This window comes from Deinococcus betulae, from assembly GCF_020166395.1.
GTDB lineage: Bacteria > Deinococcota > Deinococci > Deinococcales > Deinococcaceae > Deinococcus > Deinococcus betulae.
This window is the reverse complement of sequence record NZ_JAIQXU010000020.1, coordinates 1-54990: the sequence shown is the minus strand read 5'-3', so window position 1 is coordinate 54990 and position 54990 is coordinate 1. Positions and strand designations below refer to the sequence as shown.

Below are 54990 nucleotides of genomic sequence, written 5' to 3'. Positions count from 1 at the left end.
TGTGGCGGCCCCAGCCCTGCCCACCATCGCCACAGGTCGTCTACTGGTTCTTTTAAGAGGGCGTGCAACCCTTCCCAGTCTTGCAAAACGGTGCCCAGATCGTCCCAAGCCAGGTTGGAAAGTCCCTGAATCTGTGTCAAACCCAACGCCTGGGTTCGGCGTCGGGTGTCATGTCGGCGCCACCACCGTCTTAGGGTCGCCGCGCCCATGCCAGGACCTCTTCTACAGCGAGAAAGTCTGCCCCATAGGTCGCGTAGCGTACACGCTCGATGCGGCCATCTCGACCAATCAGGAACTCGGCCGGCATTCTGAAGAGTTCTCCGTCCGACTTGAGCGCCGCCGCACCCATCATCCGGAAGCCGCGCAGCATGGTGCCTAGATTCCGGGGATCCAAAGTGCCCGACAGGCTGAATGAAAGCCCATAGCGCGTGTAGGTCGTGTCGTCTGGATCAGCCAAAACAGCATAGGGAGGACGCTGTTTGCCAATACCGCGTGCCAGGTCGTCTAGGGTACTGCCCCAGATGCTGACGGTCTGAACGCCCAGCGGCACCAGCTGATCTTGGACGGCGATGACTTCTGCATGCCGCGGGTTGCAAATGGCGCAGGTTGACTGCCTGTTCAGGCTGAGCCAGATGCGTTGCCCATGCAATGCGGAAAGGCGAACCTCTCCCCCGCCCAGAGCAGGGAGGAGGAAGTCGGGGGCATAGTCTCCGACTTGGAGCTGAGGCCGCGAAGTGAGCAGGGACGGGGCTTGCTCACTGGTGGGCCAGATGTAGGCGCCTGCCTCAAGGGTGGTCAGAACCTGGCAGAGCTGATCGAAGCGCAGCGGCAGACGCTGTGCCATGGTCTGAAGGGTTTGCCCTTGCAAGGCAGCCCGATACACCATCAATTCAAAACTCTCGTCTGGGCCAGTGGGCACGTGGGCTGGCGAGGCGGCGTAGGCCTGAGACAAGGGCACTGTGCTTCTGTCCGACAGACGCATTACTGCTGACACGCTGTCCCGCAGTGGAACGCATGGGGTCGCCGGTGGCACCTGCTGCCCCACTGAATCTGGCTGGAGGGCCGGTCTCACTCGGTGATGCGTCAGCGGTATGAGGGCGTGAATCAGTCGGTCGCGGGCCAGGCCCTGCAATTCCTGCGCGCTGACAACGCCCCGCTTCAGCAGATGGGCCAGGGCTTCGTCCAGAGACTGGGCTTGTTGCTGTGCTCTCTGCAATTCAGCTGGATGGACGCCGTGATGCCGCAAAGTGGTTTGCCAGCTTGGTGTAACCGGTCCTTGGACGCCGCAGACGTGATCCCCTGCCAGGGCCACTCGGGTGGTCAGTTGTGGGTGGTCGTAGGTGAGGGTCAGGACTTGAACCTTGGTCTGAAGAGACAAGCGGCGTGAGACGTCAAGCAGAGCGGCAGGCGTGTTCATGTGGCACTCCGGTGTGTGGCGTGAGGTGCGTCTGGAGGACACAGCACCACGCAGAGAACGTCTGGGGTCTCAATCAGTGCTGGGTGTTCGGCAACAAGAGGTTCGCCCTGCTCTTCAAGCCACTGACCGATCTGAAGCAGACTGTGCCGGTTTGCGGGGGGAAGACCGTGGATGATGGTCAGCAGGGCCGACAGTGGTCGGTCTACGGGCCAAAACACGACAGGTGCGGCCTCGTACGGAAGAGCACGCTCCTCAAGAGCCCACAGCCGGACAGGACAGAGCGTCAGGTCTTCATAGGCCCAATGCGGCACGGTCATCGGGTACACCACTTGTCGGCCTGCCGCTCCACTGCCCCGGAAGAGTGTCCAGTCCCGGACCGTTGCCGTCTCAAAGAGATATCCGTCTGAGCGCCAGGGGGCTGACCAAGTGGGCTCGGGCTCGGCTGCCGCCACAGCGAGCAGGGCGTGTCTGAGGCGCTGATTGTCTGGTGCCGTGCCCGTCCTTGGATCCTGAAGAGCAGCCAACGTGTTCAGCCAGGTGTCGCTGAGCAGCTGAAGTCCGGGGACCGGGGGAGCAGACAACACGACGCCGTCTGTCCAGAGCACCAGGCCGCCGTGAGCTTGGCTGCACGCCAGCGGAGAAACACCTCGGGGCAACTGGCGGTGCCAAGCAGACTTGTCTTGTACCAGGACTGGCGCGGCGCTCCGAGAGGACCAAGTGCCGTCCAACAATCGGGTTTCCCACCAACTCGGCTCTTCTGCCCCCGGCCCGGCAGAGCAATGAACGAAGTCACGGCTGACGTGTGGTGCGGGGGTGGCGTCCGGTGGACGAGGCAGACCGTTCATAGCCGCAGTGTGGTGGGGGTCTGCTTCCCGCCATCACTGTGCCTAGAGAAACGGCAAAAGGCAGGCGCGTGCCGTTGCCGGCACGCGCCTAGGAAGATTGGGATTTTATTCCAGCGCCTTTAGTTGAGCCTCGACCTCTTCAAGCTCGGCAGTATAGGGTGCTGTGAGAGTGGCGAGTTGATCAGTCTTGCCATGGCGTTCTGCCCAAGCTTGCTTCAGAAAAATCAAATCTTTAAGGCTCGCCGCTCTTGATTGAAGGTGGTCAAGCTCCGTGATGCGCCGTTGCTTGTCGAGATCAAAGGCTGGGGGTTCATACTTGTACCCCTCTTCAGTCAGTTCGGTGATCATCTGGTTGAGAATGGCCTGCCGCTCGTCAAAGCGGTCTTGAAGCCAGCCTTTCCAGATGGGGTCCAAATCCGGCTTTGTTAATTCATATTGCCAGTAGTGAAGGCCATCATGACCTTCATCAATGGTGCTTGCTCGTTCTTCCAACGTCGCTTCCCCTAAATCTGACGCCGCTGACCGTGGTGGGGCGCTGGTGTACTGCTCTCTCAAAGAACGGTAGTAGCTCTGCTCACTGGGGGTAGCGTCGGGTTCAAGCTGATCTAGAGCTGCCAGATGGCGTGCAAAGCGAACTTGCGTCATGCGGTGAGTTTCCCCATCTTTACGTCCTCCAACTGGTCTTTGAATCCCTGCGAAGTGAGGCGACGGGCCAAGTAATCGTCAAGCATTTTAGCCAACACAAGACGTTCTGCGCGTAGGTTCTCCCCTGTCGTGGTCCGTGGAATGACCCCATTGGACTTGGCAAGGTTCAGAGCTGCCATGCGCCACATGGCACCTTGTTCTTCAGAGACACGGAGGAGATGGAAAATAATCACAGCGGGCGCAATCACTGGCAGGATTCGCTGCGTTTTTCCCCAATCGGAGAGCAGGGCCGACCGTAACCGCATCTGTTCTGTATGCTGATTTCTAGAAACCGTGGCGTCTATTCCAAAGCTTTCTAACGTGATCTGAACGAATGGAACTCGGGTTGACACACCGCGTCCATGAACTGTGATGGGTTTATCGTCGGTAAAAATGGCTGGCAGGGCAACGTCCATAAGCTCAGAAATTGTCTGAGGACAAACGGCGATGAATGCAGCTGCCAGCGGATGCCAAAAGCTGATCAATTCGGCCATACCCATTCGGTCATCTCTAGTCGGCAGCTTTTCAAAGGCACTTCGAATCTCGCTACAGAGTTGGGCTGTAGATTCAATTTCAAAACCATTCCCATCCAGACAGATTTCCAGCTTTAAGCAGCTGGTCAGAATGGATAGAAGTGGAAAAGCGGGGTCTTTGTAGAGGCGTTGCGCTGCTAAGTAAGATTTGCCTGTCTTCAGTAAGATGTAGGCCCGAATCCAACTCACTGTTGCTTCATTATGCTCGTCGGTTGTGACGACACCACTCAGTGATGAGAGAATGTCGCCGATTTCTTCTGTTTTGTTGTTGCGCACGCACTCGCTAAGCCGTAGTAGGGCGCCATGCGTAATTTCGAGCTCTGGATATGGACCTTTGACAAAGTCGTCTTCAACCAGCATGCCGCACATGGCCCTAATATTTTGAAGAGTAAGTGTCGCCTGGATGCTCGTTGGATATTCCTCGCAAACAGATTCACCCATGGCTAGTGCTTTCTTGAAGTTTCCCTGCATAAAATAAATGGTGCACATGTTCAGCGAAGAAAGTAGCGCTTGCCTATTGTTTCTTGTGGGCTCGTCAAGTACACTTTGATATTCATTAAGCGCTTGCTTAATATTGCCCATCATAGTAGAAGCTAAACCATAGAGCATTCGTGCCGAAAGTGTAAGTGCCGGAATGCTAAGAGGAATGCTGAGGTAAATTGCTTCTGCTGCGTACTTCACAGCGTTATGATAGACTTTTAGTCCGTAAAACAGATTCGCCAATCCATAGAGGATCCAAACTTCCACCTCTAGAGAGAAGTCTGATCGATTATCGGATTCTCGAACTAGCTTGAGCTGTTCATTGAGTGAGTCGATGGCAGGGTGAAAGCGGTCAACTTTGACGTCAACGACATGACTTCTGGCTCCCCACTCGTTATGAACCAAAATCGCCATCGCACAGGCTCGGATAGAAACATCTTTGCTTTTTAGGCAGCGGCGTAAACTAGGTAGGCCATCGGGAAGTTGTTCTGCGTAATATAGAACGAGGGATGCTCTGAGATGAGCAATGTCCGAATCATAAGCTAGGACGTACTCGGCCGACTGAAGATGTGTAAAGCCGTCAAGCGCCTCTTGCCGCCGCCATGCGTTCCACGCTTCGGGAGAGTAGAGTTGCTCTTCTGTAATCGTGGTACGTGAAGTCATAAGCTGTGTTCACCTCATTAAAGGGCGAGTACCTGTTGGACTGCTTCTTCATAAACAGTCTTTTTGTATGCGCCATTAATAATATTCATCGGTTCGGAATCTTTGTATATGATGACAGTTGGATTTGAGGTTACGCGGTTACTGATGGCTGTAGCAAACTCTTCCCTCGTATTTACTACGCCGAAAGAGATGGTTCGCCCTTGCTCACGTTCCATCTCCTCCAAGATTGGGTAAACGGCTTTGCAGGGTGCACAAGTGGGTGAGGTGAAGTGAACCACCCACACACCTTGCTGAATGCTGGCGTTAAAAGTTTCGTCAGTCAGGATCTGCATGATTCCCTCCATATAGAGTTTGCGCGAACCACCTGATCCTCTATCAAGCGATTCGCGCAGCCTGTTCATGAGTTAAACCGTGGTGTAAGGCCGAAAGAAATTCCTCAAATCGCTCAAGCGTCAGGATCAGGGCAACGCACGCGGCAGTCCCACATTGAGTCGGGCTGGTTGCCAGGAAGGGATGGGGCAGCCGAGGCTGCTGTGATCAGTAGGGTCATCGCCAACATCAGGATTTTCTTCATTTCCGACCTCCGGGTCGACACGGCTTTACAGCAAATTGGCGATGCCACCGCTGTTTTCCATCCGTGCTGAGTATGAAATTTATCACGGCGTTGCTGACTTGTCGCACAAATGTTGCAGTTTTGTTCGCGGTCTGTCACCCCCATGTTGACCGCAGCGCAGTCCCTAGACCTGATGCTAGAGGCATGCGTCAGTTCACCTTGCCTGCCAGCACAGGCACAGCCTTTCCCCCGTGCGACAGCCTCGGGAGCGAATGGTCTGTCGATCCTCCTAACTTCGCATCCTGAGCCCACTGGCGATCAGTGATTCAAGACGCTTGAGGTAGAGACCTGCTCCCTCGGTCGCGCACGCCCAATGCTTCAGGCCTTGTCGAGCAGTCAAGCTGAATCTGCTTGATGCCGTCGCCTCAGCAGTGGCGTGAAGTTCAACTTCCATAGGGTCATTGGCATGATTCGTCTGTGTTCCATGGCTCTCGCGTTACTCCTGCCCTTAAATGCCTGTGATGGGGCGTCTAAGCCACCGCTCCAGTCGACGGATCTGGTGACCTTCGAGTATTGGTACACCCAGATGACTGGCACCTACTGCGCCTCGGTGCATTTGGATGGTTCGGGACCGGCCTTGGGCCGTGTATTGAACTTGACGCTTTCACCGCTCCAGCTATCAGAAGCGCCCTATGAACGTACTGGTGGCACCTTCCTGGTCGGCGGAGAGGTTGTTCAGGTCACGGCGACCTGTCAGAGGCCGGACGGCACCCGTGAGTTCCACCGGTTCGCACAGCTCGTGCCCCGTGATCCTGACGACCAGCATCCGCTGGTGCTGCTGGTCCGCTCGGATGGAATGGACCTAGGCCTGGCCACCCGCTCTCCCTCAGCACCCAAGGTTTTCCGTCCCTAGATGGGCTCAGGTTGGTTGGTCGAACGGTGGATTCGCTCGACCGCTGCGCGGTAGGTGTGATACAGCCCAATCGACCGCTCTGGATTGAGCCAACGGCGGGTCACCACATAGCCCGCTTCTGGCATCAAGTGGCTTGGCCAGTCATCAACCAGGGTGGGTGGCTGCCCAGCGGCCGCCAGAAAGTGCAGTAAGGGATCAGGTCCAATCCTCTGCTCGATCTGCATCACCGTGAATTGCACAGCTGGGGTAAACCCCCGCCAAATGCCGGGCGCCGTGGCGAGAAGTGAAAGGCGTTGAGCGTTGTCTTCGGCACTAAGCCAGCCTTGGACGCTCTCTGCCTGCTCTTGAAGACGCATAAACCGCAGGGCCACATCCGGTATCAGCGGTGACCCTGCGGCCGTGTTGAGGTCGCTCACCTCCTCACCCTAACCCGCCAGCAGGGTTGGGGGTCAGGTCTCTTCCCCACTCAGGTCAAGGTTGTCGAACGCTATTCCCAGGATCTCGCTCACCCTTTCGCGCATGACGCCTGGTTTCTCGGTGAACGCTCCAGCAAACCGAATGTCACCTGCCTTGGCGGCTGCGAAGGTCACTTCGGTCTGCGGACCGTACAACTGCTGAACGGCCGCCGTGACCTCGTCCTCTAGCGCGCGAATGACCCGGTTCATGTCCGGCGCCGGCTCCTTAATCGGCTTGCCCTTCTCGTAGCGGACGCGGGGCGTGGGCTGGGCCAGCCGAATCTCGATTTGACGCACGAATGGGGACGAGGGCGCTTCGGTTACGTCCTGAGCGGATTCCATCATTCCATTTCACCTCCCAGGAATCTTGACACATTCCAAGCCTACAGCGCAATCTAAGGCACACTCTTGGAGCGTCCCAAGAGCCAAGAGCACCGAGGAGCCCATGCCCCCAGACCTCACCCCTACCCGGACCCGCATTCTCAGTGCCGCCCTCACCCTCGGGGCCGGCGCTACCCTGCGCGCCGTGGCCCAGAAAGTTCACCTCAGCCATGAAGCTGTGCGCCTGCAAGTGAAGATCCTGCGGAATCTGGGCTACCTTGAACCACCCGACAGCCGCTTTGCCTCACTGGTCCTGACCGAACGGGCCAAGGTCAGTCTGGGCCTGGGTATTCCGATCTACGGCCAGATTGCCGCCGGGCGACCGATTCTGGCTGAACAGGAACCCGACCACACCACCCCCAGCCTGGACGCGCTTCTGGGTGTGCGCGAGGGGGACTTCCTCCTGGAAGTGCGCGGCGACTCCATGATCGGCATCGGGGTCATGAACGGGGACTGGGTACTCGTGCGTCCGGCCACCACCGTCACCGATGGGGAAGTGGCGGTCGTGCTGGTGCCGGGTGACAATGCGGCGACCCTCAAGCGCCTGTACCACTTGCATGATGAAGTGGTCCTCCTCAGTGAGAATCCAGAGCATCCCCGTCAGAGCTATTCGGCGGCCGACATTCAGGTGCAGGGCCGGATGGTGGGGCGCCTGGGCATGGTGCCTGGCCGAGCGAGCCTGCCAGCCAAGGGCCGAGGCTGACGATGCCGCCTGGACGCGCGCCGAGTCTCATCGCCTGCGTCCTGCTGTCCCCCTGGCCACTGGTGCAGGTGCAGCGGCAACATCCCGGCGTGCCGGTCGCCCTGCTGGGTGACACCAGACGGGTGATCCAAGCGTGTCCCCTGGCTCAGGGCGCTGGCATACATCTCGGGATGCGCGAGGGGGCTGCACTCAGTCGCTGTCCAGACCTGCACACCACCCTCGTCCCCGCCGCCGAAGCACGCGCGGCGTGGGCTGAGGTGCTGGATCAGCTCTACGCGCGGTACAGCGACCGGGTTGAGGGGCAGACCCTGGGCACGGCCTTTCTGGTCCTGTCGGCTCCAGCGGCGCGTGACCTGGCGGCCGCGCTGCATGCGCCCGTGGGCCTGGCAGCCAGCCGTGAACTGGCGCACCTGGCCGCGCTGCGAGCGGTTCCCGGCGAAGTGCATGAAGTCAGCACCAGTGCGGAGCAGGCGTTCCTGATGCTGGCGCCGCTGGCCCATCTGGGCGCGCTCAGTGTGCCGCCCGGAGCGGCTGAACGCCTGCAATTTTTGGGGGTACGCGATCTGGGTGGGCTGATGGACTGGAGCGCCGCCCAGCGACAACAGTTCTTGGGCGTGGATGTCGGCAAACGGCTCAACCGCTTTCTCAGGGGCGAACGCACCCGCAGCGTCGAGCGGTATCACCCCGGCCCGCTCTTGACGGCCAGCCTGGTGTTTGACGCGCCCCTGGCCGAACCGGCTCAGGCCGGCGCGGCCCTCCGCGACTTGCTGCCGGGACTGGTGGTCGAGTTGCGCGGCCGCCTCGCGGCTACCCTGACCGTGCAGGCCGAGACCATTGGCGGCACCCTGCAGGCGACCCGACCCCTGAAATGGCCTCTGGATGAGGCGGCCCTCGTGCGGGTGGCTGGGCTGGCTCTAGCCGATGCCCGCGCCCTGCCACTGGGCATCGACCGCCTGACTGTCCAGCTGGGCGGCTTGGCAACGCCTGGTCGGATGGTCGGTCTGTGGGCTGGGCTCGCTGAACTGGAGGTGACCAAAACCGTGCTCTCGCGCTTCCCTGACGCCTTGGTGCGAGTCCGTTGGCTGGACCCCTGGGCCTACACCGCAGACCAGCAGTACGAATGGATTGACTGGCACACCGGCGAGGTGAGGGTCACCGCCCTCACCCCCCGGCTGGTCTGGCCGGCCCATCCCGCGCAGCGCCGCCAGCAGGCGGTTGCACAGGTCTTGGCCTTTTTCGACGGGGTGTCGCCATGAAAGCAGTTCAGCAGGAGGTGACCGTGGTGAGCAGTGAGACTGGGATGCCAGTGCAGCTGACCTGGCAGGGGCGGCCCTACCGCGTACAGGCTGTTCTCGACCGCTGGCGGGCCGGTGGCCGTTGGTGGCTGGGTGAGCAGCCGCGCGCCTGCTTTCTCGTGCAAGCAGGGACTCTCACTCTGGAACTGCATCAGGAGGCCGCGTCACCTGGCCGCTGGTGGCTGGCCCGGCTGCAGGACTGACCCATGCCCCCACTCTCTGTGCTGCTGACCACGCAAAGCTTCTTCAGTGAGGGGCGGTCCACCGTCTCGCCGCGGCGCCTGGTGCAGGTGGCCCATGCGGCGGGGTTCACGGGGGTTGGTCTCGTGGACTGGTGCAGTGTCGCTGGAGCCGTTGAGCTGAGTACCGCCGCGCGCGCGGCTGGTCTGACGCCCATCATCGGGGTGACCCTGCCGGTGCAATTTCCCAGCCCACCCCGCTCATCTACCCCGGTTCAGGTCTTCCCTCTGGTGCTGCTGGCCCAGTCCAGAACCGGCTACGCCACCCTGTGCGAGCTGATCACGGCTGTGAACCTTCAACACCCTGAGGGCGTGCCGCTGAACCTCCTCCGAGAAGTCGGGGGGCAGGCCCAGGAGCACCTGGTCTGCCTGACTGGGGGCCGCGAGGGCTTTCCTACGGTGCTGGGTGAACAGCGTGATCTGGCGCGGGCGGCGCTGTACCTGCGCCAACTGCGCCAGATCTTTCCATTTCAGCTCTACGTGCAGCTGTACCACGGCGAGGCCCCCCAGGAACGCCGCCGACTGGCTTCTTTGCGCGGGCTGGCGCGAGACCTCGACCTGCCGGTGGTGGCCGCCCCGGAGGTGCGCTTGGCCCACCGGGCCGATTACCCGCTGCTGGACGCCCTGACCTGTGCCCGGCTGGGCATTGATGTGCACACGCCCCACCCTGAGCGGCCCCGCAATGACGCCCTGAGCGTGGAGACCCCAGCCCATTGGGGTGGCCTCCTGCCCTTTCCCGATGGGGCGCTGAACGCGGCGCGCCTCGCGCAGGCCTGCACCTGGCCCCTCTTGCCGGAACGGCTGCACAGCCCCGTGCCCAGACTGCGCCCCTTCCAAACCGCACAGGGGGCTCTGGAGGACCGGGCCAGGGCCGCCGTGGCTGCCCAGTACCCCGGCAGTCAACAGGCCGCCGCGCTGACCCGGTTGACGGCCGAGCTGAGCACGGTGGCTGAACTGGACCTGGCCGGGTTTTTCCTGACGGCCGCCGAAGTCACCGATTACTGCCGGCAGCATGGGATTCTGGCGGCGGGCCGGGGCAGTGCAGCGGGCAGCGTCTTGTGTTACCTGCTGGGCATTACGCTGTCAGACCCTCTTCGGCATGACCTGCTGTTTGAACGTTTTCTGCACACCGGCCGGACCAGCATGCCGGACGTGGACATCGATATTGCCTCCAGTCGCCGCGACCAGGTGCTGGCCTGGGTTGAAGCGCGCTGGGGCTTGACGGGCGCGGGCGAGGCCATGGTGGCCAACCGCATGACCTACCGCCTGAAGAGTGCCCTTCAGGATCTCGGACGCGCCCTGGGCTTGCCGCCGGAGCTGCGAGACCGTCTGAGCCGAGCGCTGGGCCGAGATTTTGGGCACCTGCGGCCTCACCGTGTCCGGGACGCGGCGGCCGTCTTCGGCGAAGTGCTGGGCGAGGCCCCGGTGAAAGAAGCCCTGCTGGGCCTGCTGGAGCGGATCGAGCCAGGCTTCGTGCGGCACCTTGCGCCGCACAGTGGGGGGGTCGTGCTCAGCGGTGAGGATTTGACCACATACAGCCCCCTGACGCGGTCCAGCGGCGGCATCCGGATGCTGACCTTTGACAAGGATGATGTCGAGGCGCTGGGGCTAATCAAGCTGGACCTGCTGGGCCTGCGGATGCTGTCGGCACTGGAGCGGGCGCGGGAAGAGGTCCTGCGGCTGACCGGGCAGTGGGTGCCGTACGGCGAGCTGCCCGATGACCTGGCCGTGTGGCGAGAGATCGGTACGGGCGACACCCTGGGCCTGTTTCAGATTGAAAGTCCAGCCCAGACCCAGCTGGCCGCGCGCTTGCAGCCCAGGACCATGACGCATCTGGCCCACCAGATCGCCCTGATCCGCCCAGGGCCGATTCAGAGCGGGACGGTGCATCCCTATGTGCGCCGGGCCAGGGGAGAGGAACCTGTCCCCGAGTTGCCTGAACCTCTGGCCGCCATCCTGGCTCCGACCCACGGCACCCTCCTGTTTCAGGAGCAGATTCTGCGGCTGGCGGTGCAGTACGCAGGGCTCGACTGGCCGGCGGCCGACCGGTTCCGCTCGGCGCTGAGCCGGGTTGAAGATGAGGCCGAGCGGGCGGCACTGAAGCAGACCTTCGTGAGCGGCGCGGCCCAGACGTGCGGCGCGTTTCCCTGGGAAGCGGAGGCCGTGTTTGACCAGTGCGCGGCCTTCCGGGGCTATGGGTTCGCCGAGTCCCACGCCTGGGCGTTTGCCGCGCACAGTTACGCGAGCGCCTGGATGCGGCGTCACCATCCGGCGGCATACTTCGCGGGCTTTCTCAGTGAGGCCCCGGGCCTGTGGCCGGCCCACACTGCGGCGCAGGAAGCTCGGCGGCGTGGCGTGCGGCTGGCTCCTGTGTGCCTGAACCGGTCGGGGCTGGCCTACCGGGCCGAAACGGCGCAAGTTGTCCGTGTGCCTCTGCGCGCCGTGGAGGGGATCAGTGAGGACGCCGCGCGTCAGATCGTGCAGGAACGGCTGATGACGGGCAAGTTTCAAGGGGTGGCCGATGCTTATGACCGGCTGGCACTGCCCCAGGACCGCTTTGACCGGTTGGTGCGCGCGGGCGCCTTCGACGGCCTGGACCGCACTCGTCGGCAGGCTTTCTATGAGCTGACCACTCTGATGCAGGCCCGGCCGCCAGGGACACGCGCGCTGCTGACCCCTGCGCTGGAGCCGCCGGCGCTGCCGGACCTGTCGCCTGAGGCCCTGGCAGCGCTGGACCTGGAGACCAAAGGGCTGAGCGAAACGGGACGGCATCCACTAGACGCGCACCGGGCGAGGCTGCGCGACCTGGGCTGTGAGGCCTTGGCGGGGCTGAAACAGGGGGCGACCAGCTGGGCTGCGGGGCTGATCGTGGCGAGGCAGCGGCCGCCGACCGCGAAGGGCTTTGCCTTCTACGTGCTCGAAGATGCGACTGGGCGGCTCCAGGCGGTGATCAGCCCTGATCTCTGGGAAGTCCACCGCGTCCTGTTGCGGGACGCGCGGGCGCTGATTGTGCAGGGGCCCGTGACGCGGCAGGGGCGGGCGGTGACGCTGCGAGTGGACCGGCTGGCCGAACTGCCGCTGCGGCCGGATGGCGAAGCGCAGGCGGCAGATTAAGAGAAGCGCGCCCTACAGGGACGCGCTTCTTGCATCTGATGGTCGGGAAGACAGGATTCGAACCTGCGACCCCCTGGTCCCAAACCAGGTGCGCTACCGGCCTGCGCTACTTCCCGATGCTTAGGGTGATCAACCAGACTCGTGAGACACGATCAGGCGTCCTGCCGCTGGACGATGACCACCATACACGGAAAGGCTCAGCCTTTCCTTTGGTCGAAACGGAGGGACTCGAACCCTCAACGACATGATCCTTAATCATGCGCGTCTACCAGTTGCGCCACGTTTCGAGAAAGTTGGCGGTCCCGACGGGATTCGAACCCGCGACCGTCCGGCTGACAACCGGGTGCGCTTCCACTGCGCTACGGAACCGTGTGGTGACCTCAGCCGGATTCGAACCGGCGCTCTTCTGAGTGAAAGTCAGACGTGTTGAACCACTCCACCATGAGGCCAAGGGGTGGCAACCAGACGTTGCCAGAACTGATGGTTAGGGCAGCCAGAGCCGCACAGGGGCAGGCTCAGAGCAGCGGTTCTCGCGGATCTCGGGCTGGACCTGGATGGTCGCCGCGCTCTGGGGGGCACACGCGCAGCCGGTCCAGATCCTCCACGCGGCCCGCAGGATGCGGCGCGAGATGGGGATGGAGGGGGCAGGTCGTGTTCATGCCTGGCAGTCTATGGGAGGCCATGCGCTGGGGCATCGGCCAGGTGGCGGGGCACCGCACTACGCCAGATGGTCAGATTGGCTGCTCAGCGACCCGCCAGGCTCACTCGACGCGCTCAGGGGGCGAGAGCTGAGCCCAGCGGGGCTGCATGTCTTCAAAGGGCCGGTCAAAGAGCCCAGGTTGGGCGGCGTGGTCGAACACTTGCCGAAAGTCCTCTGGGCTCAGGCCCTTGCGTAGCCGCGTCGCGTAGGCGCTGACCAGCGCGCCCGCATAGTGCCGCACATCGTAGTCACGGGCGTCTGGATCGTCCAGCGGCGAGAGACCCCGTCCCTGGCGGTGGTACAGCGTCACCCGTTCGCCGGCTTGCCAGCTCCGCCCGACCATCGCTTCGTAGGCCGCTTCTTTACGCGTCACCCGCGTGCTCACGTACTGCTCGGGCGTTTTGGTCAGGCGCACCCGACTCGCCACATCGGCATTGGTGCAGGTGCGTGCTTCTAACGCGTGCAGGGCCTCCAGGTAAGCCTGCCGCACGCCAGGCACGTCGCCGGAGAGAAGACACCGCAGCGCGGCCCACAAGAACGCCCGGCCATACGCCTCCGTGCGGCTGGACTCGAACGAGGCGCCACGCAGTTCAAGTCGGCCGTTGTGGCGCAGCAGAACGTAGTTCTTGATCTCGTGGCTGAGCATCGCCTGTGCGCGGCCGTCAAATTCCAGCGAGATGCCTTCGGGCAACAGGGTGTCCACTTCGGCAATCAGGTGTCGCGCTTGCGACTCCGTCCAGGGCCCTGGGGTGGCAAAGAACACGCCGTCCGTGTCGGCCTCGATCAGGGTGACGCCCCGTTTCCGCAAGGCCTGCACCACTTCGGCCAGCAGCTGGCGGCCCCGGGCGGTGATCTGGTCGGCCGCGGCCTGATCGCCAAACAGGGCTAGGCGCCCGGCGCCCAAGTACCCGTAACCAGAGTTCACCACGAGCTTCATAGCGCTCTGGATCGCGTCGTGTTCACCAGGGTCACCCCGTTTCGCCGCCCCTTTGTGATGCAGGCGCAGCGCCGTCAAATGGTCCATCAGGTGGAGGAACACGCCGAGTGGATCGGCGGCCGACCCGATGCGGTCCTGGCGAATGATGCTGGGGTACATGCTGGCGACGTCGGCCTTGACGACGTTCGTGAGCACCCCTTCCGCAAAGAGCTGCACCGAGCCGCCCTGATGAGGCGTGGAGGTCCGTTCGGGCGACCCCGGGAGGGCGTGCCCGGCTTGGAGATACGCCCGGACCAGCATGGGTTCGAGCATCCCAGTCGCGGTGCCGGCGTACGGCAAGCGGTGGTAGGGGCGCGGGGCCATCTGGGCCAAGGCGAACGAGGGCGCCAGGACTCGGCGGGCCAGGGCGTCGACTTCTTCTACATCCTGCAAGGCGTAGCGCCGCACGAGGTCAGGATCGGCCTCATAGGTCTGTGCAATCTGCGCACCTTCGAGGTACACACGGTCAGGTGGCGCAATCCCCAGATGCTGGGCCACGGCCTTCAGGCCCATGGAGGGCAGATCAAGTCGGCGCACGGCGTCCAGGGTGTCCACGATTTCCCGCCCCACGCAGGCCCAGTGCGGCGAAGAGCGGCCGTCTTGGACTTGCCAGAGCCCTGCTGGACCACCAGGCCGGCTGAAGTTGAGCGTCAGCCCATGAACTGCGGCCCGCCCCAGCAGGTAAGGCAGGTCGAATCGCATGAGGTTGTGGTTCTCGATGACGTCCGGGTCGCGGGTGGTGATGACGGCCATGAGCGTCTGAATCAACCCTGGCTCGTCCTCTGGCCGCGCGGCCTCAAGCACCTGTTCAAAGCCTCGGTTGTCGCGCACCGCCACCATGAAGATGCGGCCCGTCTCTGGTGTGAGACTGGTCGTCTCCAAATCGAATTGCAGCCTGTGCACATCGTCAAAGGTCAGGCCCTTGAAGGAGGTGCGCCCGGAGGCCATCAGGTACTGCTCGGTCGCGCCCACCGTGTAATAGCCAGAGAGATCGTGCAGGCTGGTCACCCGCCGTCCCAAACGCCGCTGCGCCCCGTTCAGCACCGCTTGTCGCAATGCTCGGCCATCCTGAGCACTGAGGAGGTACCGCAGGCTGCCTTCCGGGCCAGGCACCTCCCGTGCACTGAAGGCGGCTTGATCATCGTCTGTCAGTCTCTTTCCCAGATGCTCGATGTCGGCCAGATCGCGGGCATACAGCCAGGGGCGGAACCGCGCGCGCTCCAGCCGAACCTGGGAACCGTCTCGGCGCCAAATCAGCGCACGCCCAGACAGGTCGGCATGGACCGACACGATACCGGGCGTCGGGTCGGACCCGAACACCAGAGGATCAAGGGCGGACGTGGCCGCCACCTAATGGGTCACGCGGCCCACCGGACCGGCGAGGTCGCGCACGGCGGCCGCCACGCCCGCCAGCATCCCCGCCGTGGTGGCGCCCTGCTCCAGGCCCAGCCAGGCCGCCGAGTGCAGGGCATGGTAAGCGGCTTGCAGCGGGGCCTTGCGCGCACGACTGACTTCCGCATACCAGTCTTGACCGTAGCCCACCACGTCGGTGTGGGGAAAGCCCGCCAGGACGGCCAAATCCTGGGCATGGCGCTCGATCTGGTCGGCGGTGGCCAGCAGCAGTGCCTGGTTCAGGGGCGCTTCCCCGACGACGGGGTTGAACTCGATGCAGGCCAGGACGCGCAGGGTGGTGGCGATGCAGGTCTCGAAGGTCTGCTGGTTGTGCACAGAGGCGGTGGGGTATGGGGCGGCGCCTCGAACAGTCATGCCTTCAGCGTGGCGCTGGGCAGGTTCCGCGTCAAGCGTTGAGGTCAGCGGAGGGCCCTTGTGTCTTGAATCCCGACCAGCGTGAAGGCCTGCGCGTGCTTAGCCATGAACGGCTCTCAGCTCGGCCGCCAGGCTCAGGACTTCGGTGGCCACCAGCTGCGTCAGCGGCTTTGGGCCCTGGTCATTGCGGGCTTCCTTTTGACTTAGATGCCCGACTGATCGGGAGATTTACGCCTCTCAAATGACAAGCAGCCGTTCACAGACAGGAATGACGCGCTTTACGACTCCAGCATGATTTCGGAAGTGGCGTCAAGAACGGTAATGGTGTCGCCCGCCGCACGGGGCCAAGGCCACACAATCGTTGTTTCAAAAGCCATCGTGAAATCTTCAATCGGAAGATCAGCAATGGCCGCCTCCTCCCCATAGTCCAAATCTTCACCGCCCTTCTCCTCTTCGTATTGTGCTGCTTGAGGCGCAGCTTCTGCGATGCGACGCCAAACCTCCCATTCTTCCTTTGATCGCCTGTTGTTGTTGGCAAGCAAGAGCATTTCAAGTGCGCGAGAAGGGCTTACGTCGCATGTCAGTGCAAGACCGTAAATAATCTGCGTGGTTCTCTCGTGCAATTCAAAAGTGTATTCCTTGAGTTCCATTTTGTACCTCAACTGTACTGGAGAGGGTCGAAGGATCTATGTTGAGTGTCAACGTCGTCTGAACGAGAGGGTCAGAGCGTTTTCCTTCCAGAGGGCTATCAATCCACATCTGGCAAAGCGTCAGCGGCCGCCTTCAATCGAGAACGGTTCAGTTTGGCGTACCGGCGCGTGACGTTGCTGTTCTTGTGGCCCAGGGCTTCCTGCACTTCCTCCAGGGAGCGGCCCACATTCACCAGATTCGTGGCGAAGGTGTGGCGCAGCTTGTGAGGGGTGGCCCGCGCCGCCGGCACATTCGCCCGCACCGCCACCCGGTGCATCATCGCCTGCACCGTGCGAACCGGAATCGCTTTGCCATTCGATAGATGCACAAATACCAGCGGACTATGCCCTCTGGCCTGAATCTTCCGCACCCGGAGCCACTGGTAGAGCGCCCGCTGCGCCGTGGCACTGAGGGGAATCAGCCGCTCCTCGTTCCCCTTGGCCACCACCCGCACCGCCGTCGGCAGGGGGTCGCCGCCCTGGTGCTCCACGTCGCTCAGCTTCAGGTTCAGGGCCTCGCTGATTCGCAGGCCGGTGCCGTACAGAAAGGCCAGGATCGCCCAGTCTCTCAGGCCCTTGTCGTCGTTGGCGTTCTCGCGGGCGGCGTTCAGGAGGCGAGACAATTCCTCTTGGCTGAGCGGCTGTGGCAACTTCGATGGGAGCTTGGGACTCTTGAGTTCCGCTGGCCCGCGCTGCATCGCCAGCTTCTCCACGTCTTCCAGGTAACGCCACAGTTTCTTCCAGCTGCTGACCAGTCGCCGGGCCCGCGCTGGGGCGGGGCGGCCCTGCTGCATGTAGACCCGCAGTTCGCGTGCCCCGATCTGCTCCCACCCGGTCAGGTGCTCGTACTCGGTCAGGAGCCAGTTGGCGAGCTTTTCCGTATCCGCGCGGTACTGCCGCACGGTGGCCGGGCTCAGGGCCTCCTCGTGCAGCAGGTAACCCTCAAAGGCGGGTAAAGCATCAAACAGACTCAGCGGCATTTCCCCCTTTTGCTGATGGTACAGAAGCGTTCGGGTTGGGGGCCTCAATGTCCGGGTGCAGTTGGTGGTTGACGGCCCACGCCTGCTCGTATTTCCAGCGGCCCTCCTCGGTGATCTGGACGCCGTGCAGCCGGTGGCCCAGGACTAGCGCGCTCCGCCGTTCCTCCTCGGTCAAGAGCCGCGAGACCTCCTCAAACCACCGGGGGCGCGACCCTCGGAAGCGCAGTAGCAGCAGCCACATGTCCCAGCTGACCCCGCCGTACCAGCTGCCGCCTCGCTCGTCCCAGAGGCCCTGGTCCCCCGCCCGATAGCCAGCGGCCAGGGCCTTCCACGTCGCCCGTGACAGCGCGCCTTTGGGCTTGGGCGCGGGCTTCTCGCCCTTCAACTCGCGGGCGTGCTTCCGGCCTGCAGCGGTCAGGGTGATGTGGGGCAAGGGCTGATCGGGGTGGCGGTAGGTCGGCCGGTGCTGCACGGTCAGCAGGCCGCGCCGGGCCAGGGCAGACCAGGTGGACCCGCTGCCCTCGTCGGCGCCTTGGCACTCGGTTCTGAGCATGGTCGGGATGGGGCCGCCCAACCCGTGCAGCACCCCGAACGGCAGGGCCCGCCAGTCGCTCGCCGGTCGGCGGGACTCGTCAAAGTCGCCGCGCCCGAAGGCCAATTTGTGCCAGCGCTCCTGATGCTGGTCCACCTCCAGCGCGGCCAGCAGGTACTGGCGTTGTCGGTCGTTCAGAGGCTCGGCCATCAGACTGGGTCAGGGTGCCGTGTGGAGCGGCCGAAGGTGCGCCACGATCAGAACCACCAGATCGAAGTTGGTGCGGTCGGCCGTCCAGGGCTTGAGGGTTGAGCCGCCCTCCGGATAGTGGAACGCCTGGGTGAAGCAGCCCTCCGCTCCGTCCTGTACGGTTCTGAGGACTACGATGTCGCCGGCAACCGCCCCGAGCACCTGGAAGTCATCGGTGTCTTGAATAATGCGGACTGTATCGCCATACCACCACGGCACCAGCTCGGTGGAGTGCCCCTCATGTGGCCGGTTGTTTTTCAGCACGGGGAGAGGCGGCGACGGCCACGGTTCGCTGGCGAGGAGGCGCAGCGTCTCCGGATGCACCTGGTAGCTGCCGCAACTGTGCTGCACGAAGTGCCCGTCCATGAGGGACTGAAGATGGACCATCGTCGTGGGCAGGTCGGGGGGATCGGACAGGGTCTCGCTGAGTTCCTCCGCGCTGGGCGCGCGGGACAGCTGGTCTGTCAGGGAGGCAATACTGTGGGCCAAGTGGCGGGTGACTTGGGGCAGCGCGTGCCAGGTGTCTGCGGTACGGGTCATGTGGGCTCCGGGTCGGTCGCCTCGGGGGCGGGTCGGTTCAAGGCGTCGAGCAACTGAGTCAGCGCCGGCGCACGGGGGGAAGAGGCGGGCGTGTGGCCGGCGAGAGCATCCAGCTCGGGAAGATCCAGAACGACACCGAACCCCTGAAGCTTGGCTTGGAGGTGCATTAGGGTCAGCCCGCCGCCGTAGGGGCCGGCCAGAGCCTGCGGATCATCGAGGTTGCTGTACACCAGCTTGCCTTCCTGCTCCACGATGAGGAAATAGTAGCCAAGTGGGGCGTCCCAGCCATAGGACAGGGTGAGGTCGTCTTGCTGGAGCACCGGCATCTCAGTTCACCGCCCGGTCGCGGACTTCGCGCTGCTCGCGCTCGAAGTCCGCCCAGGTCTGAGCTTCTTTGACTTCAACGCGGATGCGCCCGTGGTACTCGTCGGAGGTGTCGCCTTCCGCCGTGACCTCCAGCAGCAGTCGGCGTTTGTTGCCGCCGTGGGTGGCCTGCGCCCACAGCTGCGCCAGGAACTCGGCGTGGACGCCACCCCAGGAGCAGCCGGCCACAACGTCAGCCTGGCGGCGGAGCATCTCGGCGGCGATCAGACGGGCTTCATCGGGGGAATGGCCGCAGCGCTCCAACATCTCGGCCATCGCGTTGAGCATCAGTTCGGTCTGTTCCTTCATGGGCGATCACCTCCTTCTCTATTGGCAGAATATCACAATCAGTTTCGTATTACGTAAAATATTAATTTTATTCATTAGGAGTGATGGGACCAGATGGTGAGACTTTATCCGTTGCTATCAGGGCTTACGGGTTTCAGTCAATCTGGAGCGAAGAGGCCTTCAAAGAAGCAATTGCGTAAAACGCGCTCAAGTTGCGTAAAACTGACGACCGCACAGGAGGCCCAGGAAGGCCCTTCAAATTCAGGTTGGGGGGTCAAGGAGGGGATGCGCTCCCCTTGACCTTGCTGGAGCAGTGGTCCTATGCTGACGGCCGGTCCGTGGTCACCCACCCTCCCCGACGCCCGGTGAAGGCCATGAGGTACAGCTCATACAATCGCCCGCTCTCAGCTGAGGGGTGGTGGAACCGGGGAGCACCGCCCGTCGCCTGAGGACGGTCTATGAACATACTCGCACTGCACAAGCGTCGCGCGACGCGACTCCACGCCTGCCTGCATCTACAGTCTCCAGCGCTCACCCGCAGCCACGCTCTGGAAGCCATTGCTGCTGCACACGGCGTTTATCGCTGGGCGGCTCTGCGGGCTGCCCCTGACCACCCTGTGCTCCCGCTGTCTCAGGCCCGCGCGGCCGCCGTGACCCGGTTGGCGGAGCTGCACCACCGGATTGATCCCCTGCTGATCCCTGACGACGTGCTGTGTTGTGAGCCTGGCCTGGACGCTGAGACGGCCTTGCGGCAGATCCTGCCAGCCCGCTGGCAGGACTGTCCTCTGCCGCTTTCTGGTTTTGACCGACTGATTGTCGATGAGCACCGCCCTCTGTCCCTCACGCGACTGGGTCGCCCGGCGCTGGACTTAAGTCCAGAACGGGTGACAGCCTGGGACATTGATGACATGGTGGAGGGGCTTGGTGGGCTGCATGAGGAGCGCGCCGGCTTGCCGGGCACCTTCCTGATCGCTCGGGGGGCTGACATCGCACCCGACAAACTGACCCTGTATTTCAACCATGACCATGGCCGCGTGGGTCGCACGCTCTATCAGCGTTTAGGGCCTGCTGGCCATGCAGTGATCATTGGCCCCTCCCACGATTATCTGGGGCCGCGCCTGCGCGATGTGGCGCGGACCGCATTGGAACAGGGTGCCGACGTGCACACGTTCGAATGGACAGGTGGTCTGACGGGTGCAGGAGCAGCACCGGGCCCAGGCCTCCAAGGCATTCGGCGCGTGGTAGCAGACGATTTCGGGGCAGCGCTGCGCACCTTGTCACCCCGCGCTGGTCGCCGCACGGTGGCCATCGTGGAAACCCAGGTGATGTATGACGATGCGGTGCAGGAGGCCCATGCCCGCGCCATCGTGGAACTGGCGGCCCGTGAGGTCCAGGTCATCGTCGGCGCCTACGCACAGGATGTGGAAAGTCTGCGCGAGTTGCCTGGAGGCGCCACGTTGCTCAGTGACCGTTGGGCGCCGTCCATTTTCATGACAACGCAGTTGCCCCAGCGTCCGTAGCGGTCATTTTGGTGAGGGTGCGGCAGGAAGCTCACTCTCACCTTGACGCACAGGACACCCCTATATAAGATATGGAGTATGGGTACTGAGCGGGCAACACTGAACGACATGAAGTTGGTGCGCCACCTGTATGACGATCTGGAGGCTGAGCACTACGGGCTGGCACTCGGTCGTAAGTCGGGCCTGAGCACCGCGGCCCTTTACACCTCTTTGGCCCGCTTGGAACGGATGGGATGGGTCGTGGCTCGCTGGGAGGATATTGATCCAGTCAGTGCTGGACGCCCAGCTCGCAAATATTTTCGCCTCACAGAAACTGGAATTACTGGCTACCAAACCAATTTGCAGGCCCTGACATCGCCTGCTCTGAGAGGAAAACTGATATGAAACGGGCTACTTCTACTTTATACTTGTCGACTATACTCAGCGATCCCGACTTCGCAAAGAGCTTGCGACAAAATTGGGATAACGAAGTTGATGAGCTCATATTGGAAAGGGGGGAGCAAACACCATTCCAATATGGTGTGGGCATCCTACTGCACACCATTTGGGAACTCCGTCGTTGGCCCGATCTGAGCGAGAGGCACAGATACTCTCTCATTAGTTTAGGTGCCCGTGCCTACTACACATTGAATATTCTCGTGGTGACCTCGTTGGCCGTCAACGATGTAATCCATGGATACTTGGCTTGGTTTGCCGCCCTGCTGGTCTTGGTCAGCATGTCCCCAACGATGTATTCCGGATGGTCGAGCGATCCTTACGGCTTTAACCTTCCTCGTTTAGTGAAGTCTCGACAGGTCTTCATGCTTAAGATTGGCATTTTTGGCTTGATTCTTTTGCTGCTTACGGCCCCTTGGTGGTTAAAAGTCTTCCCGTTGTTCTTTCTGGGCCATATTATTCGTATCACTCACGGAGAGCGGATAATGGACTGGTGGGCTGGCTTTACTTGGCGTCGTTGACGCTTATGCCTTGCGCCAGCGCTATCACTTTCTTGTAATGCTTGTTCACTCGGTAGCCTAAATGTGCTGCGCTGCGTGCATGGTCACGCAGTGCGCACTTTTTAATTAGGCCCGGCGGAATGAATTTCAGGTTCGCCTTGGTGCAGGTCTGAAGCACCCGCAGCCGCAGGGCATCGAGCGTGTCATAGGGGAACATTCGTTTGCTCTGGGTGCCGGCCAACGTCTCTGGATAGAGAGGGTCATACCCAGCCTGGTGGAGCAGCCGCTCCAGGGCAGCGGCAGCCTGGGCGGTGAGCGGCGTGACCACGTCGTCGCGCAGGAGGGTCCGCTTCTCTGGATTGAAGGCACTCCACTTCAGACGCAGCAGGGTGGTCATGGGCAGCGCATGGTGCCAGACCAACAGCAGGGCAGCGAAGAGGTTGGGATCGCTTTTGGCAGCCTTGAGCAGCTTTTCGATGGCCGCTTTGGGCGGCAGCGGGTCGCTCCGGAGTTCAACCGAGGGGAGTTGGAAGTCCACCAGGGGGTCACCGTGTAGCAATTCCAGCTTTCGCAGGGCGCGGTAGAGGGCGCGGAGGGCGGTGACCCGGCTGATGCGCGTGTTGCCTTTAGCCTCGGTGCCGTCGATGTTGGTGAGGATGACCCGTTGAAGCCAGGGCTGGAAGTCCGCCGGTGGCCGCAGCAGCGACACGTGGTCGCGGCGGGCGGCTTCAAAGATGGGACGCAGGTTGCTGATCAGCTGGGGGGCTCGGCCGGGGAGGCGGTCACGTTCGTGGAGGGCGGAAATCAAAGTGTCGAGCTCCAACTCGTGCAGGGCCTGGGTGACTTTGCGGGCGAGTTCGTCGGTGGAGAGTTCCTCAGGCATGAAGCATTATCTGATAACGGATATGAGCAATTCAACTCTCGTTCCCTCGTCTAGCACATCTTCACGCCGTTGATGCACGCACAAAGTACCTCCATAAACCGCCTCGTCCCCATTCCTTCCGTTAGACCAGTGGCAGATTCACTGCCACTGATCGCTACATGCGCACCACCCTCTGAGGACTCTTAGTGCACTGACATCCCGCCATTACGGCCGGGTGTTGAGGTCCGTGCCAAATTGCTGATTCAGGAAGATGGCCAGGGCCTGCGCGAACCGCTGATGCGCGAAGCTGCTGGGATGAATCCCGTCCAGGCTGAAGCTCCGCCCGAACGGAGCCGCCGCCGTCGGAATCAACGGCCGCCCCGGCAAGCTGTCCAGCACCGTATTGACATCAAAGACTGGAATGGAGTTGGCCGCCGCCAGTTCCCGGATTGCCTGGTTGTATCCCTGCACGATCTGCTGCGCCTGGGTGTACTCCGTAGCCGTCAGCGCGTCTGGACTGGTACAGGACAGAGGCTTCTCCTTACTGGCCTTGGCCACAGTCAAGGTCCCAAAGTACGTTTCCTGCCCCTGGCAACTGGCATCCACCAGGCCACCCAAGCGCAGCAGCCGAACCGGCACCAGGGCTGGTACCCGCGTCATGTCCGGCAGCGTCATCAGCACCAGGTGCTCCACCCCACCGTCCAGGAGACGGGTGATCAGTTCAGCGTAGTCTGCCCGGAATTGAGCCAGCGGGGTGGCCTGATCAGGTTGCCCGCGTAGGGTGGGCAGCAGCGCGTCGTTGTTCCCAATCCACACGGTGACGAACTGCGGTCGCAGCTTGAGGGCGGCCTCTAGTTGCGTGGTGCCTGGGCCCAGGACTGCGCGGTACAGGTCGGCGTCATAGAGCAGGGGGTCGGGGTCCTTGACCTGCGTATCAGTGCTTCTCAGCACGTCGCCCACCTTGGCACCGGGCACGGCCACGACCATCGCCTGAACGTCCGGGTGTGCCCGCTGGCAGTTCTTGACACCGCTGACACCAATGGGTGGGGGGCACCCTGGGGCAAGCACCTCAGGCATGGGCGTCTCGAGGCCGCCCCGCTGCCCCAGCAGGTGAGCGTAGGACGCATTCTGAGACTCGGCGGTCAGACCACCAGACTGGAACCCCGCAGTGATGCTGTCGCCCATCGCCACATAACGGGTAAAGGGCGTGGCGTCCGGGCGGGGGGTGTTAGACAGGGCGGGCGTGCAGGCCGTGAGGAGCAGAGTGAGGGTAACGAGCGCGGCTTTCATGGCACCACCTCCAGAAGAACGCATCAGCAGCTCGGGGCTGCCAGCGAGTTCGGGTATACCACAGCGCCTTCAGCGCGCCCGCTGCCCCTACACTTACACCGTACCCAAGCGATCACGACACCCGATTGACGCTGATTTCCTCGTCTTCCTTCTGTGCGTCCTCTCTCTTCACCGAGGTGATCTATGAACCGTTTTCGTGCCTGGCCCGTCCTGCTGACCGCCCTTACCTCCCTGCTCACTTCACCTGCCCTGGCCCAGAGTGGTCAGATCGCCGACGGCACCTGGACCCTGCGCGAACTCCGCGACGCATCCGGCACCCAATCGTTCGGCGGCTTGGACGCGCCGACCCTGCGGCTGCTGGGAACGGGAATCAGCACGGACGAGGGGACGCAAGTGTCGGGGTCGACCGGCTGCAATACGTTCAAGACCACGGCGATCTTCACGGCCCAGACCCTGAAACTCCGCCCGCTGATCACGACGCGCCGGGCCTGCCCGGCGCCGCAGTTAGCGCTGGAGCAGCGCTATCTTCAGGTGCTTCAGGGTGCGCGGGTGTATGTGCGCCAGGGCACGACCCTGACGCTCACCACTGGACGTGCCCAGGCGATCTTCGTGTACGGCAGTGAGGCGTCGCGGCAGTTGGTGACCACCTGGAGGCTGGTAGGGGGCCAGGGCGAGCCCCCAGTGACCCTGAGCTTCACCGCCGATGGCCGGGTGAGCGGGTTCAGTGGCTGCAATACGTTTATGGGCCGCTACACCGTGGATGACCTGGCGCTGTCGGTGGGCCCACTGGTCACGACGCGCCGGGCCTGCGCGACCTCGGCGCAGCAGGCGCAGGAAATGCGGGTGCTGGGGCAGCTTGAGCAGGTCACGCGTCTGGAACTGAGTGGTCCACACCTGACACTGATCACCCGGGATGGACAGCGCATCCAATGGGCTCGGCCAGTCAATTAGGCGCAACACCATTTCGCACCCTACGCCTGGAAAGGCAAAGGATGCTTGGTGTCCGTAGAAAAGGGCTGCTGAAGCGAAGAGAATTGGTGAGGTAGCTCTCGTATCCATTTTCATGTACTGAACAGGCAGTTGGCCGAAACCTGCTTTCCCTCACACTGCCCCCCATGCCTCCATCCCCTCCACACCCTGCTTGGCGATCACGCCTGCGGCGCTTCTTCATCCACTCCCTGATCTTCGTCGCCGCCACCCTCCTCTTCCTGGTGGCCGTCATCACCGCCCTCCTCAAAGGCTGGCTCTCGGCCGATCAGACGGTATTCATCCTCTCCCTGGGCGGCATGGTCGGCGGCATCACCCTCATCGCCCGCTTTATGCTGCCCCGCATCAATCATCAACGCGACGCGGGGCTCGCCAAGATTCTCGCGGACGTCACGGCCCAGAAGTACAAGGCTGCGCCCGATGAAGCCTGGCTCTTCATCCGCCGTGGCTGGTGGACCCGTGACCGTCAGCTCACCCCCGCTGGGCAGCAAGTCCTGGCCAGCCTCCCAGCGGCCAAGGGACGGCGCTGACCCTCGAAAGCTGTGCTCCCTTGCTGCTCCATTCCGCTATGCTGCATCTACCCCGGAGGCTGGCCCGACATGTACAGCCAAAAGGGCACACCCCCCTGCGTCTGAGAGTCGCCAAACTTCGTCGCAGAAAGGGTGTGAGCGGACAAACTCGGTGTTGTGGGTCGACCCGGCCCGCAGGCCTTCGTCTGTGTTCATGGTACGCGGCTGAACACCCCCGGTCAACACAGCCCCTCGACCGGAGCCCCCAGGGTTTCCCCCCTGAATCCCGCGCAGGAGTCCCCTCGTGACGGTTCCGCCTGCCCCAGACCCCTCGGTCCGCATTCAATCCAAGGGTCACTACGCCTACGGCTTCACCATCCTCCCCAACGTCCTACGCGACCGCCTCATGCCCCAGGCCGGCACTGACGCCTGCACCCTGGCCTACTTGATCCTGTCCTGGGCCGCGGAAGGAACCCGGGGCGCTCGCCTGTCCGCACGCTACATCAAAGGCCTCACCCGTTGGTCACCCAAACGCCTCAAAGACGCCAAGGCGGCGCTGCTGGCGGCCTGGCCCGATGTCTTCGACCACCTGCCTGGGGATGCGCCCACCAGTCGCCCGGAAACCTGGTTCGTGGACTTCGACCAACTGAGCCTGCGGCATGCCACTTACCTGCAAGAAGTGCGCGCAGAACAGGCCCAGCGCCGGGGGCCAGGGCGGCCGAAAAAACCTGTAGCGACACCCGCCACAGGTATTTCCAGCCCCGAAAACCCTGTGGCGACACCCAACACAGGGTTTTCGCAGTTCCTGGCCGCCGGGGCCGAAACCCTGTTTCGACACGCGCCACAGGGGTGTGGCGACACCCGCCACAGGCCTGTGTCACGTGTCGCCACACTCAAAGACATAGAAAAGACAGAACAGAAAAGAGGAGAAGGAGAGAGCGCCCTTTCAGTTTCGCTGGACTCCTCCTCAGAAGTCGCTGCGCGAACTTCAACGGCGGCCGCCCATGACACTCCAGGTCCTGGGCCTGCAGGGGTGGTGCCGCCTGTCGGCGGGGCCGCTCACGCGGCCAGCGGGGAGGCTGATCCTGTCCAGGAACAACCTTCGTTCCCCACACGTCCACCCGAACACGTCCATGGCCTTGAAGAGGTTCCGGGCGGCGCGGCGGCCGTCGCGGAGCTGCGCCCCGTGCCGCGGGCCGAACTGGCCGCTCGGCCCCTGGCCGGCCAACGCAGCCCGGCTTTTGACCTGCTGGTGTCCTACGGCGGCGATCTGCTTCGCAAAGCCATCCAGGAGAAAACCCGCACCGGCAATCTGCCGCGCGCGGACGGGTGGCTGCGCCTCACGCTGGGCGAGATCCACCACGCCGGCCGCACGGCGGAGCGAGAAGCCGAGCGCACCATGAGCAATGTGCAGACCCTCTTCTACCGCGCCCTCGACCGCTTGATCGGTGCTGGGCCCCAGGAAGGCGGCGCAGGAACGGTCATGGATCCAGGCCTGCGCGAGGGCGCACCGTGCACCGTCAAGGGGCAGCCGGGCGTGGTCCTGAAAGTCTCCTCCACCCGCTACACCATTCGCCTGGCCCATGACGAGGACGTGTACGTCGACCGCACCGCCCAGACCCAGCTGGCAACCCTGCAGGCCGTGGCCGGGCCAGCCGTGGTGGCACCGGTCGAAGCGGCCGGCGATCTCCAGCCGGGCGCGATCTGGCGGGACCGGACGGGGCACCTGGTCCGCATCGAGCGCTGGACGCCCACGCTGGTCTATTTGGACGGCCTGGCCCCCGTGCCGATGGCGAAATTTGCGACGGAGTACACGTGCCAGAGACCTGCGCAAGCATCGTAGGCACCCCAAAGCCCAGCGAAACGGTGAACCCGCTCCCCTGCCAGGTCTGGAATCGACATGCCAAAGTGCCGTCATGCGTGACGGCGAGATGGAGGTCAGAGAAGTCCTGGCGCTTACGGGCGGTTTGGCAACCGTTCGGCTGCCGGAGACCCGTGTGGAGACGTGGCACTGCGACGCCCTTCCTCCAGAGCTGGTCATTGGGGACCGGATGGGCGTCACAGCACAGCGGCAGACGGTGCTGCGGCCTCCGCTGACTGGGTTCCGCGCATGAACGTCACGGTGACCATTTCGCACGTGGAGACAGGGGAGGTCGTGGCTCATCTCGGGCCGTACGAATCGGCCCGTAACGCGCGGCTCGCCGCCGCTGACCACGCCGGCCAGGCCCTCACTTGGCAACGCGGAGAGGACACTTGGCTGGCTGAGAAATACCCTCTGGCTTACGGCGTGCCTGCAGACCCACCATCCAGCTTAGAAGAATGACTGTGAACTGTGTTGGAGCGACACACTGGGAGGAAGTGGACGACACACTGGGAGGAAAGCTGTCGAAATCGAGCGACACACTGAGAGGAAAACCGGTTCTTCTCCAGCGACACACTGGGAGGCTTATAGGGTACGCGAACGACACACCAGGAGGTTTGCGAACGATCATCCAGAAGGATTGCTGGCGACACACTGGGAGGGTGTTGAACACCCTGAGCGATACACCAGGAGATTTCAGGGCGCTGGCCGACGACACACTGGGAGGAAACCGCACGACACACTGGGAGGCTTTAGACTAAAAAATACGTCTGGGCCGATGTTCTCCATTTTCCCTTGATGATGACATTCAATTTTTAAAACAGTTCTTTTTGCTGTTAGGGACGGTAGACTGTCACCATCAGCAGCCCGTCCTCCCCCCCCTCCCGGTACGACGACCTGAACCTCGCAGGTCTCAACCTGATCGTTGCGCTTGATGCTGTGGAAATGACCTACTGGTCCATCACCACCGAGCAGGCGGGCCGGGTGGTGAAGGTCAGTTGTGAGGCCATGCCGCAATACCAGGTGCCACATGGCCTGGACAACGATGTCACAACCGCCCTGATCAACCTGTTCTTCGAGCAGGGCGAACCCGATGACGGTGTGCTGGTCATCAGTGTGTCTCAGCTTTTGAAACTGTGCGGTTGGCACAACAACGGCCGGTATATCTCTGCCCTGAAGACCTCCCTGCGCCGGCTGCACACCAGTTCATTCACCATTTCTGGTGGGTGGCGCGATGAGCCAAATCGCCGGTGGGCGCACGCCAGTTTTCATTTCATTGAGCGCCTGGGGTTTTCCACGGCTGATGAAGCTTCCAATTTTGACCTCCGGTCGATGATCACGCTGCGCCTGGCCGAAGACATCCTTTACAGCCTGCGCAGCGGCTACGTCAAACCGCTCGATACCACATTCATGGGTAAGCTCAAGCGCCCCCGCACACGCGTGCTCTACCGGGTGCTGGACGCTGCACGATTTCAACTGGAGCGGGTGGGCGCCTCCCACGACACCCTGGATGTCAATGTGCTGGCCTGGGCAGATCAGTGCAAGATTCCTTCGCAGGGGGAAGCCTGGCGGGTCATCAAGGCTCTGAAAGGACCCCATGAAGAGCTGACCAAACGTGGCTACTTGCGTGCCGTGGAGATCACCGGCCGAGGGCGCGACCAGCGTCTGCGGTATGAATTCGCGCGGGAATTTGTGCCCATCGATCCAGCGGTGGCCCGGCGGCTCAAGGGGTACGGCATTACCGATGGTGGGATTCGCCGTCTGTCTCAGACGCACAGCCGCGTCACCTTGATGAAAGAGATGGACCGCTTTGACGAACTCGTTCGAACGAAGCTCCTGGTGGTCAAAAAGACCAAGGCCGCGGCCCTGATGTATCTGTTGCAGCATCCAGATGAATATCCTTACCCCAACACGCCGCCGGAGCGCCCCAAGCCTGCAGCACGGCTTCCTGTGGATGAGCCAGGGTCTGTGGATGCCGCGGCCCAGTTCGCAGATCTGACGCCAGAAGCCGCAGCGGAACGCCTGATCAGCTACCTCAGTCCCCATTACCGCCGGTTGCTGCTTCCCTCGGACTTTGATGCGCTGCGGCATGCCGTCGTGTGTGAGCGTCTGAATGCAGGGGAGGTGGCCACAGAGGCCCTCGCCGCCGTCAGCCGGTTGGATCGCGAGGGCTTCATCAACACGTTGCGCGAGCACCTCCTGCGCTGACGGTTCAAAGCCCAGCGCTGAACACCACATTCAGGGCCAGGCCACCGGCAATCCCCAGCCCGAAGACCAGGGCGCTGATGGGCAAGACGGTCCAGAGAGGATGAACAGGCATTTGCACCTGCGGGATCAGAGCGCTCCGCCAAGTCAGAGCCAGACCAAGGCGAAGAGCGGCAGACGGTAATGAAGCAGGCAGACGCCAACCTGGGCTGCTCCTGGCATTACGGTCGTTACGGGCGTCTGCCAACCCCACATCCAGCCTCCCGTCAGTGTGAGGCTCCACCAACTCAGCTCTCGCCAGGCGTACATCTCAATCTCCTTGTTGACTAGATGCCGCTGGACGGACGCCGACCATGCCAGCGATGCCTGCCGCACACAGCAGCGTTGCGCCCACCATTGACCAGCTGACTCCTTCAATCTGAGTGGAAGCCGGCCACTGCGACTGAAGAGCTATCAGAGCCACGCTGTGCTGGGCAGCCAGTGCACACAAGGCCCCACCGGCCCCACACAGCACCGCCGCGACGCCCTGATCGAGAGGAGTGGAAGCGTCCAGTGTCCGGATACGCAGGTGGCCGTCGCGCCAGCCCAGGGCGCCCAGCAGCGCCGCGCTGACGCTCAGCACCAGGGGTGTAAGCACAGGCGGGTGCCCCAGAAGCCCATCCGCGATGAAAGCCGCGGTGGCAAGCCCGAAGGTCAGGCACAGGCGCTGGGCGAACGAGGCAGGCATGCAGTCACTGTACGGCGCGTGTCGTTTTCTCCACAGGCGCCGTACATTCCGCTGACGGATTGACGTCCAGGTCCGGGTAGTAGCGTTCCAGCACCAGGGCGACATACGCCGGATCGGCATCGGGAAAGGGCACGAAGCGCGCGCAGAGCGCCGCAGCCACATCCCGTTCATACCAGCCGTCCTCGTGACGAACCGAGACCGGAATGGCCTCGTTCGCCGCCGGCGTCAAGTGATACCCGCCGTGGCGGCCCGTCACCACAAAGGTCACGCCCGGCTGCACTGCTTCCACTTCCAGGATCGTGCCCCACGGACTCTGTCCGTAGAGTTGAGGCGAGAAGCGTGGCACGTTCTGGTCAAGCGTAGGGCGGTCAGTCCACTGTGGATCAGTCATGAGACACCTCAGGTAGCAGTCGAGGGACCCGCTGGGCCGACCGGCCCTGGGTCAGGTGATGGGCCAGGTGGGCCACCAGCAAACAGACGGGCACCGCCAGCAGGCCACTTCCGGTGACTCCAATAGAGTTCCAGCCCAGCCACACAGCAGCCACCATCACGGGAAAATGGGTGGCATACAGGGCGTAACTGCGCTCCCCCAGCCATTGGGCCCAGCGCTGCTGGAAGAAGGCAGGTTGGAGGCCTTCAAGGGCCAGCAGCACTCCAGCGGCCCCAAGCGCGGTCAGCCAGCGCAAATACGCATCGTCACTGCCCAGGACATGCCGGCACAGGAGCACGCCTGCACCCAACACACCCACCAGCGGCAGGAGCCGGGCCGGCACTTGAGGCGGCTGGAGGGCCAATAGCACCCCCAACAGAAACAGGGGCATGACCATCAGGGGCCAGAACACGAAGACCATGCCGAACGCCAAAGGCAGGCTGATGAGCAGGGCGGTCCAGCCCCAGCGGCGCGCCGCCCAGACCATCAGGGGCAGCAGCGCACTGGCGTAGAGCTCGATGGCCAGGGTCCATAGGGGGGGGTTGACGCGGTTGGCCTCGAACCAGCCCCCCAGGCCGAGCGTCAGCACGCCCTGGAGGTCTAGGCCGGTTAGGGGCTCGGTCAGGATGGGCAAGAGCCCGTGCGGGGCCAGATCAGCGGGCAGACTGGCGGCGAGCGGCCGGGCCAGGCCGAGGCCAAGCACAGCACCCAGCAGGCCCAGGGGGGCCAGGCGGCGCAGGCGGGCGGCCAGGTAGGGCCACAGAGCCGGCCGGCGCACATAACTGCGGGCGACGACCAGGCCGCTCAGGACGAAAAAGACGTCGACGGCAGGGGCTCCGAAGTGCCACAGCAGATAGTCGAACGAGCTGGGCTGGGTGCGCCCAGGCAGAAAGGTGAGGGCGGCGACGTGGCTGAGCACCACGGCGAGCGCCAGCAGGCCGCGGAGACCGTCAAAGGCAAGCACACGGGGGTGTGGGGTGGACATGGGGGCGCCTCCAGAGCAACGTCGCGCGCCCCAAGGCTGTGGGGCGCACGACGCAGCTTAGGAAAGGTCAGGTTCCCGCCAGCCACCCAAAAAAGGCCGTCCTATCTTGCAGGGCTACAGGGCGTTTGCTTCGCTGAACGTGGTACACCAGAGCATGGGTGTTTCAGGCACAGACCTCGTCACTTGGGCTGGTGGCCAAGCCGCAACGACTCAACTTCCTGAGCTGGTGCGCAGACTCATCTTGGCCACGAGTCGCGCGCAGGTGAGTATGCGTGCTGGCGACGGCGTTCGCGAAGTGGGCTTTGACGGTATCGTCCACCTTGATACGCCGCACTCTTTTATTCCTCAAGGTGACTCGGTCTGGGAAATGGGCGTCAACGCTGATCCTCTCCGAAAAGCTAATGGCGACTACAGAACCCGCACGGATAAGCCATTAACGGTCACCCCGGCGGAAACCACCTTCGTTTTTGTGACTCCAAGACGGTGGCCAGAGAAAGGGGAATGGATTCAGCGCCGACTTGCGGAAAACGTCTGGCGCGACGTGCGCGTCCTCGACGCTGACGATCTTGAGAGCTGGCTCAGCACCGCGCCAGCCGTTGACACCTGGCTGGCCCCTTTGGTCGGTCACCTGACGGTCGGTGTCAGTACGGTCGAGCAGTTCTGGTCTCAATGGTCCGAGGCCACCAACCCGCCTTTTACCCCAGAAGTCCTGACTGTCGGCTGGAAAGACGACCCAGTGTCTACACTGCGCACATTTCTCGCGGCTGAGCCTGGTGCGCGCGGCCTATCAGGCGAATCGCCCCAGATGGCCGAGGCCTTCATCGCCGCCACCCTCATGGCGTGGCCTGGTGTTGAAGGTGAACAGGTCCGTGCCCGTACGCTGTTCGTCGGTCAGGAAAGCGCATGGACAAATGCCGTCGTCCAGGGTAAATCCTCTATCCTGGTGCCTCTCTTTCCCCAGCGCTCGCACGTTACCTCTGCGGTTCACCAGGGCCATCATGTCCTCGTGCCGCTTGGACGGCGTGACGGCAGTATCAGGCAGGTGATCGTGCTTAGCCGTCAACAGCGGCGTGTCCTTCGAGAGGCGCTTGTCCGTATGGGGGTGCCTGAAACTCAACTCGAATCCCTCGCCACACTCGGCCGCCGAAGCCTCCTGGCCCTTCGGCGGCGCTTGGCCCATCTTGAAGCGGTTCATACCCCTCCCTGGGCCGGCCAAAACCTAGTCGCCCCTATGCTGGCTGGCGCTTGGATCGATACACAATCCGGCGACCAGCAGGCCCTGGCACAACTGGCGGGTGAGCAAGACTACGCGGCAGTTCAGCGAGCGGTCATCGGCCTGGCACAGCAGAATGAGCCCCCGCTCCGGCGCACCGGTTCAAGTTGGCTCCTGACATCCAAGGAGGACGCCTGGACCCTTCTGGCACCTACCCTGATGGAAGCCAACCTCAACCGCCTCGTAAACGTTGTCCAGACCGTCTTAGGCACTGTTGACCCAGCATTGGCTCTGCCTGCTGAACAACGACCTATGGCGGCGCTCTATGGGAAGGTTCATCCTTACTCGGAGTTGCTGCGAGAAGAGTTGGCCGACACGCTCGCTTTGATGGGGGCCCGCTCCGCTGACACGTCCTGGTACCTTCTCGAATCGCCTCAAACCTACGTGGATCAGATTGTTCGCTCCCTCCTGAGCACCCGTACAACGGATGCCTGGACTTCCCTGGCGCCGGCTTTCCCTCAATTGGCCGAGGCCGCTCCAGACGTGTTTTTGACGGCTGTTGAGCAGGCGCTGGCTTCAGGCACGCCCTCTTTGGTCGACCTCTTTCAAGATGCCAAATCGCAAGTCTTCGGCCATTCTTCGCCACACATTTTCTTGCTGTTGGCGTTAGAAGGGCTCGCTTGGTTGCCAACCTTTTTCAGCCGCGCGACGTTGCTCCTCGGCCGCTTGAGTGACTTGGACCCAGGAGGCCAAACCCTCAATCGGCCGTCCAACAGCCTGGCCGAGGTATTCAGTCCCTGGCTCAGAAACACGGATGTAGGAGTCGCAGACAAATTGAGAGGGGTAGATGTCCTGCGCGAACAACTGCCAGACGTTGGCTGGCGCCTCATGCTGGCCCTGGTGGTCACTGACGGGGTGAGTGGTCGAACCAGGACGCCGAATTGGCGTGATTGGGGACAGGATCTGCCGTGGCAACTCCCGGAAGAACAGATCATCGAGATGCTTGCCGAAATCAGAAACCGACTTCTGCAAGATGCTGGGGGTTGCAGTGACCGGCTGTTGGGATTGCTTCAGGAGTATCGGCATTTCGACCCCCTCCAGCAAGACACTCTCTGCCAGGCCATTCACACGGCAGCCCAAGCCCCAGACGCCCAGACAGTCATTTGGGAGGCACTTCGGGAATTTGTCGCCTCTCAGTATGAATTTCCAACGGCGCATTGGGCTATAACCGGCGGGCCACTGCAGAAACTGGAACAGTTGCGGGACCAACTCCAACCAACGGATGTGATCGCCAAGAACAAGTGGGTCTTCAGTCAATCCCCGACACTAGGTCTTCAAACTCATCCCATAGATTTTGGCAAGCACCACGAGCTGTGGATGCAGGCACAAACGACAGCTGTTGCCGATGTCTTGGCCAGCGCACAAGCAGACGGCATTCAGAGCCTGTTGGAGAACAGCGACCCTAGTGCGGCGCAAGCCATCGGCCAGGCCGTTGGCCGACTACCTCATACCCTGTTCAATGACCCACAGAGCCTGTTGACCTTCATTCAGACCAGTCCACAGGGCGCAGGCTTTGCCGCAGGCCTGCTCCTGGCTTGGCGTTTTTCGCAACGTCGAAAAGAGATCACGGCGCTGCTCACTCGACCTGAATTCACTGCCAGAGCAGCGGCGGAGCAGGCTTTCTTGCTTCAGGCGTTGCCCGCTGACACAGAGACGTGGTCACTCGTTCAGAGCCTTGGCGGGGAGGTGGCGCAGGCTTACTGGCAGCAAGTCTCTGTCTTTGAGGTCGGCCGCGAGTCGACAGAAGCGGCTGAAGAGGCTTACCGCCAATTCCGAACCTACGAACAGCACACGACTGCCTTCTATTTAGCTCAGCTGCGGTCCCTCGATCTACCGGGGCATGAATGGCTGAGCTTATTGGAGGCCTTCGAGGAGCAAGACGCTGCCTTCGTCCGAGATCAGGCCCACCACATTCGCGAGCTGCTGGAAGAGTTAGCCGAGCGGACTGACGTGGACCAATCGAAACTGGCCCAAACAGCATGGGCGTACCTTCCCCTATACGGCTACAGCCAAGCTCCTGCCGCGCTCAATCAAGCTTTGCTCGCGGATCCAGAGCTGTACGCCACGATATTCCTTACCGCGTTTCCTGGCGCAGCTGGACAAAGCGACGAAGATCAGGAGGGGAAAAAGCGCCGAGAACGGGCCGCACATTTGCTCTGGATGCTTCGGGGCGTGCCAGGCACAGCCAACGGTCAGCTTCCCGATGAGGCCACCCTGCACGCGTGGTACACCGCAGTGCAGGCACGGCTCAAAGCGCAAGACCGAGGCCGCATAGGCGACAGCCAGATTGGGCAATTGCTGGCCACTGCGCCCGCACAAGATGGGCAATGGCCGCCACCAGTGGTGTGCACCTTGATTGAGTTCGCCAAAAGTGAAGCGTTAGAGGACGGCTTTCGGCTGGGTCGGTACAACCTCAGGGGAGGCACCAATCGCGACCTCGACTCTGGCGGTGATCTGGAAAGGGAACTGGTGGCCCAATATCAGCAGCAGGCGCAAACTGTAGAGGCGCGCTGGCCCCGTACAGCGCAGTGTCTACGGGAGTTGGCTCAAATGTACGAACAGGAGGCCCGCCGCCATGATGACGACGCGGAGCTGACTCAGGACAGGTGGACTTGAGGACTCTAGACGCGCACATCGATTTGAGACCTTAACGGGAGAACTATTCAAGGCTGGAATTTGGGGTCAAGTGAGAGTAGGAACAGGAACTTACCCTAAGGGTCGACGTGTCCAGTTGGGGTATACCCCAGCCCCACACGGCAGCGCGCTGATGAACAGGGTATTGAGGTGTCAAGTTAGGGTCCCCTTTCGGTCAATCTGACAGGTGTCAGGGGATATCTGGATGTCAACTTGACACCCGCGATGGCGGTGGCTCTCTTCTTCGCACACGGTCTTTTCGACTCGAATTCACGATTGGCGCAAAATTGTACGGTAAGCGCAATTCTTCGTCTAAGACGCTGTTTTTCCTCTTAGGGTAAGTTTCTGTTCCTACTCTCACTTGAGGCCAATTTCTGTTCCTTGTTTAGTGCGACCTCTGAAGATGACGTTGGGGCTTTCCACTTGTTGGAATAACACCTCAGGTCAGCGATCAGATTATCCGGGCCCTCACCGACTGGGTCTGGTTAAGCTCTGATGGCATCAGCCTTGTCCTGTGCCAACAGTTCTGGATCAGTGGGTGCGCCTCGACTCAACGGCGCTGGTGCACGATGGCGTCGCCCACGAAAGTCGGCGGCCGCCACTGCCGGTTGAGCGGGCTGCTCGCGGCAATCTCCGCTTCGGTGTGCTGCGCCTTGGGGTGCAGGCCTGCGAGCTGCTCCGCCAGGAAGCGCCGCGCACGCACGTAGTCCAGCGTCAGAGGCTCCAGCAGTGACGCTGTCCCCAGGTCGGTCCCCAGCACCTCGACGGTGGTGGCCAGCGTGGCGGGGTCCGCGGTGAAGTGCAGCTGCGCGCGCTCCACGTCGGCGGGCGTCAGCAGCGGCGCCAGGCGGTCGCGGAACAGCGGGTCCGCCAGCAGGGCGGCCACGGGCAGGTGGCCGTCGAGCACCACGTGCAGGCGCGGCGCGCTGTGCGGGCGCAGCGCTTCGACGTTCAGGGCGAAGATCACAGGCTGCAGGGGGCTGTCCTGAATGGCCGCTTTCATGGTGTCGATGGCCTGGGTGTACGCGGCAAGCAGTTCGGTGAAGGTCATGGCAGCTCCTGGCCCAGCGGGCGGGTGAGAGGACTTGATCATAGACAACGCCTGCCTCTGCCGGGTGGGCAGGGGCAGGCGGACCAGGGGGCGCTACATAATTTCGGAGCCGATCCCCGGCGCGGCTGGGGGGGCCGACGACCGCTCAGCGGCGTGCTGGGCGGTCGCCTGGCTGGGGAACAGCAGCGTCAGGAGCAGGTGCCAGATGGACATGGTGGATTTCACCTCCTTGTGGCGCCACAGGGCGTGGCGTTCGGACTGTACTGGACCAGGTGGGCGGGCGAGGCGTCACTTGACCACGGGTGGCGGGTTGGTGGGTGCTGTCTGACCTTTTCGGCACAGTGTCTGTGTCGCCTTCTTGGCCGTCAGGCCCGCTGTCAGGGCTGGAGACGGGTGCCCTGTGCAGCAGGCTGGAGGGCTGGAAGCAGGGTCAGCTGGGGGGGCGTCGCCCGGGCCTGGACGTCAGGGAGCAGCGGCCCGATGAAGTCAGGGTCTCCCGGTTGGGGCACCCTGCTGACCTCTGGGGTGGCCACGGGCGTCTGTGTGACCGGCTGAACGGTGACCGCCTGGGCCTGGCGCCGGGTGTCCTGTACCTCGACCGTCTGTGGCGGCTGGGGGACCAGGACAGGCTGGTCGCGGATCTCCACGATCTGTGGCCTGGGCAGGGCCATCGGCGAGGCGGGTGGAGTCCAGGCCTGGAGCACCTGGGGCAGGGGCGTGAGGCCGTCCAGGAAGGCCAGGGTGAAGGTCTTGCTCCACTGCTTGGCCTTCACCCCCTGCCGGGCCTCGACCCGACCCTGCCCCGCCGCGACCGCTGTCTGCGTCCACTGGGCGCGTGTGCCGGACGGCAGCGCCACTACGCGGCCGTCCTGGTACCGCAGGCGCAGCTCCAGTTCACTTGGCGCGTCGCCGTTGAACAGGCGCAGGGTGGCGGGCCGCGCCAACGTGAAGGTGCCTGCCGGCCGCCAGCCCGAACCCTGGACCGTGGTGTTCACGCTCGTCGCCTGGACGGCCACGGGCCCGCTGATCCGCACGCCGGACGTGCGTTTGGCGAAGCTCGCTACGGTCATGCTGAGGGTGTAGCGGCCAGGGGTCAGCGGCCCGGAAAAGAGCGTGGTCTGGCCCAGCACCCCTGGGGCGAACATGCGGGTGAAGAGCACCGTGCCCTGCGCGTCACGCAGCACATAGCTGGTGTTGGGGGTGCCGGCGCGGTACTGCTCGTCCCCGATCACGCCGGGGCGCCGGGCGGCGTAGGCCGCGCCATTGAAACCGGGCTGGTCCACGGTGAGCGTCACCACGCCGGCCTGGTGGACTTGAAGTTCCAGTGTGGCCGCCCCGGCCTGGGGCCAGGCGGCGGCTTCCCCAATGGCGATCAGGCGGTGAAGAGGCGGAGGCGCGGCGGGCAGCAGGGGCAGCGCGAGCAGCAGGCTGAACATGCCGCCAGCCTGCCAGGATTCAGGTTCCCGCCAAGGAAAAGGGAGAAACCGCGTGGCCTCTCCCCTCCCCTGTTGATCTGCCCTCAGGTATGAGCCAGATCAAGAGGCCGGAGCTTCTCCCTTGCCGCGTCGACCCCGGCGCGGTGCGCGCGCCTCCTGTTGGGTGCTCAACAGCGTTTCCATCTGCTCGACCAGTTGGGCCAGCTGGTGCCGGGTTTCGGCGCTCAGGTCGCCGACCCGCCGCTCGGTCAAGGCGGTTTTCACGCGGTCCACCAGCATCTTGGCCTCGGAGGGGGCGTCCGTGGCCTGGAGGAGTTGCTTGACCTGATGACGCACCTCTTTTGCGGTCCAGCCTTCCCGAATGGTGGTGTCGAGCAAGGCGGCGCGCTCCTCATGCTCGCCCAGCGGCAACAGTTCAAAGGCGGCGGTGCTGGTCAGTCGGCCGGCCGCGACGGCCTCCAACTCGGCGTCGTTCAGGCTCAGGAACTTGACGTTGCGGGTGGCGAACGTGAGCAGGGTCCAGCCGCCCACCTGCTGAAGGGTCTCTTCCACGCGGTGCTCGTCGGCCTCTGTGCCGTTGCGCAGACGGTTGAGGTACGGCGGCAGGTCGCGCAGGGGATGCCCGGTGCGCTGGCTGAGCAACTCCAGCATGCCGAAGGTCTGATCGACCGGATTCATGGCCTCCCGCTGGAGGTTTTCAATCAAGGCGTATTCCAGCAGGTCCGCGTCGGCCACCTGTTCCACGATGGCTGGAACTCCACTGAGACCAGCCAGCTGGGCGGCGCGGAAGCGGCGCTCGCCCGCCACCAGCTCGTAACGGCCGTCGGCCGCCAGGCGCAGCAGCACCGGTTGCAAGACGCCCCGCTCCCGGATTGAGGCGGCCAGCGCCTGCAGGCCCTCGTCGGTGAAGGCCTGGTCCTTCGAGTAGCGGCCCCTGGGATTGTGCCGGTCCATGACCTGGATCTGTGCGCAGGGAATGACACGGGCCCGCTGGAGATCGAGGTTGCCCAGGACGGTCGCGGGCGCTGGGGTCCGCGCCGCCATGCTGGGCCGTCCACGGGTCATGCCACCACCGGCTCACCGATGTAGGCGAGCAACTCGTCCGTGATGCGGCGCAGATCCGCATTCACCGGGTCCTTGGGCCGGTACAGCGCCACCGGCAGGCGGGCGAGGCCCGCGTCATTGAACAGGGCCTTGCGGTGAGGGAGTGGACTGCTGGTGGGGGCAATCCCGGCGTACTGCGTGTGCAGGATGCGCTGCACGTCCTGGTCATGGAGCGTGTTCTTCTGGAAATGGGTGAGCAGGAACATGGCCACCCGCAGCGCGGGGTTGTGCCGCTGGGACTGACCGATGATTTCCGAGACGCTGTCGAAATTCTCCATGGCCTTCAGACTGCTGTTCACGGGGATGATGACGTGATCGCTGGCAATGAGGGCCGCGCGGGTGATCATGCCCCGGCTGGGCGGGGTGTCGATCAGGATGTAATCGTAGGTGTCGTAGCGGCGCAGCACCTGGCCGAGATGGGGCAGCAGGGCGTCGTCGCTGTACAGCAGGGCGTCCAGGCGAATCAAGTGCTGGTTGGAGGGGATCAGGTGCAGCTCCGGCACCGTAGGTGATGGGAGCGGCGCCGGCAGGGGCAGTTGGGGGTCCATGACACTCATGAACAGGGTGCTGGTGATGAGGTGGGCAGGAGACGCGGGGTCGTCGTGCAGCCCGAAGCGCTTGGTCAAGGAGGCCTGCGGATCGGTGTCGACCAGCAGCACCCGGTTGCGCTGCCCGGTGCGTGGATTGAGGCGCGTGCTGAGGTCGTAGCCCAGTTCCGCGACGCAAGTGGTCTTGCCCACCCCGCCGGACTGGTTGTGCGTGCCAATGATCTGCATAGGTCTCCCCTGCCCGGTGTGGGCCTCGGTCACATCGGCACGTCGCAGCCGCTGGAGATCATCCAGGTTGACGAGTGCGCCGATGGGCCGGCGGTAATGCGTGACGACCACGCGGGTGCCTTGCCCCAGCTGCTCCAGGAGCTCGGGGAAGCGGGACCGCAATTCGGCGCTGGTGACCTGTGTGGTTCCCGGCGCGGGCTTGGGCGGCATGTTCGGCAGCGTACTGAAATGTTTAAAACATTGTCAACTTTCTCCCAGGTTGGATTGGAGGACAAGCTCAGGAGTGTGTTGGGCGGACAGGCTGCCCTTTCCAGCTGAGTGTCGCTTCCTCGTCGGCGCATTTGGTATCTCTTCCGCATGGCCTAGAGAGGAGATGGTCCAGACCAGAGCGGTTAGAGAGTTGATCTCTAACCTCTTCGTCTCCGATCACCGCTGCTGAGCCCTGTCTTTGTGGATAGTGTTCTCCCCTTTCTCTGCACGATGCCCTGTGAACCTTGTGCGTCCTGTTGAGTTAGAGACTTCATCTCTAAGGCCTCAAAAGGATGCGCGCGTTTTCCTGTGGGCGACTCACCGTGTCCTGGTGCTTTGGGCACCCGCCGCGCTTTGAGAGGGCTAGAGACTTCATCTCTAACCGCCTTGCCAGGAGCAGCGTTCAGCTTGCCAGGCGTGTCGGAGGGGGCACGGTGACGCGGAGCATCGTCAGCAGGTCTCCACCCGACAGCTGCTCCAGCTGCGGCTCGCCACTGTAGGGGCGGGCGAAACGCCAGGCAGGTGTCTGGTGGGCGTGGAACACCTCGTTCGTCAGCGTGTTGCCGTGCCTCACGATGGCCGGAATGCCCGCGAGGCCCAGGTTGATTAGCGCCATATCGGCGGCCAGTGGGTTCAGATCAGTGGCCTGGACTTGAAGGTGCAGCCTACTGACGCCCAGCCCTTCCAGCGCTTCGGCAAAGCCGAGGACCAGGATGCCGCTTCCGCAGGCGGGCTCTGCGACCGTCAAGGTGCGGCCAGGCTCGGGTGGGTGCACGCTCATCCGGGCCATGAGCATGGCCACGGCGCTCGGGGTGTAGACCTCGCCCAGGCGCTGCCGGGTCGTGGGGCTGACGCGGGCCATGTACGTCTCGCCGAAGATGTCGTCAAAGGGGTTCCGCAGCTTGTGGCCCAGCACATCGCCAAAGGCCTCGCAGAGCGTCTCCAGTTCCGCACGGGGATAGCGCTGCACCGTGCGGCGGTACTCGTCTTCGCGCTCGCCGCAACTGCACACGCACGCGGCCATTCGAACGAAATCGCGGAACACGTCGCCGTGATGGTGTTCCAGGGCTTGGACCTTCTTCAGCCAGAGGGGGGTCTGGGTCATGGGGGCAACCTCCGCTTCATCCGCCGCGCCGCCCGGCGCGACCCTTAGAGAGTCCATCCCTTCCAGGGCGGCACTGGGGGGGGTTTTAGTCGTGGGTAGCCAGCACCCAGTCGCCATGCCCCGTGAGGTGCAGCAGGCGGTCCAGCAGATCGAAGGGCAGCGCACCGTCGCCCCGCTCTAGCACCAGGGGGTACCCGTGCCGGTTGCGAATCAGCAGATGGTCACTGCCCGGCCGCCCGTGGCGACCCGGCTGGGCCATCACCTGGGCGGAGTAGGCCCCAGGGAAGCGCGCCCGAATCTCATCACTGAGCTGGAGATAGGCCGCTTCGCACTGCGCCCGGGTCATGTCGGGCGGCAGGGCCAACTTGACCGGGTACTCACGGCCACCAGCTGGCTTGGGGGTGACAGGGGGCGCCCAGGCGGCGCGCGGCAGCGGCTCAGGTGCGGGGGCAGGTGGAGCGTCTAGCGGTGCGGGGGCCGGCGGGACAGAGACCGCCACAGGGGCCGCTGGGGGGGGCGTAGGCGTGTCCGGCACCGGGCGTTGCCACAGGGCGGGGTTGAACCGTTGCGGTGCGCTCATGGTGCCCCCTGCCGCGCGCGAAGCGCGCGACCCTTGCCCTATGGCATCAAAATGGCGTCCATCCGGAGGCGGTCGGCCATTGTGGTGGGCCGGCCATTGAAGGCCAGCAGCGTGGCTTCAATGTCGAGGGTGGTGGCGCGGGGGACCCGCCGCCAGCCGTCCGGGCCGCAGAGGAACGCCACGCGGCGCAGCTTGGCCTCGGCTGGGGTGGCCGTCAGGCCAGAGGCGACGTGGGTCACCGTGATGGTGTCGAGGCCGTCCGCGCCTGGCTCAGCCTGCAGGCGAAAGGCCCCGTGGATGATGTCCAGGCGGGTCAGGGGAGGCGTGATTGAGGTCATGCCTGCCCTCTGTGCGCCTGCGCGACCTCTGGAGTCCTCAGAGATCGGGGGCGACCTCGCGCAGCGCCTGGGCCAGGTGGTGGAAGACCTGCCGCTCCAACTCTGGATCTGAAGGCAGAGCAGGGGCCACTGCGTGCTGATCTGTCCCCTCTGCTTCCACCAGGTCACCAGGGCGCCCTTCCTCCGGTTGGCCGATTGGGCTGCCCTTCATAGAGGCAGCTGCGTAGCGCGCAGGCGAATCAAGCGCGTCTGAACCCCTGCACTGTGGCCGGTGGTGCAGACCCGGAAGGCGTCCGGGTCGTTCTGGATCACGTCCGCCTGGGAGGCCGTCAGCCAGTCTCGGAAGGCCTGGGCCTTCGTCTCGCGCCGGAAGAACGGACTCTCGCTGACCACCGCCACGAGGAGGCCGTCCGGCGCCAGCAGGGAAGCGGCGTGCCGGATGTGGTCAATATCCGCCAACTGCTCAAAAGGGGGATTCATCAGGATACGCTCCCAGCGGCCCCGGAGCGCCATCGAATCGTCACCCACCGGGGCATAGCCCTTGGCGCTCAAGATGTCGCGCAGCTGGCCTGACCGCTCACAGACGGTGACTTGCAGGGTAGGTTCGGCCGCCAGTGCGGCGTCGACCAGGTCGCCCTTGCCCGCCTGCGGCTCCAAAAGGGTCAGGCCAGGGTGGAGCTCGGCCCATCGCACCATCTGGGTGGCCAGCGCAGGTGGCGTGGGGAAGAAGCCCGGCAGCCGCACCCCGATCAAACCCCGCTCCAGGGCCGCGAGGTGCTGCCGCTGGGCGGTGACTGGGTTCAGGCGGCCTTGACTCAGGTCATGCAGGCATTCGGCGGCCAGCACTAAATGCGCGGGCGTGGTCAGCCCCGCGTCGGTGACCTGACGCCAGGTCACCAGGGTTGGCAGCAGGCACGGTTGATGGGGCGGAAGCCCGGCGAAGGGGTCGGTCAGCCCATCCACCAGGGCGAGCAGCTCTGGAATGAGGGACAGCGGTACCGCGCGCCGCCACCCGTACTGGGTGGGCTGCGCCTCGATGTCGTGCAGGACTTCTTCACCTGGGCACTGCGCCTGGAGCGCGGCCAGCTCCTCGTTGGACACCAGGACCTCCAGCAGGTCGGCGGCCAGGTCCGGGCGGCGGCTGATCAGGCGCTCGATGAGGGGCGGGGCGGTGACGCCGTGCAGACCCTCGGGCAGGGTGCCTTGTTCCAGCCCCTGGGCGACGGCGAGATACGCGCCTTGCAGGAGCCGGAGTTTCCGGGCATCGGCGGCCACACTGTCGGCTTCGGCGGCGCGCCGGCGGGTCATGTTCTGGCCCACGTACCGGGGTTCTTCCTTGCGGGCGGCGCGGGTTTCTAGGCCAGCGGCGCGGCGGCGCAGCAGGGCGGCGGCTTTCTCGGGGGCGTGTTGAGTCATGTGAAACCTCCGCCACTTCCCCTGCGGCCCCGCGGGCCGCGCCCTCTGCTACTGGCCGTGCTTGAGGTTGGCCTGGAGCAAGGGCAGGTGGGTGTCGAGCAGCTGCATGGCGTGCACGCGGCACTGGGACATGGCGCGCAGGGTGGTGCCCCACAGCCGCGCGTCCTCCCAGATCAGGAGGGGCAGCCGCCAGACCAGTTCGGTGTGGCGCTGCCGGTCTTCTAAGTCGAAGGTCACCTGCACCGCCAAGATGGGCGTGAGGGCTGTGGTGCTGGTCAGGTAGGGCAGTGGATGGTCCCAAGCATCGGTGGCCGCGCCGCGCAAGGGCGTGACGGTGAAGTCGAGGTGCGCGCAGCTCGACAGGTGGTGGGCCGCCTCCTCGGCGAGGGCCTTGGACGGGCTGACGGCCAGGGGGCCGCTGGGGGTGCCGAGCACCCAGGCAGAAGGCAGGACAGTCATGGATGACCTCACGGTGGCTGGAATCTGGTTCCCGCCAGAGCAGGGGAGAGGCCAGGCGGCCTCTCCAGTGATTGGCCGAGGTCAACTTGCTTCAGCGAGTGCCTCAGCGGTGGGCGCCCGCACGGGCATGACCACGTGGCTGCTGGCGTCTAGGAACACCCCCGTGACATCGAGCCGGCGGTCGAGCAGGACCCGCCACAGGATGTTCAGGGCGTGCTGGGCGAGCAGGGCGTTCAGGAAGAGGTCCTGGCGCTTCAGACTCTCCAGGGCGCTGCACGAGGGCTGGTCGTCCTCCGGCAGGCGGGTATTGACCAGCTCGGGGTACAGTTCGCTGGCGATGGGCAGACGCCCCGCGCGCCGGGAGCGCCAGTTGCGGTTGTTGCAGGGCTCGCCCAGGACCACCTGGCCCCCGAAGCGGCCATCGGGAAAGCGGGCGTTGCCGATGTCGAGCCAGAAGCGGGTGTGGTCACAGGGACCCGACGTGACCAGGCGCCGGATCTCGGCGCGCCCGGCCCGCGAATCGACGCACCCGATGACGACCTCCCATTTGCGGTGATTGGGTCCCTCGGCGAAGGTGCGGGGCACCGAGCGCCACTGGAGGCCGTGCGCGCGGTTGATGCGGGTGATCAGGACCTCGCTTTTGACCCGGCCGACGTCGCTGGGGTAGAAGCGCTGGCGCACGACGTTGTGACTCTCCACGGTGTCGGGGTCGTAGGCCACCACGTCGAGGCCTGCGCCGCCCAGGGCCAGCAGGGCGTGGTGCAGGTGGGTGAGGCCCGACAGGACATGGCTGCCGGTACCGCCGCAGCCGACGACCGCGATGCGGAGGGGGGTCTTGAGGTTGGGCAGGTAGCGTCGGGTCATCCGAGGGCCTCCTTGAGGGTGGTGCCGGTGGCCACCAGCCAGGCTGGGTCAAAGCGGCCCGCCTGAGCGGCCGCCTGCCACAGTTCCGCGTGCGAGCCCCCGAAGCGGGTGATCTTCCGGGTACCGGAGGCGTGGTGGGTGAAGTTCGAGCCGAAGAAGGCCTGTTCCCACTCGGCGGTGCGGGTGGCGTCCACATGCCCGGGGTAAGGCGTGCTGCCCTTGCAGACCCCGTGGCCCGTGAAGATGTTGAAGTAAGGGGCGGCCATCAGCGGCGTGTCGGGGCCTGGCCGTTCATCTTCAGCCAGGGCGTAGACCGAGAGGTGGCCCTGGCGGGCGATGAACAGCAGGGGCGGCTGGGGGAAGACCTGACCGCTGAGGGCGTTGACCGCTTCGTCGGTGTGGCTGAGGAAGAAGAGGGCGCGGGGTTGGGCGGGGACCCACCAGGCGACCGCCAGGGCGCTGGCGGCCACCGCGTGCGCGGGCACAAATTGCAGGGCGGTGGCCCCGAGCTGGCTGAGCAGGTCGACGACGTCGCCGCTGGTGAGGGGATGGGCTTCGGCCACGTGGAACTCGGTGCCCTGGCGGTAGGCGGGGTGGGCTTCGGCGATGGTGTGCCCGGACTGCCGGTCGCGGTAGACCAGGATGGCGCTGTGGGGCTGGTAGTCGCGGCCGGCATCAATCTGGATATCAACGTGCATGAGGTCCTCCTGCCGGGCCCCTGCGCCCTGAAGGGGCGCGACCTACAGGTCTTGAAACTGCGTGAGCAGAAGAGGCGCGACCTATAAGTCTTGGAACTGCGTGAGCAGGTCGTCGGTGGTCCGGAACAGCTCATGGGCCGACCGGACGTAGGTGGTGAAGACGCGCAGGGGGTGCCCTTCCACGGCCACGCTGAGGGTGGGGGAGAGGGGGCGGCCGTACTCCACGAATTCGCTGGCCAGCTCCAGGGTCAGGTCTTCGTCGCCGTCCAGGGCCAGGATCACCTGGGGCAGGGGCCGGTGGGGGGGACTGAAGCGGGCCGGCACCCGGCGGTCGAGGGCCTTGAGGGTGGTCAGCCCCTCTACGATGCGGCGGTGCAGGGGCGACGGGGCCTGTGCAGCCAGGGTGGGGAGACTGAGCACCTGGGCGTCGGGGTCCAGGCGCAACTGGCGGGCGACGGCCCAGGGGTGCAGGAGGCTGTGGGTCTCGGCCCAGGCCTCGACCTCGGTGTCACTCAAGCTGCTCGGCGCGACCTGAAGCTCTGCAGCGCAGTTCTGCCGGAAACTGGCGACGTCGCCCCAGTGGCGCAAGTAGTGGTGCCAGGTGTCGTACGGCGTCCAGACCGCCTGGGCGAGCCAGCTGGTGACACTGAGATGGGCCAGGGCGCTGTGCAGCCAGGGCAGGGGTGTGGCGGCCTGCATGGCCTGAGAGATGGTGCGGAAGTCCAGCGGGGCTTCGTAGGTCACCGTCAAGGTGGCGTGCACAGCGCCCATGGAGAGGTGTAGCCGGGGACAGGCCGCGGCCGGGAACCGGGATGTCAGGCGGCGCTGGAGCGCCGCTTCCAGAAAGGTGGGCAGGGTGTCACCCGGCTCGGGCTGGCCGGGCAGGAGGCCGCGCCGGGCCAGCAGCCGCAAGGCGTCCCGTTGGACGGCGGGCAGGTCGCTCCGCCACTGGGGCACGGCGCCGTGCAATTTCATGGCAGCAGCTCGGCGTCCTCGGCCAGGGGGCGGTGCAGAGGTGGCCCGGCATGGGTGAGGTTCCCCACCGCTTTGGCGAGGTGCTGGTGTTGAGGCGAGCGGTCTTCAGTCAGGAGCTTGGCTCCGGCTTCCTGAGGATTGGCGGGGGCGGAGCGGAGCCAGCGGAGCAGTTCAGCTTGGGTCATGAAGGCCTCCAGGTAAGTTGGGTGACGACCGCCTGGGCCGCGCGGGCCACGCGCGGCGCGACCCTGATGTACGTGAGCAGGCGCTCGGCGGCGGCCAGGCTGTTCAGGTGCACCGCCCAGTGCGGGGCGAAGCTGGTGTTGATGCCCTGATCGCCCAGTTCGGACAGGGCGTGCTCGACTGTGCACAAGGCCTCATCACCGGGGTTGCTGAGTGCCAGCAGGGTGGTGGCGCCGACCACGGTCGCAGAGGTGTGCGGCCCCGCTTCGGCCGCCTCCCGGTCGGCCCAGGTCATGGTGGGCAGCTGCGCGTCCAGCGCCACCAGGGTCTGCAGCGGCCGCAGGACCCGGCCCAGATGGGCGTGGTCCTGGCCCAGCCGCATGAGGGCCGCCAGGCTGAGGGGTTCAGGCGCGCAGTAGGGCCGCAGGGTCTGGGCGGTGGCGCGGGGCGAAGTAACCCCTTCGTCGGCCAGGCCCGCTTCCAGGTCGTCCACGTCTTCACCTTCCAGGCCGTAATCCCAGGCGACCTGCCGCACGGCGTCGGCCTGGCCGTGCACGGTCCAGAGGTCGGCCATGGGGTGCAGGTAGTGCAGGGCGTCTTCGGGGGTGAAGATGGGCCACACCCGCATGGACGCCGCGTTGAGGTGGTGCAGCACGCTGCCCAGGGTGTCGGGCGGGAGACCAGCGTACAGGTCGGGCAGGTGGCCGATGTGGCGTTTGCGCACGCCGTAGGTGTCGCGCTCAAAACTGACCGAGAGGGTGTCGGCGGCCGAGTCGGCGCGGTAGACGCGGCAGGTGCAGTCCAGCGGGACCAGGGGCATGAGGCTGGGACGCAGGAGCCCAGTCACCGCCCAGCCGGCAGGCGTGTCGCCGGGCTGGGGCGCGCTCGCGGGGGCCCCCGCCTGAAGGAGATGGTCGATGCCGCACAGAGGCACCGGGCGGGGAGTGGTGAACCTGGAGGCGGCCTGGTGAATCTGCATGCGGGCCGGCTGCCCGCCCCGCAGGGCGGGCGACCCCTATCGAAAGCGGTGTAAGTCCAAGGTGGATTGAGGACCTGCGTGGATCCACGCCCGTGCTTTAGGGCGCCAAACGACGGAGGAGAGCTGGTCTGTACCAATAGAATCTGAACTGTGCCAAAGCCCAAAAAAACTAAGGCGGTTTTGAAGGCTGCCAGGAAACGCAAGGTGGAGAAGGCAAGGAAAAGAATGCTGACCCGTCCTGTGAATGTTCCTGCTGCCCTTGACGCCCCTGAAACGCACTGGGTTGTACCTTTAATTGCTACAGATAATGAAACCCAGAAGCGTCATGCTGTGGGTACTGCTTTTTTCATTGCTCCTGATATATTATTAACTGCTTGGCATAATATTCCGTCACTTATTGCAAAAATTGTAGATAACCCTGATGTTGAACGAGATTCCTTTAAGTGGCCCGAATCAGAAAACTTAGACTTTATGACCATTTCTGTATTACAATTTATCAAAGGTGGTTATGGCTTGCGGCGTAACGTGCGGCAGATACACCGATCAAGCTTCAGTAATGACATAGCCATATTACGCGTCTGGCGTGATGAAGATGTGCCAGTAACTACTCCCATTGAGTTTGCTTCACTGGAAGCCAACCCGCCTTCTATCAATGAGAGAATGAGAGCATTTGGTTATGCTGCTTCTTTGGCTCATGACGGCTTGACTGAAGGTTTGTTTGTGCTTGCTCATGATCCAAGAGAGGCCTGCGGTAACGTAAAAGAAGTCAACGAGCAAGGCTTTGGTTCGTTGCGTCCCTTTCCATACTTCGATGTGGAAGCCGATTTTATGCCAGGAATGAGCGGCGGTCCTGTGCGTAATCCTCAAGGTCGTGTCTGTGGAGTTGTGTCAAGGGGCATGGGCGGTACTCCACCAAGAAGTTATGCAGCCTGTATCTGGCCCATTTTGGGAGAGCAGATTCAATGGGAAGATTTTAACGGTGGAGATCCTTTCATCCTTATGGATCTAGTACGAAAGAATATGCCCGGTCAAGATCACCCATACGTAAGAATGGCAAATTTTCAAAATTACCAAGTAGTAATAGATGAAGAAACCCAATCTCCTGTGCAAGTGCGCAGGAAATTGGATTGATGATCTGCTGATCTTTGCATAGTCCATTGAGGACGCGATAGGTCAAGGGGGATTGAAGGGTTGTGCGAATTTAACACTGCGAGTCAGGGCGCCAGATGATAGACCAGAGCTGGTCTCCACTCGTCTGGTCTTTAATAGACGTGGTGCAGGGTACGGAGGGCCCGGCGCACATGACGGGTGAGCCCCGGGGCGACCCGCAGAAATGCCAGTGCACTGGCCCGGTGGTCGGGCTCGGTCAGGTCCCAGGCATGCAGGGGACGAGTCCCACATTCGTTGGTCTGGTCTTGCCACTCGTGCAGGGCGTGGGCGCACCAGCTGACGTCCGTCGGTGTGGCTGCCGGATCGAGCAGGGCGGCGACCGGGTCTTCACCGTCGACGCTGCAGGGGGCGTGCAGGAGATCGGGCCAGTGGTCCGGCGTGATGAGTGGCCACCGGCCCAAGAGGGTGTCGCCCTCCATCAGGTCACGGATGAGGGCGACCGCCGCGTGGTCCAGGGCGCGCGCCTGATCGGCCAGGTCTCTCAGGGCGACGGTGTGGCCCAGGAACGGCCCGAATTCCCGCAGCAGGGCGCGCGGCGTGGGCTTTCCGGCGCCTTCCAGGAGGGTCTGGGTGTCGTCCAGGGTGGTGAACGCCAGGCCATGCCAATCGGCCAGGCCTTCGACGATCTCTGGATGTTCCGCAGGGGCGCTGACGTTGCCGTACATGCCGAGCAGCTGGTCGCCTGCCGTGAGGGGCGAGAGCAGGGGGAAGACAGGCCGGGCGACGCGGTGCAGGTGCGGCAGCACCCCGGCCAGGAAGGGGGCGCCCCAGCGCTGGACCGCGCCCGCCAGCCGCACGGTTTCTGGCCCTTTCGAATCGTCGGCCATCACGTAGGCCGCCAGGCCGCCGTCGTGCCGCAGGAGGCCCAGGCTCAGAGGGAGTTTGAGGGCGTGCACTTCGGGCAGGATTTCCGCTCGGATGTAGGCGTCCGGGGTGTCTTGGGGCGTGGGCGGGCGCTTGACGGGCACGCCTCCCTCAAGACACAGCGCCCCCAGCTCCCGGAGGTGGCTGGTGCCGCCAAGTTGAAGGTGAGCCGGGGCGGCATGCAGCCTCACGTGGCCTTCCTCAGCCGGCTCAGGTCGGTCAGCCACTGGCGCAGGCCGCGCTGAAGGTCGGGGACTGCCTGGAGGTACTGGTCCAGGCGGTCCAGATCGGCACTGTCTGCCAGCAGAAAAGTGCGGACGGGCACACAGTCGCCTTCGAAGTACCCCAGTTCTCCCTGCATCTCGCGGGTAAAGCTGAGGCGCGGGGTGGCCGTGGGAAAGGGGTCGACCAGCAGGCTCTCGCGGAAGTATGGCCAGAGAGGCTCACAGGACGCTTCGCACTCGGCGTCGGTGTATGGGGGCAGGGCTTTGACCTGCGCTTCAAGTCGGCAGAGCTGGTCGTGAAGCGCCTGCACGTCGGTCGGCAAGGTCACGCCGGGCATCTCGGGGCTCAGGTGCAGGTCGAACGCGGGCACCAGGCGCTGCACGTCGTCGAACGTTCGCAGGCCTTTCTGGCGGGCCAGGGCGAGGGCCTCCTCGCGCGGCAGGTCCGGGGGCGCGTCCCATATACCGAAGTCCGTGATGTTGTCCGCAAAGTCGTCGTCGGATTCTGCCCCGCACAGGTGGTTTTGCGAGTACAGACCGAGGGCCTCCGTGGGGGTGAACAGGGGCAGGCCATGGAGACCCACCAAGGACGCGCGCCGCAGGAAGGCGGGCAAGACCTGCGGGTGAATGCGGTGAAGCCGCTTGCGGACGGGGCCCAGCGACAGGGCGGTGAACGTCTGCTGAGGGTCGTAATGGAGCTGGAGGCGCAGGGTGGACTGGCCGCCGTGGTCGTAGAGATCCAGCACGGCTTCCAACTCGTAGGGGAGCGCGCGCAGCGAGGCCTGGACCGCCGACAGCACGTACTCCAGAACGGTGGTGGTCGTGCCCATCAGATCGCGCTGCGCAAGGGCGGCCGCCAATGGCCGGACGTTCAGGCTCAGCGCTTCGCGCGACAGGTGGGTGTGGACGGTGGCCGGCGCGGCGTGAACAAGCATGCAAACCTCGAAAGGGAGAAGGGCCTGAGACACTCAGGCCCAGTGCGTCAGCCCTTGGTGCCCACGGCCCGGCGAAACCGGTAGGTGTGCACGGCCCCGCTCACTTCAGGGCCTTCAATGGTGGCGTTGGTCAAGGACGGCGTCTGCACGGCCAGCAGCTTGCGCACGTCGTCGGGGCTGCCGCTCGGCATGGGGTCGGCGACGGGGGTGCCGCCGTTGAGATCGTCATACACGAATTGGCGTTTGATGGCTTGCGCTTCCATGGTGGTCCTCCTGAAGGAACGAATGTGGCTGGGCATGCTGGAGGGGCCGCGCCCCTCCGACGCCTCACGTGAACAGACTGGGTGGCAGCGCCTCCAGGGCGGCGGTGACGGTCACCACGCCACCTTTGACGGAACCGTGCCAGGTGTAGGGCTTCTTGCCTTCAGCTTCGACCATCACCTTGTAGCTGCCCTCGGGCAGGGGGCCGGCCGGGTTGACGGGCTGTCCCGCCGCGTCGAATACGGTGGTGACGGCTCCCTCGGGCGCCTGCACGTCCAGGCGGCCGCCCAGGGTGAAGGTCAGCTCGGCCGACTTGCCGCGTTCGACCCGCACGGTCTGCTTGACGGTTTTGAAGCCGGGCGCCGAGACTTCCACGCTGTACTTGCCCGCATCCAGGTCCTGGGTTCCGAGGGTCAGCGGCGCATGGTGCCCGGCGAGCAGCCCTTTCACGGTGGCGTCCGGTACATCCGCCGTAATCTTCAGGCTGCCTTTGTTGCGCGTGGCCGCGCTGCTGGCGGGCTTGGCGGGAGCGGCAGCGGGCGCCGGGGGAGCCTTCTGGGCGGCTGTGCGCTGCTGCTGGGCCTGGGCGCGCAGCCCGCCCTGAACGGCAGGACGGTAATCCCGCAGCGAGTGCAGGAACTCTGCTGAATCGAACTCCGCCACCGTGCCGGTGAGGGTCAGTTCAGGCAGGGCTGGGAGGTTGAGGGGTTTGACCTGGGCGGTCAGCTGCCCGTCCGCGTGCAGGCTGAGCGTGAACGCCAGGGCACTGCCCGGCGCCATCAGGCTGGCGAGGTGCCCGAACACCTCACCGGTCGGCTCCGGCAGCTCCACGTCCGCCGCAGCAGGAAGAGGCGTCTCCGTAGGCTCCTCCACCGGCAGGGCTGGGGGTTCGGGGCTTTCATCCAGCTCTTCCTGGGTGTCATCTTCGCCAGGCTCGTCCTCGTCGGCCTCCGGTTCGGCGGGAGGCGTGGGCACCGCCAGTGGTGTGAGCACCACTGCGGCGTCCTGTGCGGGCAGAGCCGCTGGGGGCAGGGCGGGGGCGGCCACGGGGACCGGCACAGGCGTGGTCGTGATCTCTGGTGAGGTCATGACAGCCGTGGTCGGGGCCGCCACGGGTTCTGGCGGCGCGGCGGGGGCTATCGGCGCGGGCACCGGCACAGGGGCTGACAGGACCGGCGCGGGCGCCACCGGGGCGGGAGTGGCCTTGAAGAAGTTCCCGAAATTGCTCTTGGACACGTTCATGTGCGTCATTTCGACCTCCACGTTCCCTGTGCGCCCGCAGGGCGCGCCACCTGAATCAGGGCGATGTTGGCGTCTGCGTGGCGCTGCCGCCCGGCACGGTCTCGCCGGGCGAACGCGTGCCCGCGGCCGACCTGGCGGGCCTGCGGGCCGGTGGGCCGACGTTTGGGGCTCAGGCCCCGCAGGGGGTGCAGCGCGGTGTGCAGCAGGCCGCGCGCGGGGGAGTACACCAGGAGCAGGGTGACGCCGCGCCAGCGCAGCCGCAGAATCTGCCGGTTCTGGTGGTCACGGCGCAGCACCTGGTAGGGAATGCGGCGCTGGGTGATCAGGCGGCACAGGCGCATGTACTCCGCGCCGGTGAGCCGCAGACCGTGGTAGTCCGTCAGGCGGGCGTTGACGTGCCGCAGTCGGCTCAGAACGTCGGCGTCCAGGTGGTCGTGCCTAAGTACAGATGGCTGCATACATCCTCCAAAGGGGTCAGCGCCGCAGGGCGCGGAGTCGGGCGCGGATCACCGGCGCCAGTTGGGTGTGGTCGTGGGCGGCCAGCAGCACGCCGAAGGTGCGCCGCCACTGCTCAAGCAATTCCGGTTCTGTCGCGTCGCCGATCAGCACCGGCAGGACCGTGACGTCTGGATGTCCCCGGATGAGTCGCCCGCAGGCCTGCATGTCGGACGGTTCCAGGCCACCGTCACAGATGACGATGTGGACGTGTTGATCGCCGGGAAACCGCGGCGTGCTCAGCGCCTGCTTCAAGGCGGGCGCCAGCAGGGTCGAGCCCCGGGCAGAGAGCTGGCCCACCTGGGTCATGGCCTGCTCGGGCCGGCACCGCAGAGTCACGACGTCCTCGACCTGGTCATCGAAGGCCAGCACCCGCGTGGGCACCTGCGCGAGCTGCGCGGCCCGCACGCCCATGCGCAGCGCCTGCACCGCACTCTGCATGCGGCCCTCATGGTCCATGCTGCCGCTGCGGTCCACAATCCAGGTGACCTGCACGGTGCGGGCCTGCTCCGGCACCTCCTTCTGCCGGAAGAGCCGCTGGCGACCTTCGAGATAGCGGTGAAAGTCCAGATGGCCCCTCGAGTCGTGGGCGCGGCTCCGGGCGAGTTTCGTCTGCTCGCGCAGCACGCTGGCCAGGACGCGGGCCGGGCCTTCAATATCGGCCTGGACCGTGGAAGCAGGGGGCGCAGGCGGGGCGGGGTCCGCGGGTGCCCCGGCTGGGCCTGCACCGGGGGGGCCACCCGCGCCGCTGGGCTCAGCCGACTGATCGCCCGCGCCATCGGCACGCAGGATCAGGGGAAATGGCTGCTCGTCGGCGTCCTCGGCCTTGCTCAGCAGCCCCAGGATGCAGCGGGAAATCCAGACCACGCGGTCGCTGTCTGGCGCGGTCCACGCCGCCTGAACCAGCGGCCAGACGTCGGCCCACTCGTCAGGCTGGGCGGGGTGCCACTTGGGCTCCGGCCGGTCGTGTTCGAAGCGCATGGCCAGGCACCCTTCCAGTGAAGAGCCGGTCCAGTCCCTGGACACCTTTTCAGCCAGCGTGTCGCCCAGGAAGGCAAAGGCCGCCTCCAGCTCGGGGTACCGCAGCGCCATGAGCCGCTCCATGCGCTCGTCTTCCAGCGCGTTCCACAGCTGCCCCAAGAGGGCGGCCGGTTTGTCGAGGCTGAACTGGACGTGCCCGGCCTCATGGGCCATGAGGCCCCGGATGAGCAGGGCGCGCACCCCTAACTCGTCATCCGGCTCGTGGCGCACGGTGCCAGGTGGGGCGGTGGGCAGCAGCTCCGGACTGAGGTAGACCACCTGGTGCTGCGGATCGACGGCCGCCGTGCCGTACTGCGTGGTCATCATCACGGCGTAGGTGCTGCGGCGGCTGTAGAAGCGGAACAGATCGTTGACGAAGCTTCGCCACCGGCTCTGCTGGGGCCAGGGCAGGGAACTGGAACTCTGGGGTACACGCATGACGCCTCCTGATGGCCCCCTGCTGCGCCGGCCCCGACCGGCGCGCCCCTGCTGGCGGCAACCAGAGGCCCCCTAGCCTGAAGGGATGCAGAACTTCTTCACGCAGGCCTGGCAGGACGCCGCGTTTCGCGTCCTGGGTGTGATCGGTCTGGCGGGCCTCTCCGTCAGTTACATCTGGGAAGTGGCCGTCCTGGCCCCGCTGGGCGCGCCGGTTGGTCGCCTGGTGCTGGATCTCCTGATCAGCTTGAGCGCCTTGGCGTACTTCTGGCGCGCGGGAAAGTCCTTTCAGCGGCACTCGGAGCACACCGTGCCTGCCCTGCTGGCGGCAGGGGTGGGTGGGCTGGCCCTGACAGCCGAGCTTCTTCAGGTCAGCGTGCCCGTGGTGCCAGCGGTTCTGGCCCGGCTGCTGGGCTTGGTGGGGCTGTGGGTGTTGATCGCCTTACAGGTGCCGGACCGCGCGCCCGGCACCCGCGCTTAGACCAGGGGCAGCGCCTGGGCGTCCACCACCCGGCGCAGATCGGCGAGGGCCGACGGATCCAGGCGGCCGCCTG

Annotated in this window: 56 protein-coding genes and 4 tRNA genes; 15 read left to right on the top strand and 45 right to left on the bottom strand. The window is 64.3% G+C overall.

Features of this window, described 5'->3' with window-relative positions; all coding sequences use genetic code 11:
• Positions 1-190 precede the first annotated feature (190 nt).
• The 4 genes from K7W42_RS15075 to K7W42_RS15060 form a co-directional block, all read right to left on the bottom strand.
• Positions 191-844: a redoxin domain-containing protein gene (locus tag K7W42_RS15075; protein ID WP_224575683.1), complete on the bottom strand. Its 654-nt coding sequence runs from the start codon at positions 842-844 to the stop codon at positions 191-193.
• 1523 nt (positions 845-2367) lie between these two features.
• Entirely contained in the window at positions 2368-2907 is a 540-nt protein-coding gene (locus tag K7W42_RS15070; RefSeq protein WP_157459529.1) for a hypothetical protein, read from the bottom strand.
• Complete coding sequence (locus K7W42_RS15065) at positions 2904-4622, bottom strand: tetratricopeptide repeat protein (protein WP_157459530.1); 1719 nt, start codon at positions 4620-4622, stop codon at positions 2904-2906. The genes K7W42_RS15070 and K7W42_RS15065 overlap by 4 nt, the downstream gene beginning before the upstream one ends.
• 17 nt (positions 4623-4639) lie before the next feature.
• Positions 4640-5023, bottom strand: a complete 384-nt coding sequence (locus K7W42_RS15060) for a thioredoxin family protein (RefSeq protein WP_157459531.1) — start codon at positions 5021-5023, stop codon at positions 4640-4642.
• 618 nt (positions 5024-5641) lie between these two features.
• On the opposite strand from K7W42_RS15060, the gene K7W42_RS15055 reads away from it, so the two are divergent.
• Entirely contained in the window at positions 5642-6088 is a 447-nt protein-coding gene (locus K7W42_RS15055) for a hypothetical protein (RefSeq protein WP_157459532.1), read from the top strand.
• On the opposite strand, the gene K7W42_RS15050 is transcribed toward K7W42_RS15055, so the two are convergent.
• Both K7W42_RS15050 and K7W42_RS15045 read right to left on the bottom strand, forming a co-directional pair.
• Positions 6085-6504 (bottom strand): hypothetical protein, encoded by a 420-nt coding sequence (locus K7W42_RS15050; RefSeq protein WP_157459533.1) that lies wholly within the window; start codon positions 6502-6504, stop codon positions 6085-6087. The two genes, K7W42_RS15055 and K7W42_RS15050, sit on opposite strands and share 4 nt — an antisense overlap.
• 33 nt (positions 6505-6537) lie before the next feature.
• On the bottom strand, positions 6538-6888 hold the full coding sequence (locus tag K7W42_RS15045) for a hypothetical protein (protein ID WP_157459534.1): 351 nt from the start codon (positions 6886-6888) through the stop codon (positions 6538-6540).
• A 100-nt stretch (positions 6889-6988) separates the two neighbouring features.
• Here K7W42_RS15045 and K7W42_RS15040 point away from each other — a divergent pair, with 100 nt between their 5' ends.
• Genes K7W42_RS15040 through dnaE form a run of 4 tightly spaced genes read left to right on the top strand, consistent with a single transcriptional unit; the run spans position 6989 to position 12275 of the window.
• Positions 6989-7627 (top strand): LexA family protein, encoded by a 639-nt coding sequence (locus K7W42_RS15040; RefSeq protein WP_157459535.1) that lies wholly within the window; start codon positions 6989-6991, stop codon positions 7625-7627.
• A gap of 2 nt (positions 7628-7629) precedes the next feature.
• Positions 7630-8883 carry a Y-family DNA polymerase gene (locus K7W42_RS15035; protein WP_157459536.1) on the top strand — a complete coding sequence of 418 codons (1254 nt, stop codon included), beginning with the start codon at positions 7630-7632 and terminating at the stop codon, positions 8881-8883.
• Positions 8880-9125 (top strand): DUF6504 family protein, encoded by a 246-nt coding sequence (locus K7W42_RS15030; RefSeq protein WP_157459537.1) that lies wholly within the window; start codon positions 8880-8882, stop codon positions 9123-9125. The genes K7W42_RS15035 and K7W42_RS15030 overlap by 4 nt, the downstream gene beginning before the upstream one ends.
• 3 nt (positions 9126-9128) lie before the next feature.
• Positions 9129-12275: a DNA polymerase III subunit alpha gene (gene dnaE, locus K7W42_RS15025; protein ID WP_157459538.1), complete on the top strand. Its 3147-nt coding sequence runs from the start codon at positions 9129-9131 to the stop codon at positions 12273-12275.
• Between the two features lie 39 nt (positions 12276-12314).
• Here dnaE and K7W42_RS15020 read toward each other — a convergent pair.
• The 13 genes from K7W42_RS15020 to K7W42_RS14960 all read right to left on the bottom strand — a co-directional run bounded on the left by K7W42_RS15020 (position 12315) and on the right by K7W42_RS14960 (position 19380).
• Positions 12315-12391: transfer RNA gene (locus K7W42_RS15020), tRNA-Pro, on the bottom strand.
• A gap of 94 nt (positions 12392-12485) precedes the next feature.
• A tRNA-Leu gene (locus tag K7W42_RS15015) sits at positions 12486-12562 on the bottom strand.
• Positions 12563-12569: 7 nt separating this feature from the next.
• A tRNA-Asp gene (locus K7W42_RS15010) sits at positions 12570-12644 on the bottom strand.
• A 3-nt stretch (positions 12645-12647) separates the two neighbouring features.
• Positions 12648-12724, bottom strand: a tRNA-Glu gene (locus K7W42_RS15005).
• Positions 12725-12790: 66 nt separating this feature from the next.
• A complete protein-coding gene (locus K7W42_RS15000) occupies positions 12791-12934 on the bottom strand; it encodes a hypothetical protein (RefSeq protein WP_157459539.1) in 144 nt (47 codons plus the stop codon).
• Positions 12935-13036: 102 nt separating this feature from the next.
• Positions 13037-15301: a DNA polymerase domain-containing protein gene (locus tag K7W42_RS14995; RefSeq protein ID WP_224575682.1), complete on the bottom strand. Its 2265-nt coding sequence runs from the start codon at positions 15299-15301 to the stop codon at positions 13037-13039.
• On the bottom strand, positions 15302-15718 hold the full coding sequence (locus K7W42_RS14990; protein WP_157459540.1) for a hypothetical protein: 417 nt from the start codon (positions 15716-15718) through the stop codon (positions 15302-15304). It abuts the gene before it with no gap.
• A 278-nt stretch (positions 15719-15996) separates the two neighbouring features.
• A complete protein-coding gene (locus K7W42_RS14985; protein ID WP_157459541.1) occupies positions 15997-16368 on the bottom strand; it encodes a hypothetical protein in 372 nt (123 codons plus the stop codon).
• Positions 16369-16466: 98 nt separating this feature from the next.
• A complete protein-coding gene (locus tag K7W42_RS14980) occupies positions 16467-17387 on the bottom strand; it encodes a tyrosine-type recombinase/integrase (protein WP_157459542.1) in 921 nt (306 codons plus the stop codon).
• A complete protein-coding gene (locus K7W42_RS14975) occupies positions 17368-18129 on the bottom strand; it encodes a hypothetical protein (protein ID WP_157459543.1) in 762 nt (253 codons plus the stop codon). Before K7W42_RS14975 ends, K7W42_RS14980 begins: the two co-directional genes overlap by 20 nt.
• A gap of 9 nt (positions 18130-18138) precedes the next feature.
• Positions 18139-18708 (bottom strand): hypothetical protein, encoded by a 570-nt coding sequence (locus K7W42_RS14970; RefSeq protein ID WP_157459544.1) that lies wholly within the window; start codon positions 18706-18708, stop codon positions 18139-18141.
• A complete protein-coding gene (locus K7W42_RS14965) occupies positions 18705-19034 on the bottom strand; it encodes a hypothetical protein (protein WP_157459545.1) in 330 nt (109 codons plus the stop codon). The genes K7W42_RS14970 and K7W42_RS14965 overlap by 4 nt, the downstream gene beginning before the upstream one ends.
• 1 nt (position 19035) lies before the next feature.
• Positions 19036-19380, bottom strand: coding sequence for a hypothetical protein (locus K7W42_RS14960; RefSeq protein WP_157459546.1), 345 nt, complete (start codon positions 19378-19380; stop codon positions 19036-19038).
• Positions 19381-19817: 437 nt separating this feature from the next.
• On the opposite strand from K7W42_RS14960, the gene K7W42_RS14955 reads away from it, so the two are divergent.
• The 3 genes from K7W42_RS14955 to K7W42_RS14945 all read left to right on the top strand — a co-directional run bounded on the left by K7W42_RS14955 (position 19818) and on the right by K7W42_RS14945 (position 21835).
• Complete coding sequence (locus K7W42_RS14955; RefSeq protein ID WP_157459547.1) at positions 19818-20879, top strand: hypothetical protein; 1062 nt, start codon at positions 19818-19820, stop codon at positions 20877-20879.
• A gap of 108 nt (positions 20880-20987) precedes the next feature.
• Positions 20988-21263, top strand: coding sequence for a PadR family transcriptional regulator (locus K7W42_RS14950; protein ID WP_198170629.1), 276 nt, complete (start codon positions 20988-20990; stop codon positions 21261-21263).
• 23 nt (positions 21264-21286) lie between these two features.
• Positions 21287-21835, top strand: a complete 549-nt coding sequence (locus K7W42_RS14945; protein ID WP_157459549.1) for a hypothetical protein — start codon at positions 21287-21289, stop codon at positions 21833-21835.
• Here the strand turns inward: K7W42_RS14945 and K7W42_RS14940 are convergent.
• Both K7W42_RS14940 and K7W42_RS14935 read right to left on the bottom strand, forming a co-directional pair.
• Positions 21819-22697: a site-specific integrase gene (locus K7W42_RS14940; RefSeq protein WP_157459550.1), complete on the bottom strand. Its 879-nt coding sequence runs from the start codon at positions 22695-22697 to the stop codon at positions 21819-21821. The two genes, K7W42_RS14945 and K7W42_RS14940, sit on opposite strands and share 17 nt — an antisense overlap.
• Before the next feature lie 204 nt (positions 22698-22901).
• Complete coding sequence (locus K7W42_RS14935; protein WP_157459551.1) at positions 22902-23966, bottom strand: SGNH/GDSL hydrolase family protein; 1065 nt, start codon at positions 23964-23966, stop codon at positions 22902-22904.
• A gap of 183 nt (positions 23967-24149) precedes the next feature.
• On the opposite strand from K7W42_RS14935, the gene K7W42_RS14930 reads away from it, so the two are divergent.
• From K7W42_RS14930 to K7W42_RS14915, 4 genes are all read left to right on the top strand, one after another.
• Positions 24150-24917, top strand: a complete 768-nt coding sequence (locus tag K7W42_RS14930) for an META domain-containing protein (RefSeq protein ID WP_157459552.1) — start codon at positions 24150-24152, stop codon at positions 24915-24917.
• Positions 24918-25081: 164 nt separating this feature from the next.
• The gene (locus K7W42_RS14925) at positions 25082-25483 is read left to right on the top strand and encodes a hypothetical protein (RefSeq protein WP_157459553.1); all 402 of its coding nucleotides are present in this window, start codon (positions 25082-25084) and stop codon (positions 25481-25483) included.
• A gap of 283 nt (positions 25484-25766) precedes the next feature.
• Positions 25767-27305, top strand: coding sequence for a hypothetical protein (locus K7W42_RS14920; protein ID WP_157459554.1), 1539 nt, complete (start codon positions 25767-25769; stop codon positions 27303-27305).
• Positions 27306-28268: 963 nt separating this feature from the next.
• A complete protein-coding gene (locus K7W42_RS14915) occupies positions 28269-29531 on the top strand; it encodes a replication initiator protein A (protein WP_157459555.1) in 1263 nt (420 codons plus the stop codon).
• 307 nt (positions 29532-29838) lie between these two features.
• On the opposite strand, the gene K7W42_RS14910 is transcribed toward K7W42_RS14915, so the two are convergent.
• From K7W42_RS14910 to K7W42_RS14900, 3 genes are read right to left on the bottom strand one after another with little or no spacing between them, the layout of a single operon-like run.
• Complete coding sequence (locus tag K7W42_RS14910; RefSeq protein ID WP_157459556.1) at positions 29839-30255, bottom strand: hypothetical protein; 417 nt, start codon at positions 30253-30255, stop codon at positions 29839-29841.
• A gap of 4 nt (positions 30256-30259) precedes the next feature.
• On the bottom strand, positions 30260-30646 hold the full coding sequence (locus K7W42_RS14905; protein ID WP_157459557.1) for a DUF7007 domain-containing protein: 387 nt from the start codon (positions 30644-30646) through the stop codon (positions 30260-30262).
• Positions 30639-31670, bottom strand: coding sequence for an acyltransferase family protein (locus K7W42_RS14900; RefSeq protein ID WP_157459558.1), 1032 nt, complete (start codon positions 31668-31670; stop codon positions 30639-30641). The genes K7W42_RS14905 and K7W42_RS14900 overlap by 8 nt, the downstream gene beginning before the upstream one ends.
• 268 nt (positions 31671-31938) lie before the next feature.
• On the opposite strand from K7W42_RS14900, the gene K7W42_RS14895 reads away from it, so the two are divergent.
• Complete coding sequence (locus K7W42_RS14895) at positions 31939-35559, top strand: hypothetical protein (RefSeq protein ID WP_157459559.1); 3621 nt, start codon at positions 31939-31941, stop codon at positions 35557-35559.
• A gap of 568 nt (positions 35560-36127) precedes the next feature.
• On the opposite strand, the gene K7W42_RS14890 is transcribed toward K7W42_RS14895, so the two are convergent.
• The 15 genes from K7W42_RS14890 to K7W42_RS14820 all read right to left on the bottom strand — a co-directional run bounded on the left by K7W42_RS14890 (position 36128) and on the right by K7W42_RS14820 (position 47790).
• The gene (locus K7W42_RS14890; protein WP_157459560.1) at positions 36128-36628 is read right to left on the bottom strand and encodes a hypothetical protein; all 501 of its coding nucleotides are present in this window, start codon (positions 36626-36628) and stop codon (positions 36128-36130) included.
• Between the two features lie 377 nt (positions 36629-37005).
• Positions 37006-38064, bottom strand: coding sequence for a hypothetical protein (locus K7W42_RS14885; protein ID WP_157459561.1), 1059 nt, complete (start codon positions 38062-38064; stop codon positions 37006-37008).
• A 99-nt stretch (positions 38065-38163) separates the two neighbouring features.
• Positions 38164-39129, bottom strand: a complete 966-nt coding sequence (locus K7W42_RS14880) for a ParB/RepB/Spo0J family partition protein (protein ID WP_157459562.1) — start codon at positions 39127-39129, stop codon at positions 38164-38166.
• On the bottom strand, positions 39126-40154 hold the full coding sequence (locus tag K7W42_RS14875; RefSeq protein WP_157459563.1) for an AAA family ATPase: 1029 nt from the start codon (positions 40152-40154) through the stop codon (positions 39126-39128). The genes K7W42_RS14880 and K7W42_RS14875 overlap by 4 nt, the downstream gene beginning before the upstream one ends.
• 442 nt (positions 40155-40596) lie before the next feature.
• Complete coding sequence (locus tag K7W42_RS14870; RefSeq protein WP_198170630.1) at positions 40597-41298, bottom strand: N-6 DNA methylase; 702 nt, start codon at positions 41296-41298, stop codon at positions 40597-40599.
• 85 nt (positions 41299-41383) lie between these two features.
• Positions 41384-41878, bottom strand: coding sequence for a hypothetical protein (locus K7W42_RS14865; RefSeq protein ID WP_157459565.1), 495 nt, complete (start codon positions 41876-41878; stop codon positions 41384-41386).
• Between the two features lie 38 nt (positions 41879-41916).
• On the bottom strand, positions 41917-42216 hold the full coding sequence (locus K7W42_RS14860; RefSeq protein WP_157459566.1) for a hypothetical protein: 300 nt from the start codon (positions 42214-42216) through the stop codon (positions 41917-41919).
• A 37-nt stretch (positions 42217-42253) separates the two neighbouring features.
• Positions 42254-42427: a hypothetical protein gene (locus K7W42_RS14855; RefSeq protein WP_157459567.1), complete on the bottom strand. Its 174-nt coding sequence runs from the start codon at positions 42425-42427 to the stop codon at positions 42254-42256.
• Positions 42424-43632, bottom strand: coding sequence for a class I SAM-dependent methyltransferase (locus K7W42_RS14850; protein ID WP_157459568.1), 1209 nt, complete (start codon positions 43630-43632; stop codon positions 42424-42426). Before K7W42_RS14850 ends, K7W42_RS14855 begins: the two co-directional genes overlap by 4 nt.
• 48 nt (positions 43633-43680) lie before the next feature.
• Positions 43681-44091, bottom strand: coding sequence for a hypothetical protein (locus K7W42_RS14845; RefSeq protein WP_157459569.1), 411 nt, complete (start codon positions 44089-44091; stop codon positions 43681-43683).
• Positions 44092-44172: 81 nt separating this feature from the next.
• On the bottom strand, positions 44173-44955 hold the full coding sequence (locus tag K7W42_RS14840; RefSeq protein WP_157459570.1) for a PRTRC system ThiF family protein: 783 nt from the start codon (positions 44953-44955) through the stop codon (positions 44173-44175).
• Positions 44952-45653: a PRTRC system protein B gene (locus K7W42_RS14835; RefSeq protein WP_157459571.1), complete on the bottom strand. Its 702-nt coding sequence runs from the start codon at positions 45651-45653 to the stop codon at positions 44952-44954. Before K7W42_RS14835 ends, K7W42_RS14840 begins: the two co-directional genes overlap by 4 nt.
• 81 nt (positions 45654-45734) lie before the next feature.
• Positions 45735-46628 carry a hypothetical protein gene (locus tag K7W42_RS14830; RefSeq protein WP_157459572.1) on the bottom strand — a complete coding sequence of 298 codons (894 nt, stop codon included), beginning with the start codon at positions 46626-46628 and terminating at the stop codon, positions 45735-45737.
• Positions 46625-46813, bottom strand: a complete 189-nt coding sequence (locus K7W42_RS14825; RefSeq protein WP_157459573.1) for a hypothetical protein — start codon at positions 46811-46813, stop codon at positions 46625-46627. The genes K7W42_RS14830 and K7W42_RS14825 overlap by 4 nt, the downstream gene beginning before the upstream one ends.
• Positions 46810-47790: a hypothetical protein gene (locus tag K7W42_RS14820; protein ID WP_157459574.1), complete on the bottom strand. Its 981-nt coding sequence runs from the start codon at positions 47788-47790 to the stop codon at positions 46810-46812. The genes K7W42_RS14825 and K7W42_RS14820 overlap by 4 nt, the downstream gene beginning before the upstream one ends.
• Before the next feature lie 150 nt (positions 47791-47940).
• Here K7W42_RS14820 and K7W42_RS14815 point away from each other — a divergent pair, with 150 nt between their 5' ends.
• Entirely contained in the window at positions 47941-48921 is a 981-nt protein-coding gene (locus K7W42_RS14815) for a S1 family peptidase (RefSeq protein ID WP_157459575.1), read from the top strand.
• 131 nt (positions 48922-49052) lie between these two features.
• Here the strand turns inward: K7W42_RS14815 and K7W42_RS14810 are convergent, their stop codons facing one another.
• The 6 genes from K7W42_RS14810 to K7W42_RS14785 form a co-directional block, all read right to left on the bottom strand.
• On the bottom strand, positions 49053-50015 hold the full coding sequence (locus K7W42_RS14810) for a hypothetical protein (protein WP_157459576.1): 963 nt from the start codon (positions 50013-50015) through the stop codon (positions 49053-49055).
• The gene (locus K7W42_RS14805; RefSeq protein ID WP_157459577.1) at positions 50012-50983 is read right to left on the bottom strand and encodes a hypothetical protein; all 972 of its coding nucleotides are present in this window, start codon (positions 50981-50983) and stop codon (positions 50012-50014) included. The genes K7W42_RS14810 and K7W42_RS14805 overlap by 4 nt, the downstream gene beginning before the upstream one ends.
• A 47-nt stretch (positions 50984-51030) precedes the next feature.
• Entirely contained in the window at positions 51031-51246 is a 216-nt protein-coding gene (locus K7W42_RS14800; protein WP_157459578.1) for a PRTRC system protein C, read from the bottom strand.
• Positions 51247-51310: 64 nt separating this feature from the next.
• Positions 51311-52495 carry a PEGA domain-containing protein gene (locus tag K7W42_RS14795; protein ID WP_157459579.1) on the bottom strand — a complete coding sequence of 395 codons (1185 nt, stop codon included), beginning with the start codon at positions 52493-52495 and terminating at the stop codon, positions 51311-51313.
• On the bottom strand, positions 52492-52944 hold the full coding sequence (locus K7W42_RS14790) for a hypothetical protein (RefSeq protein WP_157459580.1): 453 nt from the start codon (positions 52942-52944) through the stop codon (positions 52492-52494). The genes K7W42_RS14795 and K7W42_RS14790 overlap by 4 nt, the downstream gene beginning before the upstream one ends.
• A 16-nt stretch (positions 52945-52960) precedes the next feature.
• Positions 52961-54439 (bottom strand): vWA domain-containing protein, encoded by a 1479-nt coding sequence (locus tag K7W42_RS14785; RefSeq protein WP_157459581.1) that lies wholly within the window; start codon positions 54437-54439, stop codon positions 52961-52963.
• 85 nt (positions 54440-54524) lie between these two features.
• Between K7W42_RS14785 and K7W42_RS14780 the strand changes: the two genes are divergently transcribed.
• On the top strand, positions 54525-54917 hold the full coding sequence (locus K7W42_RS14780; protein WP_157459582.1) for a hypothetical protein: 393 nt from the start codon (positions 54525-54527) through the stop codon (positions 54915-54917).
• Positions 54918-54990 lie beyond the last annotated feature (73 nt).

Excerpts from the sequence above, each read along its gene's own strand:
- K7W42_RS15055 (WP_157459532.1), top strand. The coding sequence starts at position 5,642 with ATGATTCGTCTGTGTTCCATGGCTCTCGCGTTACTCCTGCCCTTAAAT.
- K7W42_RS14840 (WP_157459570.1), bottom strand. The coding sequence starts at position 44,955 with ATGACCCGACGCTACCTGCCCAACCTCAAGACCCCCCTCCGCATCGCG.
- K7W42_RS14905 (WP_157459557.1), bottom strand. The coding sequence starts at position 30,646 with ATGACTGATCCACAGTGGACTGACCGCCCTACGCTTGACCAGAACGTG.
- K7W42_RS14800 (WP_157459578.1), bottom strand. The coding sequence starts at position 51,246 with ATGGAAGCGCAAGCCATCAAACGCCAATTCGTGTATGACGATCTCAAC.
- K7W42_RS15045 (WP_157459534.1), bottom strand. The coding sequence starts at position 6,888 with ATGATGGAATCCGCTCAGGACGTAACCGAAGCGCCCTCGTCCCCATTC.
- K7W42_RS14980 (WP_157459542.1), bottom strand. The coding sequence starts at position 17,387 with ATGCCGCTGAGTCTGTTTGATGCTTTACCCGCCTTTGAGGGTTACCTG.
- K7W42_RS14950 (WP_198170629.1), top strand. The coding sequence starts at position 20,988 with ATGAAGTTGGTGCGCCACCTGTATGACGATCTGGAGGCTGAGCACTAC.
- K7W42_RS14890 (WP_157459560.1), bottom strand. The coding sequence starts at position 36,628 with ATGACCTTCACCGAACTGCTTGCCGCGTACACCCAGGCCATCGACACC.
- K7W42_RS14830 (WP_157459572.1), bottom strand. The coding sequence starts at position 46,628 with ATGAAATTGCACGGCGCCGTGCCCCAGTGGCGGAGCGACCTGCCCGCC.
- K7W42_RS14885 (WP_157459561.1), bottom strand. The coding sequence starts at position 38,064 with ATGTTCAGCCTGCTGCTCGCGCTGCCCCTGCTGCCCGCCGCGCCTCCG.
- K7W42_RS15035 (WP_157459536.1), top strand. The coding sequence starts at position 7,630 with ATGCCGCCTGGACGCGCGCCGAGTCTCATCGCCTGCGTCCTGCTGTCC.
- K7W42_RS14790 (WP_157459580.1), bottom strand. The coding sequence starts at position 52,944 with ATGCAGCCATCTGTACTTAGGCACGACCACCTGGACGCCGACGTTCTG.
- K7W42_RS14860 (WP_157459566.1), bottom strand. The coding sequence starts at position 42,216 with ATGACCTCAATCACGCCTCCCCTGACCCGCCTGGACATCATCCACGGG.
- K7W42_RS15000 (WP_157459539.1), bottom strand. The coding sequence starts at position 12,934 with ATGAACACGACCTGCCCCCTCCATCCCCATCTCGCGCCGCATCCTGCG.
- K7W42_RS14970 (WP_157459544.1), bottom strand. The coding sequence starts at position 18,708 with ATGACCCGTACCGCAGACACCTGGCACGCGCTGCCCCAAGTCACCCGC.
- K7W42_RS14805 (WP_157459577.1), bottom strand. The coding sequence starts at position 50,983 with ATGCTTGTTCACGCCGCGCCGGCCACCGTCCACACCCACCTGTCGCGC.
- K7W42_RS14820 (WP_157459574.1), bottom strand. The coding sequence starts at position 47,790 with ATGCAGATTCACCAGGCCGCCTCCAGGTTCACCACTCCCCGCCCGGTG.
- K7W42_RS14915 (WP_157459555.1), top strand. The coding sequence starts at position 28,269 with ATGACCTACTGGTCCATCACCACCGAGCAGGCGGGCCGGGTGGTGAAG.
- K7W42_RS14990 (WP_157459540.1), bottom strand. The coding sequence starts at position 15,718 with ATGACTGTTCGAGGCGCCGCCCCATACCCCACCGCCTCTGTGCACAAC.
- K7W42_RS15030 (WP_157459537.1), top strand. The coding sequence starts at position 8,880 with ATGAAAGCAGTTCAGCAGGAGGTGACCGTGGTGAGCAGTGAGACTGGG.
- K7W42_RS14785 (WP_157459581.1), bottom strand. The coding sequence starts at position 54,439 with ATGCGTGTACCCCAGAGTTCCAGTTCCCTGCCCTGGCCCCAGCAGAGC.
- K7W42_RS14855 (WP_157459567.1), bottom strand. The coding sequence starts at position 42,427 with ATGAAGGGCAGCCCAATCGGCCAACCGGAGGAAGGGCGCCCTGGTGAC.
- K7W42_RS14845 (WP_157459569.1), bottom strand. The coding sequence starts at position 44,091 with ATGACTGTCCTGCCTTCTGCCTGGGTGCTCGGCACCCCCAGCGGCCCC.
- K7W42_RS14935 (WP_157459551.1), bottom strand. The coding sequence starts at position 23,966 with ATGAAAGCCGCGCTCGTTACCCTCACTCTGCTCCTCACGGCCTGCACG.
- K7W42_RS14870 (WP_198170630.1), bottom strand. The coding sequence starts at position 41,298 with ATGACCCAGACCCCCCTCTGGCTGAAGAAGGTCCAAGCCCTGGAACAC.
- K7W42_RS14910 (WP_157459556.1), bottom strand. The coding sequence starts at position 30,255 with ATGCCTGCCTCGTTCGCCCAGCGCCTGTGCCTGACCTTCGGGCTTGCC.
- K7W42_RS14795 (WP_157459579.1), bottom strand. The coding sequence starts at position 52,495 with ATGACGCACATGAACGTGTCCAAGAGCAATTTCGGGAACTTCTTCAAG.
- K7W42_RS14985 (WP_157459541.1), bottom strand. The coding sequence starts at position 16,368 with ATGGAACTCAAGGAATACACTTTTGAATTGCACGAGAGAACCACGCAG.
- K7W42_RS14900 (WP_157459558.1), bottom strand. The coding sequence starts at position 31,670 with ATGTCCACCCCACACCCCCGTGTGCTTGCCTTTGACGGTCTCCGCGGC.
- K7W42_RS14880 (WP_157459562.1), bottom strand. The coding sequence starts at position 39,129 with ATGACCCGTGGACGGCCCAGCATGGCGGCGCGGACCCCAGCGCCCGCG.
- K7W42_RS14975 (WP_157459543.1), bottom strand. The coding sequence starts at position 18,129 with ATGGCCGAGCCTCTGAACGACCGACAACGCCAGTACCTGCTGGCCGCG.
- K7W42_RS14965 (WP_157459545.1), bottom strand. The coding sequence starts at position 19,034 with ATGCCGGTGCTCCAGCAAGACGACCTCACCCTGTCCTATGGCTGGGAC.
- K7W42_RS14925 (WP_157459553.1), top strand. The coding sequence starts at position 25,082 with ATGCCTCCATCCCCTCCACACCCTGCTTGGCGATCACGCCTGCGGCGC.
- K7W42_RS15065 (WP_157459530.1), bottom strand. The coding sequence starts at position 4,622 with ATGACTTCACGTACCACGATTACAGAAGAGCAACTCTACTCTCCCGAA.
- K7W42_RS14850 (WP_157459568.1), bottom strand. The coding sequence starts at position 43,632 with ATGACTCAACACGCCCCCGAGAAAGCCGCCGCCCTGCTGCGCCGCCGC.
- K7W42_RS14955 (WP_157459547.1), top strand. The coding sequence starts at position 19,818 with ATGAACATACTCGCACTGCACAAGCGTCGCGCGACGCGACTCCACGCC.
- K7W42_RS15070 (WP_157459529.1), bottom strand. The coding sequence starts at position 2,907 with ATGACGCAAGTTCGCTTTGCACGCCATCTGGCAGCTCTAGATCAGCTT.
- K7W42_RS14895 (WP_157459559.1), top strand. The coding sequence starts at position 31,939 with ATGCGTGCTGGCGACGGCGTTCGCGAAGTGGGCTTTGACGGTATCGTC.
- K7W42_RS15075 (WP_224575683.1), bottom strand. The coding sequence starts at position 844 with ATGGCACAGCGTCTGCCGCTGCGCTTCGATCAGCTCTGCCAGGTTCTG.
- K7W42_RS15040 (WP_157459535.1), top strand. The coding sequence starts at position 6,989 with ATGCCCCCAGACCTCACCCCTACCCGGACCCGCATTCTCAGTGCCGCC.
- K7W42_RS14780 (WP_157459582.1), top strand. The coding sequence starts at position 54,525 with ATGCAGAACTTCTTCACGCAGGCCTGGCAGGACGCCGCGTTTCGCGTC.
- K7W42_RS14940 (WP_157459550.1), bottom strand. The coding sequence starts at position 22,697 with ATGCCTGAGGAACTCTCCACCGACGAACTCGCCCGCAAAGTCACCCAG.
- K7W42_RS14825 (WP_157459573.1), bottom strand. The coding sequence starts at position 46,813 with ATGACCCAAGCTGAACTGCTCCGCTGGCTCCGCTCCGCCCCCGCCAAT.
- dnaE (WP_157459538.1), top strand. The coding sequence starts at position 9,129 with ATGCCCCCACTCTCTGTGCTGCTGACCACGCAAAGCTTCTTCAGTGAG.
- K7W42_RS15060 (WP_157459531.1), bottom strand. The coding sequence starts at position 5,023 with ATGAACAGGCTGCGCGAATCGCTTGATAGAGGATCAGGTGGTTCGCGC.
- K7W42_RS14875 (WP_157459563.1), bottom strand. The coding sequence starts at position 40,154 with ATGCCGCCCAAGCCCGCGCCGGGAACCACACAGGTCACCAGCGCCGAA.
- K7W42_RS14865 (WP_157459565.1), bottom strand. The coding sequence starts at position 41,878 with ATGAGCGCACCGCAACGGTTCAACCCCGCCCTGTGGCAACGCCCGGTG.
- K7W42_RS14835 (WP_157459571.1), bottom strand. The coding sequence starts at position 45,653 with ATGCACGTTGATATCCAGATTGATGCCGGCCGCGACTACCAGCCCCAC.
- K7W42_RS14960 (WP_157459546.1), bottom strand. The coding sequence starts at position 19,380 with ATGAAGGAACAGACCGAACTGATGCTCAACGCGATGGCCGAGATGTTG.
- K7W42_RS14930 (WP_157459552.1), top strand. The coding sequence starts at position 24,150 with ATGAACCGTTTTCGTGCCTGGCCCGTCCTGCTGACCGCCCTTACCTCC.